This is a genomic window from Flavobacterium sp., from assembly GCF_017744675.1.
GTDB lineage: Bacteria > Bacteroidota > Bacteroidia > Flavobacteriales > Flavobacteriaceae > Flavobacterium.
This window is the reverse complement of record NZ_JAGIAV010000001.1, coordinates 374,498-432,168: the sequence shown is the minus strand read 5'-3', so window position 1 is coordinate 432,168 and position 57,671 is coordinate 374,498. Positions and strand designations below refer to the sequence as shown.

Sequence of the window (57,671 nt, the reverse complement as noted above, 5' to 3'; positions counted from 1 at the left end):
GGAAAAGAGATAAAAGGACTTGTGGCGAAATTGTTGAATTGATTCCTTTGGCACAATCTACAATATCAAAACATCTCTTAGAATTAAAAAAAGCAAGTTTGGTTACTGTACGATATGAAGGGAAGAAGACAATTTATTCTATTGAGCTAAAGACGATTAAAATTTTAAAAAAATATTTGAAAAGCTATCTTTCTACGATTGAAATTTCTGAAGATAAAAAACGAACAGTTTTGACAACGAGTCAGAGAGCACGAGGAAGGAATAGCCATTTGAAGCAATACAATTATCAATTTCCCCATAAAATGACAAAACAAGAGAGCTTAAATAGTGCTCAAAAAAATGAGTAAGACTTCTTAATACATTTTCATATAAAATTTAATATCTAACTATAACAAAACTTTATACTTGAAAGTAACTAGTTGCGAGTAAACTTTGTAACTTTGCAGTTCAAAAAGTACAATTTAAAATAAAAGAATATGTATCCACTAGAAATGGTAAAACCAATGGAGGCTGAATTAACAGCTGCTGGTTTTCAAGATTTACATAGTGCTGAAGCTGTAGATAATGCTATCAAAGCTGAAGGTACCACTTTAGTTGTTGTAAACTCTGTTTGCGGATGCGCTGCAAGAAATGCACGTCCAGGAGCAAAAATGAGTTTGGATAATGCTAAAAAACCAGATCATTTAATTACTGTTTTTGCAGGAGTTGACAAAGAAGCTGTTGATGCTGCAAGACAACACATGTTTCCATTTCCTCCATCATCGCCATCTATGGCTTTGTTTAAAAACGGAGAATTGGTTCACATGTTAGAGCGTCACCACATTGAAGGACGTCCAGCTGAATTAATCGCTGAGAATTTACAAGATGCGTTTAACGAGTTTTGTTAATTCCTAAGTCTCAGAGTAACAAAGTAACAAAGAGACAGAGATATAAAGCATAAAAAAAGCACTATTTAAAAATAGTGCTTTTTTATTTTACAGTGAGAAAACTTTGTCTCTTTGAGACTTTGTCCCTTTGTAACTCAAAAAATTAATTCCATCCCCCGCCAAGTGCTTTATACAATTCGATCATCGAGCTTAATTGTCTCTCTGATAATTGAGATAGGCTTAATTGGGCATTAAAGAGGTTGGTTTCTACATCTAAAACTTCTAAGTAAGAAACGTAACCGCTGTCATATCTTTCGTGAGATAGTTTGTAATTGATCAAAGCCGCTTGAACTTGTCTATTGCGAGCTTTCCATTCTTCTTGGTATGTTCTCACATTTTGTATGGATTGTTCTACTTCAGAAACAGCTCCAATATAGGTTTTTTGATAAAGGAATTTGAATTGTTCTGCCTGTTGTCTGTTGATTTCAACTCTTCTTTTGTTTTTTCCGAATGCAAAAATAGGACCTGCAATTCCGCCAGAAGCATTTTGCATATAAGAACTGCCTAGAAATAGATTGCTTAAATCAGCACTGGCAAATCCGGCAATGGCCGCCAAATTAATAGAAGGAAAACGCATCGCTTGAGCAACGCCAATTCTTTCATTTGCCGCTGCATATCTTAATTCGGCAGCTTTTACGTCTGGTCTATTTTCTAATAAGGCAGACGGAATTGACAGCGGGATTTGACTAACGATCTGCAGTTCTGTATTGCTTTTTCCTCTAGGAATTTGAGAAGGAAGCTGTCCAGTAAGCAATGCAATTGCATTTTCATAATACGTTATCTGTCTTTGAATGTTCGGAATTGCGGCTTCGGCAATGGCAACCTGCTGTTCAATCTGTGCTTTGTCGACTTCAGAGATGTAGCCTTTTGCAAATCTTTCACTTATGATTTGATAGTATTTCTCTCTAGTTTCAAGAGTGTGCTTGGTTATTTCAAGCTGATCATCAAAATTTCGCATCTGGAAATAGGCTGTGGCAATATTAGCAACAATGTCTGATAATACTACTTTACGAGCTTCTTCTGTAGCAAGAAGTTCGTCTTTTACCGCATTGTTTTCATGACGAAATTTTCCCCAGAAATCGAGCTCCCAAGACATACTGGCTCCAGCTGTAGATGGAGTAATATATTTCTCATTGCTGTTTATAGTTGCTCCATATTGGAAACTTGGAAATAAATCGGCTTTAGCATAACCCAACTCCGCACGAAGCTGATCGATTCTTGAAACTGCAATTTTAAGATCATAGTTATTCTGAAGTCCTTTTGTTATCAGATCTTTCAAAACATCATCATTAAACAGATCAAACCATTTTACGTTGGTTACCGAAGCGAGACTGTCTAAATTTCTTTCGTTTATATAAGACTCTGATTTTAGCTGCTCGGGTTTTTTATATTTTGGTCCTACCATACATCCGGCTGGAAATAAGGAAATAACCAATATAATAACGATTATTTTATATTTCTTACTCATGGTCTGTAGTATTTGATTCTACATTATTTTCTGTTGTTGTGATTGTTTCCTCTTTCTTATGTCCGATTTTTTCAATCATAACAAATAGACCAGGAACTATTAATACACCTAATATTGTGGCGATTAACATTCCGCTAAATACAGCCATTCCCATTACAATACGGGCTTGCGATCCTGCACCTGTAGCAGTTAGTAACGGAACCACTCCAAGAATAAAGGCAAAGGCAGTCATCAGAATCGGACGAAAACGAAGTCTCGCCGCATACATTGCCGACTCGTAAAGCGGTTTTCCTTTCTCGTATTCTTCTTTGGCAAACTCAACAATCAGGATGGCATTTTTAGCTACCAATCCGATGAGCAGAACGAGTCCGATTTGCGCAAAAACGTTGTTGACATAAGCATCACTTCCAAATCTTGCCAAAAGAAGCCCTAAAAACGCTCCAAATACTGCAAAAGGAGCTCCAAGGAGTACGCTAAAAGGTAATTTCCAGCTTTCGTATTGTGCGGCTAGGATTAAGAATACAAAAACCAATGCCATGATGAATACAGATGATCCTCCAGGAGAATGTTTTTCCTGATACGATAAGTTGATGTAATCGAAACTCATATCTGCTGGCAAGGTCTGTTTGGCCACTTCTTCTAAGGCTGTCAGCGCTTGGGCACTACTATAACCATCGTTCGGACTTCCTCCAATCTCAGCAGATCGGAATAAGTTTAAACGATTGGTAAAATCGGGACCAGATACTTTGGTTGCCGTAACTAGTGTAGAAACAGGAAGCATGTCACCTTTATTGTTTTTGACATAAATCATGTTAAGATCTTCTGGTTTTACACGATTAACGGCTTCTCCTTGCACATAAACTTTGTATTGGCGTCCGAAACGGTTAAAGTCATTTACATAACTTCCTCCCAAAAATGCTCCGAGTGCTTCGGTGACTTTAGAAACAGGTATTCCTAATTTCATAGCTTTATCGTTGTCGATATCCAACTTAATTTGTGGAGTACCAGCGTTGAAAGTAGTGTAAATTCGTTTTATTTCAGGTCGCTGTTGTGCAGCTGCAATAAAGTTCTGAGTTTGTTCAGCCAAATATTGAGGTGTATTTCCTCCTCGGTCTTGCAGCATCAAACTGAAACCTGCGGAAGCTCCTAAACCTTGAATTGCGGGTGGACCAAATGAAAAACAAGTCGCCGTTGTAATTTGAGTGGCCAGTTTTTTATTGAATCGGTCTACAAATTGTTTAGCTGTTTCAGCTCTTTCTTCCCAAGGTTTTAAAGAGATAAAAATAAAAGCATTGTTGGGCTGATAAGAGTTGGTAAGCATACTAAATCCGTTGATCGTGGTATAAGAAAGAATAGATTTTTCTTCTTTAAGGAAACTATCAACCTTTTTAGATATTTCATCTGTACGCTGTAACGACGATGCAGGCGGCAAAGCAATATTTACTAAGACATAACCCTGATCTTCTTCTGGAATAAATCCTAGCGGAATTTTTTTGCCTAAAAGTACAATTGACACAAGTATAACCGCTAATAAAACAATAATGCGCAGAGCTTTTTTAGCAAAAAATGTAGCTCCGCCGATATATTTTCCTGTTACATTTTCGAAAACTCTATTGAACCAAGAAAAGAATTTGGCAAGCCAACCTTTTTGCTGATCAAGAGGTTTTGTTGGTTTCAAGAGCATGGCACAAAGCGCGGGACTTAAAGATAAGGCACTAAATGCCGAAAAAGCCACCGAGACGGCAATGGTTATGGCAAACTGCTGGTAAAAACGTCCCGTAATTCCGGGAGTCATCGCAACCGGAATAAAAACAGCACACAGAATTAATGCAATGGCAATTACAGGTCCAGAAACTTCTTTCATGGCCTGGATTGTTGCTTCACGAGGATTTTTCCCATGTTCAATGTGATGTATTACAGCTTCAACAACCACAATTGCATCATCGACCACAATACCAATTGCCAATACTAATCCTAAAAGAGAAAGGGTATTAATTGAAAAGCCTAACATCGGGAAAACTGCTATGGTACCAACCAATGAAACGGGAACTGTAATTAATGGGATTAAAGTAGCACGCCAGTTTTGCAGAAATATAAACACTACTAAAATTACGAGAATAATAGCTTCAAAAAGCGTATGAACAATATCATCAACTCCAGCAGTAATGGCTAGAGTGGTATCGAGAGATTCTTGGTAGACTATATCTTGAGGGAATTTCTCAGCCAATTGTTTCATAGTGTTTTTTGCGGTTTCTGCTACATCAAGAGCATTACTTCCAGGCATTTGGTAAATAGCTACAACCGCACTTGGCGAACTGTTTCTTCTGGCTGATGAACTGTAGTTCTCCGTTCCTAATTCGATACGGGCAATATCAGCCAATAGTACCTGAGCACCATCTTCTTTACTTCGAACCACAATGTTTCCGAATTCTTTTTCGGTTACTAATCGGTCTTGAAGCGTAACTCCGTAAGTGAATTCCGTATTAGGAGGTGCTGGTTCAGCTCCAAATTTACCTCCAGGACTAATCATGTTTTGAGCATTCAATGCATTTTTGACATCATCAACTGTTACACCGAGTTTACTCATCATATCTGCTTTTAGCCATATACGCATCGAGTAATCACTTCCTCCAAATAGAGTTACCTCTCCAACTCCTTTTATACGAGCCAATTGATCTACGATATTAATACTGGCGTAGTTATTTAAGAATTTAGCATCATATTTCGGATTCGTAGACGTAACTGTAAAAAGCATCATCGGGAACGATAAAGATTTTTTTACCACAACCCCTTGCTGTTTTACACTCGAAGGCATAAATGGAGCAGATTGGTTTTGTCTGTTTTGGGTTAGCATATTGGCGTTGTCCAAATTGGTTCCCACATCGAAAGTAACTTCTATGGTACAGGCACCATCAGAAGTATTGATCGATTTCATGTATAGCATATTTTCAACACCATTTACTTTTTGCTCAATAGGAGTTGCAACGGCTTGTTCTACGTTGAGTGCATTTGCTCCAGTAAATGAAGTAGTAATTTTTACAACGGGCGGATTAATATCCGGATATTGTGAAATAGGTGTTTTTTGTAGTGCCAGTAATCCAAGTATCACAATAATAATACTAATTACAATGGCAACAATCGGTCTTCGGACGAAAAATTCTCCCATAATAGTATGTGATTTAGATTACTTTGCAGCTACAGTTTCTGGATCGCCCAATTGCCATTGAACGATTTTAGGAGTGATGACACTTCCATTTTTCAATAACGAAGTACCTCCCATGGCTATCTTATCGCCAGGTTTTAGCCCTTCTTCAATAATATAACCGTTTTTAATGGAAGGACCTGGTTTTACAATCTGCATTTGTACTTTATTGTCATTGCCTACTACGTAAACTTGATAAATACCTTGTACTTCTATAACGGCACGCTGCGGAATTACAATTGCTTCTTTACGAATATCGGTAAGCAGTGCTACTTTTACATATTGGCCCGGACGAAGTAATTTGTCAGGGTTTGGAAATGCGGCTTCAAAAGTAATGGCTCCAGTAGAAGGATCAATTTGTCTGTCGGCAAAGCTTACTTTTCCGGTCTGTGGATAGATGGAACCGTCTGATAATTTTATTGTAACAGTTGCACCAGAGCCTTTTAAAGCAGAATTGGGTTTGTTGAACTCTCTATAAAGGCGCAGAAATTCCTGTTCGCTAATCGTAAATCGTACTCTCACATCTCCTAAATCCGAAATCGTGTTTAAAATTGATACAGCACCTGGTCTTACATAATCCCCAACGCGAACTTTAGAAATACCGATTAATCCTGAAATTGGAGCTAAGATTTGACAATAGCCCAATTCGATTTTAGCATTTTGCACCGAAGCATCAGAAGCTTTTATTTGAGCCAGTGAGGCATTATACGCTGCCTTCGCCGAAACCAATTCTCTTTGGCTGACTGCATTCATTTTTGCTAATGGCGTGATCATATCCAAATCTGATTTCGTTTTAGACAATCTCGCTTGCGATTCTGCGGCAACTCCTTGAGCTTCGTTAAGTTTGGCTTTGTACGGTAAAGGATCAATAGTGTAGAGGACTTGTCCTTTTTTTACAAAACTTCCTTCTTTGAAGTTCATACTTTCGATAATACCATCAACTCGCGGGTTGATTTGTATATCAGATTGACCAAAAGTCTGCCCCGTATATTCAGATTCTAATTTTACATCTTGTTGTAAAACTGAAGTAACTGAAATTTCTAGAGGTTTGGGGCTCGGCGGTGTCTCTTTTTTGCAAGAAAAAAATAAAAGACTTAGTAATAATGCGGAGGAGTAGATTTTGTTCATTGTTAAATTCTTTTAGGTAAAATTCATTAAATACAACTAACTAAAAACCAATTGAGTGCATTAGCTAAGTTAGCGTTTTTTTGGTTAAATGGATAAATATTGTCGGGATTTTGTTAATTTTAGTTAAAATTTTATTTATCTGTATATCAGTAGGTAATGAAAAATCGGATAAAACACCCTATAATGTCGCTCAATTGCATTTTTGTAAGAATAACTTATTCCCCAAACTAGTACTAATAATTCAAAACTTTTATGATTATGTCAAAAAATAACAAGAAAAAACACAAAAAGACAGATGAAGATGGCAGTGATTTAAAAAAAATCACCAAGAAAGAATTATTGCACCGAGCCAAAAAATTTTCTGAGCAATATTGCGTTGGCGATGATAAAGATTTTACTTTAAAAGACAAGCCCACGACTTATACAGGCGATGAAGACAAGGCATTGATTCAAAAAACATTACAAATGGGAGTCAAAGCTCTTGCTGCCATGCAGGATATTTTGTATGCCCAAGATAAGTGGTCGGTTCTTATTATATTTCAAGCTATGGATGCTGCTGGAAAAGACGGCGCCATCAAACATGTAATGTCGGGAATAAATCCGCAGGGCTGCCAAGTTTCTTCTTTTAAAGGACCAAGCTCAGAAGAGTTGGACCATGATTATTTGTGGCGTTGTCAAAAACATCTTCCCGAGAGAGGCCGAATAGGAATTTTTAACCGTTCTTATTATGAAGAGGTATTGGTCGTTCGTGTTCATGAGCAGATTTTGAAGGGCCAAAAAATACCTGAAAAATTAATTACCAAAGACATTTGGGAAAACCGTTTTGAAGACATTCGCAACTTTGAAAAATACCTTACCAGAAACGGAACCATTGTGATTAAATTTTTTCTGAATGTTTCTAAAGAGGAACAAAAAAGAAGATTTATAGAAAGAGTTGACAATCCGGATAAAAATTGGAAATTTAGCGCGGCCGATGCCAAAGAACGAGGCTATTGGAACGATTATATGCATGCTTACGAAGAATTGATTAGAAATACATCGACTAAAAAATCACCTTGGTATGTAATTCCAGCTGATAATAAATCGTATGCTAGAATTGCAATTGCTTCGGCAATAATTCATGCCTTAGACGAAATGGATTTAGAATATCCTAAAGTAAGCCCAGAAAAAATTGCAGAACTAAATGAGGTTAAAAAAGCATTATTAGAAGAGAAAGATTAACCTTTTGCAACTATAAACAATGATTTATTGCTTGTGAATTACTAATAGTATAACTTTTTCGAATATGATTGCTAAACTTTTGCCTGTAGGAGACTGGATTAAGAACTATCAAAGGGAAAACCTTAAAAAAGATTTTCTTGCTGGAGTAACATTAGCGGCATACGGAATTCCAGTATCTCTTGCTTATGCAACCCTTGCAGGCCTTCCGCCGCAATATGGAATTTATGGCTATCTCATTGGTGGTATATTTTATGCTCTTTTCGGAACTAGCAAGCAGCTTGCGATAGGTCCGACATCTGCAATTTCTCTATTAGTTGGCACGACCATAGCGGGCATGGCGAATGGCAATGTTGAACGCTGGTCGGAAATTGCATCGCTCACGGCACTGGTATTTGCAGGAATGGCTATTATTGCCTATTTGCTGAGGTTAAGTGGCATTATTAATTTCATAAGCGAAACCGTTTTGGTCGGATTCAAAGCAGGAGCCGCTATCACTATTGGTCTAACGCAGTTGCCTAAATTATTTGGCGTTGAAGGAGGAGGTTATAATTTCTTAGAAAGAATTATAACGCTTTTCCATCAGATTCCAGATATGAATACAGCGGTATTTATTTTTGGAATGATAGCTATTGTAATCTTAATAGTTGGAGAAAAAATAGCTCCTCAGTTGCCTGTTGCCATTTTAATTGTCATTTTGTCGATTATTCTTATTTCGACTACATCTTTAAAATATGCAGAATTCAATACAGTCGGAGTTATACCAAACGGACTTCCTGAATTTCATCTGACTTCTCTCCGAATAAGAGATGTTGAAGGAGTTTTGCCTCTTGCTATGGCTTGTTTTTTATTATCTTATATAGAAAGCGTTTCTGCTGGCCGAACATTAGCACAAAAAAACGGATACGTTATTAATCCGCGTCAAGAACTTTTAGCATTGGGAGTAGCCAATGCTGCTGTTTCGTTCGGACACGGATACCCTGTTGCAGGAGGCTTATCGCAATCTGCTGTAAACAATGCCGCTGGTGCCAAAACACCGTTATCGCTTTTATTTGCTTCGGCTGCCATTGCTTGCTGTCTTTTATTTTTAACCGAACACCTTCAAAATCTGCCAACAGTAATTTTGGCTGCGATTGTTTTGGTTGCCATAAGAGGACTTTTTGATTGGAAAGAAATACGCCATCTTTATAAAATAGACAAACAAGAATTTTGCGTGGTTATGATTGCACTTGCAGGAGTATTAATTTGGGGAATTCTAGCTGGAGTTTTATTGGCGACATTGGTTACTTTGCTATTGTTATTGAAAGCAGCCTCGAAACCACACGTAGCTTTTTTGGGAAGAGTTCCTGGAACAAGAGTTTATACCGATTTGAGAAGACATCCTGATAATGAGAAAATAGAAAATATACTGATTGTCAGAGTTGAATCTTCGATATTTTATTTTAATGCTGAATACATTAAGGAACAAATCTTAGAAAAAATTTATAGCGAACCAAACTCTTTAAGAACTGTAATCTTAGATCTTAATTCTTCACCTCGTATTGATATTGCAGGCGCACGCTTTTTAAAAACCCTTTTTGTCGATTTGCAAAGTAAGGATATTACCTTAAAAATAGCCGAAGCCCGCTCTGATGTTAGAGATAGTCTTCGGGCAGAAAACCTTGAAATGCTCTTTGGACATATTAGCCGTTCTGTTTCTGTAGACGATTTGGTACAGCGTTCGGCGCACGAATAATGCTGTAAATCAATGGGAAAAAGTTTAAATTACAATGTTGCATTAACTTTCTAAGATGTTAAAAAAAACAGATAATTAGAGCAAGACCATTTTTAATCTCAAAATAAACTCTAAATTTGCGCCAGATTTTAAGGAAAATCTAATAAAAACATCAATTTCTTACTTAAAACTGTTTATAGCATGCAACTGTACAACACTTTGAGCGCAGAAGAAAGAGCCATCATGATCGATGATGCAGGTAAACAACGACTTACGTTGTCTTTCTATGCGTATGCCAAAATTCAAGATCCACAAAAATTTCGTAATGATTTATTCGTAGCCTGGAATGCCCTTGATGCATTAGGCCGAATTTATGTTGCCAGCGAAGGAATAAATGCTCAAATGAGTGTTCCTGCCGAAAATTTTGAAGCTTTTAGAGAAACTCTTGAAGCTTACGATTTCATGAAAGGCATCCGATTGAATGTTGCTGTAGAACAAGATGATCATTCGTTTTTAAAATTAACGATCAAAGTACGCCACAAGATCGTTGCCGACGGTCTAAACGACGAAACTTTTGATGTTACCAATATAGGCGTTCACTTGAAGGCCAAAGAATTCAATGAAATCCTTGATGATCCAAACACAATTGTAGTGGATTTTAGAAATCACTACGAAAGTGAAGTAGGACATTTTAAAGGTGCCATTACTCCAGATGTGGAGACTTTTAGAGAAAGTTTGCCCATCATCAATGAACAGCTTAAAGATCATAAAGACGATAAGAATCTGGTAATGTATTGTACCGGAGGAATTCGTTGCGAAAAAGCGAGTGCGTATTTCAAACACCAAGGTTTCAAAAATGTCTATCAATTAGAAGGTGGAATCATCAACTATGCGAAACAATTGAAAGAAGAAGGTTTAGAAAGTAAATTCATTGGTAAAAACTTCGTATTTGATAATCGTTTGGGCGAAAGAATCACAGATGATATCATTTCGCAATGCCACCAATGCGGAAAACCTTGCGATAACCACACCAACTGCGAAAATGATGGATGCCATTTATTGTTTATTCAATGTGACGAATGTAAAGCGGCAATGGAAAACTGCTGTTCTACAGAATGTCTAGAAATCATTCACATGCCTTTGGTTGACCAAGTTCGTTTGAGAACTGGAAAACAGGTTGGAAATAAGGTGTTCAGAAAAGGAAAATCTGAAAACTTGAAATTCAAACATTCAGGCGAATTGCCAGAAACTGCTTTAGCAACGGCACAAAAACCTGTTGATATCCGTCAGAAAGTAAAAGTAAAGAAAGTGCTTCTTGGAAAAGCGGAACATTATTATGTAAAAGCGCAAGTGGGTCAATTTACGGTTGAAAATCACGAATTAAGTAGTGGAGACAGAATCTTAATTTCTGGTCCGACTACAGGAGATCAAGAATTGGTTTTAGACAAAATCATTGTGAACGGAGCAGAAACTCAAACCGCTAAAATTGGTGACAAAGTTACTTTTGAAGTTCCTTTTAGAATTAGATTGTCAGATAAGTTGTATAAAATTGTAAATTAGCGGTCTTTAACGCTAGTTTACAATGTCACATTCTTTTGCCAAATTATGGATTCACGCCATTTGGTCAACCAAAGACCGTAAAGAGTTAATTGACTTTTCAATTGAAAAAAAGGTACACGATTATATTCACAACGAATTAATTGAATTGGGTTGTCCGGTTAGAATCATAAACGGAATGCCTGATCATGTACATGTTTTGTTTTTATTGAATCCCCAAAAATCTATTTCGGATGTCATTCGTCAAGCGAAAGGAGTTTCATCTCATTGCATAAATAGAGAAAATCTAATTCTTGAAAAATTCGCATGGCAAAAGGGCTATGCGGCTTTTGCTGTCAGCGAGTCTCAGCTTGATCTTGTTTTTAATTACATTAAAAATCAAAAGCAGCATCATCTCAAAAAAGATGCTCAGCAGAATTTATAAAATTGCATGGGTTTGAAAATAAACCCCAAGGGGATTAAATGCAAAAAAACACCAAAATCTATAAAAACATAGCCCACGGTTTCAACCGTGGGTACATAATGTGTATCCACATGGTTTTGGAAATTCAACCAATCTGTAAGAACAAAAAATACCCCAATTTATATAAAAACATTTCCAATGGTTTCAACCGTGGGAAACGTATTGTTGCGTAACGTTACGGATTTGCATTGCGTTCCCACGGTTGAAACCATGGGCTATATTTGATAAAGATTAACGACAATTATGGGCATAGCAAATGGTCTATCATTGGGCCGCTATGAAATAATTTTTAAAATATAGACCATGATAAAAATCATAGGAATCTAATCTATACCCATATTATTTTTGCCAATTGTTAAACGACTAGAGTCGAGAAACATATCATTGGAAAAATAAAATCAAAAATGACAAATAACAATGCAATCGAACTCATGGCTCCAGCTGGGAATTTTGAGTCGCTTCAGGCTGCCTTAGATAATGGCTGTGATTCCGTATATTTTGGTGTTGAGCAACTCAACATGCGTGCAAGATCGACAGTTAATTTTACTATCGAAGATTTAAAAGAAATTGCCAATCGTTGCGAAGCTAAAAATGTTCGAAGCTATCTTACTCTAAACACGATTATTTACGATCACGATTTATCAGTCGTAAAAACATTATTGAACAAAGCCAAAGAGGCGAATATTACCGCCGTAATCGCATCCGATCAAGCTGTAATTGCCATGGCACGATCGATTGGAATGGAAGTTCATATTTCGACCCAATTGAATATTACCAATATAGAAACCATTAAATTCTATAGTTTATTTGCCGATACCATGGTTTTAAGCCGTGAATTGAGTTTGCGACAAGTAAAGAAAATCACAGAACAAATTGAGAAAGAACAGATTAAAGGTCCGAACGGAAAATTAGTTGAAATCGAAATTTTTGGTCATGGCGCTTTATGTATGGCAGTTTCAGGAAAATGTTATTTGAGTTTGCATTCGCATAATTCATCCGCAAATCGCGGGGCGTGCAAACAAAACTGCCGAAAAAAATATACCGTTATCGATCAGGAAACTGGTTTTGAAATCGAACTGGATAACGAATACATGATGTCGCCTAAAGATTTATGTACCATCGATTTTCTAGATCAGGTAATTGATTCTGGAATTCAAGTTTTAAAAATCGAAGGACGCGGACGTGCGCCAGAATATGTGGCAACCGTTATTAAAACCTATCGCGAAGCTATCGACGCCTATTACGAAGGCATTTTCTCGAAAGAGAAAACCGCAGTTTGGATGGAAGCTTTAAATACCGTTTACAATCGCGGTTTTTGGTCAGGATATTATTTGGGACAAGAATTAGGAGAGTGGAGCGACATTCCAGGATCTGCAGCAACTCAGAAAAAGGTTTATGTGGGAAAAGGAACACATTACTTCCCAAAAGCAGAAGTCGGACAATTTAAAATAGAAGCTTACGATATTAAAGTCGGAGATAAAATTTTGATAACAGGACCAAGTACAGGAGCTCAGGAAATGATTATCGACGAAATGTTTGTGAACGATCTTACAGCAGAAAAAGCAACAAAAGGAGACGATTGTACGTTCAAACTTCCGTTTAGAATCAGAATGTCGGACAAATTATATAAAATCGTTGACGCATAATGGTTATCATCACTTTACAAAGAGATAAATGCATTGGCTGTAATTACTGTGTTGAGATGGATCCTGTTCATTTTCAAATGTCCAAAAAAGACGGGAAATCGGTATTGCTTCATTCACAGAATGCAAAAGGCTTTTTTACATTAAAATCGCCAAATCATGCGATTGTCGAAAGTTGTGAACTGGCAGCAAAAGCTTGCCCAGTTAAGATTATTACGGTTAAAGAAACTTAGAATAAATAAAACCCTATTTTGTATGATGGCAAAATAGGGTTTGTTTTGTTTGTAGAGAGCAGAATTTTAAATCCCAATTTTAGCATTTATATTATGCTTGTCTACATATGCTTGTGCAACAGTCATTAGTTTGGTAAATTTAGCATCTATATCTTTTTGAGTAGAAGCATCAAAATCGGCAATTGCTTTGTTTATTTGTTCTGGTGAAGTCTTTTCGTCTTTCAGTTTAGCAATTGGCAAGTAACCTTCTTTTTGTTTGGCAATCGCATAAGAAAACAAGTCTTTTGAAGCCTGAAGAAGTTCTTTGTTATCATCATCTTCTGGTATATTTTTAATCGATTGAAAACGCGTTTCCAGATTGCTAATATCGTATTTAAAAGCATCGTAGTAAGTAGAAGGAATCATCTTTTTTTGAGTTTCATCATAAACTTGTGCTTCTGACTGCAGTTTTTCACTGAGTTCTTTACTTCCAAAACGAGATAATAAATTCGAGTTTAAAGCGGCTACTTCAAAAGTCTTTTCTGGTGAAAGGTTGGTACAAGAAGTAAAAGTTAGACTTGTAGCAATTAAAACTAAAAATAGGGTTGTGGCATTTAAGATTCTTTTCATTTTTGTGTTTGATTATTATTTATCCTTTTAAAATTTTACTTTTTTCAGCATCAAATTCTTCCGAAGTCAAGATTCCAGCATCTAGAAGTTCTTTCAAATCTAACAATGCTTTTTTCTTAGCTTCCATCGAATTTGAAGAGTCTGTTGATGCTTGAGCTGGTTGTGCTGTTTGAATCGGATTTACAACAGTTCCCGAAGACGCATATTTCAGAATCAATTCTGTGATTTCATTAAATCCTTTGACATTCGAGTAATCAATTGCTTTTTGCTCTTTCACATTTACAATTGAAGCATCGGCTTTGTTATCCAATAAATATTTTACAACATCTTTTTTTCCGTTGGCGGCGCTGTAGTGTAGAGGTGTGTTTCCAGATTCGTCTTGAATGTTAATGTTGGCTCCAGCTTCAATCAGCAGTTTTACCATACTCAAATTGCCTTTTTTGGTTGCAACGTGCAGTAAACTTTCTCCGCCGTAAGTATAAGAACTGTTTAAAGTAAAACTTGATTCGTTAGAAATATTAGTCGCGCTGACAATCCAATCTAGGTAATCATTCATCGACGAAGTATCGCCTGCGACAGGTTTGCTATAGTTTACGTCAACTCCGTTTTCTAAAAACAAAGACACAATTTCCTTTTGATTATTCGCGCAAGCGTACCAAATAGGAGAATATCCGTTATTGTTTGAAGTAAATACATTGGCTCCTCTTTCGACCAATAATTTGGCAAGCATTCGGTTGGTTTCATAACAAGCAATCAAAAGCGCATTTTCACCAGAATGATTTATGTGGTTTATGTCTGCACCATTATCTAAAAGCAAGGTCACCATCGGGATTGACTTGGTGTAACAAGCATAAATAAGTGGTGTATTTCCTTGTTTGTCGGTTACATTGATATCAGCTCCTTTGTCTAAAAGCAATTGAATAATTTCACGGTTTAGTTTTGCAGAAGCTAAAATTAAAGGAGTTTCTCCATTGTTATTCAGTAAATTAACATCAATTCCTGCTTCAAGCAACTTTGTTGCAATTTCAATTTGAGCAGTTTGAACGACTAAATGAAGCAGACTATTTCCGTATTTATCGTTTTTGGTAATTTCGGCACCATTATCTAAAAGATACAGCGCCGTTTGTTTCTGTTTTTGGAGGCAAGCAAAATACAAAGGCGTTTCGCCTTGATGATCTTCGTAGTTAATATCAGCTCCATCCTCCGTTAAGATTTTTACAATATCCAGATAACCTCTGTGTGCCGCATAATGTAGCGCGGTTCTTCCTTGTTCGTCGGTATATTTTACGTCTACTTCTTTATTCTGAAGCAGCAATTCGGCTATTTTTCGGTTCCCGTTTTCGCAGGCCACTATAAATGACATTGACATGTGTATTGTTTTTTAAATAGATAATCGTTTTATTGTTTCATTAAAAGTTCAACGGTTTTAATTTTCAGGTTGTCACCAGAAGCAAGCATTAAGGCCGTTTCGTCTTTATCATTCTTAATCGAAATATCAGCGCCTTGATCTAACAGCAGTTTAACTTTTCTGTAGGTTTCTTTTGCCATTTCAGCATCGTAATTGACATTGTAGGCGCAGACTTTATGTAAAATGGTATTTCCTTGATTGTCTTGCTCATTAATATCCAAAGACACATTCTCTAAAACAGATTTCAAGATATCCGATTTTTTTTCGACAATAAAATCAATTCCCGATTTGGGCTGTCCGTAGTATTGAGCACAGAAATTTACGTCGGCGCCATCGGCTAATAATCTTTCTAGAAAAGTTATATTATTTGGCGAAACAGAAAGAGAACTGATAAAGTTAGTAAACAAAGTGCGTCCGTCTTTATTCACAATATTCAAATCAGGCGATGAAACAGAAGCCAAAGCGTCGTACATATCATACGAAAGCTGTTCGGCAACAGCATAATAAAAAGCAGTATTGTTCTGATTGTCGGTTTCGTTGGCATCGGCACCATTTTCTAGCAAAAAGGGTAAAAGCTCTTTTCGGTTTCTTTTAACAGCACAAATTAACGGAGTAGTCCCAACAATATTTTTCTCGTTGATGTCAACACCATTATTAATCAAAATGGTGATATATTCTTTTACTTTTTCGGCATCTAAACCGTAAGTGTTCAAAACAGTATAAATTAAATTTTCACCTGCATTGTTCTTATACTGTGTATTAGCCCCATAGTCATCAACTAAAACTTTAACTACTTTTGGCGATATGCCTTTTTCCAGAAAATAGCCAAGCAAAGTTTTATCGCTGATTTCGTCGTTAATGTTGTCCATTTTCGACATCAATTCTTTAAAAAAAGCAATCGATTCTTCGTCATCTTTTAAATATGACGTCAGCGATTTAAAAATAGATTGATCAAAACTATCCAATTCGTAAATATCTGTTTCAATAAAGCCCGCTTTGATCAGTTTTTCGATAAAATCGACTTCTTTTGCGTCGATAATTTTGCCTGCGATTTGCGAAAAGTTGTTTTTTAGATATTGTTCGTTAAATTTTTCCCCATTATTTAGGCATTCTCTGGCCTCGTCAAATTTTCCGCTAAAAAGGAAACTTTCAATCTGGTTTTGTGTTTGCATTTGAAATATATTTAAAATAAAAATGATAAGTTTTGAGCAAAGCTTGGTCTGAATTTATTGACTTGGCAAACGATGCTGTAAGATAAAACATAAAAATCGTAAATATATTTTAGGATAAAAAGTTAAAAAGACCAATTGCAATTTAAAACAGACAGAGAGCCTATTTATTTTAAAAATTTTACCGATTAGTGAGAATAAACTTAATTTTTTTGAAAGATTTGGTTTGCAAAAAACGCATGGTTTTATTTAACAGCGCTTTAATTTTTATCCATAAAAAGCAAAATAAAAAAAATACTATCTTTACCGATCAAACGTTTATGAACTTAAGCTGCATTTTGGCAGCACTACATATAGCATTATGGCATGTACAAGTTGTTCAACCTCAGATGGTGGCGCACCAAAAGGTTGTAAAAATAATGGGACTTGCGGCACCGATAGCTGCAATAAATTGACTGTTTTTGACTGGCTTTCGAACATGAGTCCGTCCAATGGAGAGGCGATTTTTGATTGCGTCGAGGTTCGTTTTAAAAACGGACGTAAGGAATTTTTTAGAAATTCGGAGAAATTAACTTTAAGTATTGGTGATATTGTAGCAACTGTTGCTTCACCAGGACACGATATTGGAATTGTGACTCTTACAGGCGAATTGGTAAAGATTCAAATGAAGAAAAAAGGAGTGAATTACGAAAGTAATGATGTTCCAAAAATTTACAGAAAAGCATCTCAAAAAGATATCGATATCTGGTCTGTGGCGCGTGATCGTGAAGAACCAATGAAAGTTCGTGCACGTGAATTGGCAATTCAGCATAAATTGGAAATGAAAATTTCGGATATTGAATTTCAAGGTGACGGATCAAAAGCGACTTTTTACTACACAGCAAACGATCGCGTCGATTTTAGAATGCTGATTAAAGATTTTGCAAAAGAATTCAGTACGAGAGTCGAAATGAAACAAGTTGGTTTCCGTCAGGAAGCAGCTCGTTTAGGTGGAGTTGGTTCTTGCGGACGTGAACTTTGCTGTTCTACTTGGCTGACAGATTTCAGAAGTGTCAATACATCGGCAGCACGTTATCAGCAGTTGTCATTGAATCCTCAGAAATTAGCAGGTCAATGCGGAAAGCTAAAATGCTGTCTAAACTATGAGTTAGACACATACATGGATGCCTTAAAAGATTTCCCTGATTACGATACCAAATTGATCACAGAAAAAGGAGATGCAGTTTGTCAAAAACAAGATATTTTTAAAGGATTAATGTGGTTTGCTTACACAAACAATTTTGCAAACTGGCATGTTTTAAAAATCGATCAAGTAAAAGAAATCATTGCCGAAAACAAATTGAAAAATAAAGTTTCTTCTCTAGAAGATTTTGCCGTTGAGGTTACTTCAGAGCCTGAAAAAGACTTCAATAACGCGATGGGTCAAGAGAGTTTAACTCGTTTTGACCAGCCGAAAAGAAAGAAAAAACCAAATCGCAAGCGCAAACAAAATGCTGAAACGGCTGGCGTTGCAACTCCAGCAAAACCACAGCAGGAAAAAAATGCAAACAATGCTAAACCAGCAGGAAACAATAATCCTAACAATGCTGGAAATGCAAATAATGGCAATGCAAATAAGCCAAATAATCCGAACAAGCAAAATCATAAGAAGAAGCATAATTCGAATAAAAACAATCCGAATAAGCAGAATTCAAATGAGAATAAACCTGCTGAACCTAGAAAACCAATAACGAATACTAAAAATGAGAATAAAAAATAGCGGAATTCTTCTTTTGGCAGCTATACTTCTTTTTTCTTGTGATAAAAAAAGAGTGTTTGATGAGTATAAATCTGTTGGAAGTGCTTGGCACAAAGACAGTATTGTAACTTTTGATCTGCCTGTTTTAGATTCTACAAAAAAGTACAATCTCTTTGTAAACATACGAGACAACAACAATTATCCGTTTAATAATCTGTTTTTGATTGTTGCTATGGAAATGCCAAATGGATTTACAAAAGTGGATACTTTAGAATACCAAATGGCTGAGCCAGATGGAACTTTATTAGGAAATGGGTTTACTGACATAAAAGAAAGTAAGCTTTATTATAAAGAAGATGTGAAGTTTAGAGGAAACTATAAAGTTCATATCAAGCAAGCTGTGAGACAATCAGGTAAAATTCCTGGTGTTGAGGCTTTACAAGGAATTACAGACGTTGGTTTTAGAATAGAACAAAAAGATTAGATAAATAATTATGGCTGCTAAAAAAAACAATCAATCCAATAGCGTTAAGGATATTAATTATTACAAAAAGAAATTTTGGCGGGTTTTTGCCTACTCTTTACTAGGAGTTTTAGCCTTCTTTTTATTTGCTTCTTGGGGTTTATTCGGATCTATGCCTTCATTTGAAGATTTAGAGAATCCAGATTCAAACCTTGCTACTGAAATTATCTCTTCTGATGGAGTTGTAATTGGTAAATATTTCAAAACCAATAGATCTCAGCTTAAATATTCTGATTTGCCTAAAAACTTAGTTGAGGCACTTGTGGCAACTGAAGATGCGCGTTTCTACGAACATTCTGGAATCGACGGACGTGGAACTTTAAGAGCTGTTTTTAGTTTAGGGACAAATGGTGGAGCAAGTACATTGACGCAACAGCTTGCAAAACAGTTGTTTCACGGGGAAGGGTCTAAATTTTTGCCTTTTAGAATTGTACAAAAAATAAAAGAATGGATTATCGCCATTCGTCTGGAAAGACAATATACAAAGAATGAAATCTTGGCGATGTATTGCAACGTTTACGATTTCGGAAATTATTCTGTTGGGGTAAGCTCTGCAGCTCAGACTTATTTCTCTAAAGATCCAAAAGATTTGACAATTGACGAATCGGCTATTTTGGTTGGAATGTTCAAAAACTCAGGTTTATACAATCCGGTAAGAAATCCGCAGGGAGTAAAAAACCGTCGTAATGTGGTTTTATCTCAAATGGCTAAAGCAAAAATGATTTCTGAAGCAGAAAAAGAAAGACTTCAAGCTTTACCAATTACATTGAAATTTAAACTAGAAAGCCACCGTGAAGGTATGGCAACTTATTTTAGAGAATATCTTCGTGATTACATGAAAAAATGGGTTACTGAAAACAAAAAACCTGACGGGTCTGAATATGATATTTACAAAGACGGACTTAAAATTTATACTACAATAGATTCTAGAATGCAAACGTATGCTGAAGAAGCGGTTTCTGCACACATGCAAAATCTTCAGCAGCAGTTTTTTATTGAACAAAAAAACAATAAAAATGCACCTTTCGTAAATATCACGCAGGCTGAAACAGACAGAATCATGATGCAAGCCATGAAAAATTCTGTTCGTTGGGCGCAGATGAAAGATATGGATAAAAGCGAAGATGACATTATTGCTTCATTCAAAGTAAAAACAAAAATGCGTGTCTTTACTTGGAAAGGGGAACGAGATACGGTAATGACGCCACTTGATTCTATTCGTTATTACAAACACTTTTTACAATCTGGTTTAATGGCAATGGAGCCTCAGACAGGAGCAATTAAAGCTTGGGTTGGAGGTATCAATTACAAATATTTCCAATACGATCACGTAGGACAGGGAGCTAGACAAGTAGGTTCTACTTTCAAGCCTTTCGTTTATGCAACGGCAATCGAAGAATTAAATATGTCTCCTTGTGATTCTATCTTAGACGGACCTTTCATGATTCATAAAGGGCGTCACCACGTAACAGAAGATTGGGAACCTAGAAACTCTGATTACAGATATAGAGGAATGGTGACTTTAAAACAAGCTTTGGCAGCATCTATCAATACGGTTTCAGCTAAATTAATTGATAGAACAAGTCCAGAAGCCGTTGTAGAATTGACTAAAAAATTAGGAGTAAAAACAGAAATTCCAGTTCAGCCTTCAATCGCATTGGGAGCGGTAGATATTACGGTAGAAGATATGGTTGCCGCGTATAGTACATTTGCCAACCAAGGAGTTTATGTAAAACCACAGTTTTTAAGCAGAATTGAAAACAAAAGCGGTGAGGTAATCTATGAGCCAATTCCGGAATCTCATGACGTTTTAAATAAAGATATTGCTTTTGCAGTAATCAAATTGCTTCAAGGGGTTACAGAAAGTGGTTCTGGTGTACGTTTACGTACTCAAGGAGGCGGAAGCGGAGACAATCGTTGGACAGGTTATCCGTACATGTTTACAAACCCGATTGCTGGTAAAACAGGTACCACACAAAATCAATCTGATGGTTGGTTTATGGGTATGGTTCCGAACTTGGTAACTGGAGTTTGGGTTGGATGTGAAGACCGTTCGGCTCGTTTTAAAAGTTTGACTTACGGACAAGGAGCAACTGCAGCGTTGCCTGTTTGGGGGTATTTCATGAAAAAATGTTATGCCGATAAAAGTCTTCAAGTTTCGAAAGGAGAATTTGAGCGACCTGCAAACCTTTCTATAAAAGTAGATTGCTATCAAAGGCCAGCGGTTGTAAAAGATACCACACAGACCGAACAAAATACGGATGAATTCGAATTGTAACAATGTTGCAATAAAACGCATCTAACTATATTTCAATCCCTTTACAGCTCTTTTAGAAAGATAAGTAAAGGGATTTTTCTTTTGGTTTTATTTTTACGAAATCGTTATAATTTCATCTAAAAATCTTATTTTTATCAAAAATATTCAGCAATAAAGATAGTTTGTTATGATAACAAAAAAAATAAATAGCGTTCAGGAAGCTATTGAAGGAATTAAAAGCGGTATGACCATCATGTTTGGCGGTTTTGGATTATGCGGTATTCCTGAAAATACAATTGCGGCATTGGTTAATACATCCATTTCAGATTTAACTTGTATTTCTAACAATGCAGGAGTAGATGATTTTGGTTTGGGATTGTTGCTGCAGAAAAAGCAGATCAAGAAAATGATTTCTTCTTATGTGGGAGAAAATGCCGAATTCGAACGTCAGATGCTTTCTGGAGAATTAGAGGTTGAATTAACTCCACAAGGAACTCTTGCAGAACGTTGCCGTGCGGCTCAGGCAGGAATTCCGGCCTTCTTTACACCAGCAGGTTACGGAACAGAAGTAGCAGAAGGAAAAGAAGCACGCGAGTTTAATGGAAAAATGCACATTATGGAAGAAGCTTTCAAAGCCGATTTTGCTGTAGTAAAAGCGTGGAAAGGTGATGAAGCCGGAAACTTAATTTTTAAAGGAACAGCTAGAAACTTCAATGCTTGTATGGCAGGTGCTGGAAAAATCACAATTGCCGAAGTGGAAGAATTGGTTCCAGTTGGAACTTTAGATCCAAATCAGATTCATATTCCAGGAATTATGGTGCAGCGTATCTTTCAAGGAGAAAAATTTGAAAAGCGAATTGAACAACGCACAGTGAGAACTAGAAATTAGATAATGAGAAAATGTGACAATTAGATAATTAAATACATCGTGTAAAGAATTATCTAATTATCAAATTCTCTAATTGACACATTATTATGGCACTTAGTAAAGAAGATATAGCAAAACGAATTGCAAAAGAAGTAAAAGACCGTTATTTTGTAAATCTTGGAATTGGGATTCCGACATTGGTGGCGAATTACGTTCGAGAAGATATAGCAGTTGAATTTCAAAGTGAAAATGGCGTTCTCGGAATGGGACCTTTTCCTTTTGAAGGAGAAGAAGATGCCGATATTATTAATGCAGGAAAACAAACCATTACCACGCTTCCAGGTGCGAGTTTTTTTGATTCGGCTTTTAGTTTTGGAATGATCCGAAGCCAAAAAGTAGATTTGACGATTCTTGGTGCAATGGAAGTTTCGGAAAACGGAGATATTGCCAATTGGAAGATTCCAGGCAAAATGGTAAAAGGAATGGGAGGTGCAATGGATTTGGTGGCTTCTGCCGAAAATATCATTGTGGCCATGATGCATGTGAACAAAGCAGGAGAATCAAAAATCTTAAAAAGATGCACTTTGCCATTAACGGGCGTAGGATGCGTAAAAAAGGTCGTAACTGAACTTGCAGTTCTCGAAGTAACAGAAAAAGGTTTTAAGCTCTTAGAACGAGCGCCAGGTGTCTCAGTTGAGCATATCATCGCTTCAACTGAAGCCGATTTGATAATTGAAGGCGAAATTCCTGAAATGAATATCAGCTAAAAAAGTATTTTTTTCTTAAAACCAACAAAGGCCAGCTTTTAAAAGAGCTGGCTTTTTTTGTAGGAATTGATTAGAGGGCTTTATTGGTTTAATTTTAAAAAATGATAAGATTTAAAACTTATTTTCTAATATAAATAGTTGTTAATCAATCAAATAATTGTTTTTCGGTATGTTTTATTACGAGATTGGTATAGTTTGTTAAATAAAAATGTAATTAATGCAAAAAACGTTGCATTTTATCGATTAATGGCAATTTTAATCGATAATATAACATAAATAAAATATTTTTACATCAAAATAAAGTATTTACTTACATTAAATATTTTGTTTGTAATCCATTTAACCAAATTTAAATACCACATTATTATGGAAAGAAAATTACCTAAAATTATGGCGTCAGCCATTATTATTCTTACATTTTCAACGCCTGTATTTGCCCAAAATACAGACAAGCGGGTAAGTCAGAAAAATTTATCAGAAAATGGACAACCAAGTCTAATCACTTTTAGTGATAAATCTACCTACAAGGAAACAGATTTCAATACTGTTTTTAAAGAACAACTCGGATTAAAAGAGAACCAGTCTTTTTTGAAAGTTAAAACCGAATCAGACAGAGAGGGTTTTACTCATGAAAAGTTTCAATTGTACGAACAAGGAATCAAAGTAGAATTTGCCAATTATTCATTACATTCTAAAGAAGGCAAATTAGTTTCTATGAATGGTGAGTTTTATGCATTCAATAATGTAAAAACTACTCCAAAATTATCAAGTCAGGATGCATTTGCTAAAGCGATTGCCTACACGGGAGCAAAAGAATACTTATGGGAAAAGCCTGAAGACGCTGCTGCGATGGATTATGAAAAACCAAAAGGGGAATTGGTTTTATTGCCAGATATGGAAGAACAAGGCCAGGATAGAAAATCAGATAAAGTTCGATTGGCTTATAAGTTTGATATCTATGCTACAAATCCGCTAAGCAGAGGTGATCTTTATATCGACGCTGAAACAGGAAAAGTCTTGTTTTATAATGCGACCATAAAACACCTTGGAGAATATAGTCACGGAGCGAAATTGGAATCTACCAAGGTAAATCAAAAGGAAACATCTAATGCTAAAGCGGCCATTGTTTCAGCAAATGCAGCGACACGCTATAGCGGAACTCAGACCATTCAGACTACTCTAAGCGGATCTTCTTATATTTTATCTGATGGAACTCGAGGGAATGGAATTCAAACTTATAATTCTGCTAGAACAGCGACATACCCAACAACCAATTTTACAGATGCCGACAATAATTGGACAGCTGCGGAGTATAATAATACAAATAAAGATAATGGAGCATTAGATGCACATTGGGGGGCTGAAATGACATATGATTATTGGTCTATTGTTCATGGAAGAAACAGTTATGACAATGCCGGAGCAAAAATTAAAAGTTATGTTCACTACAATTTAATAGCGGCAGGATATTCAAGTAATAATAACGCATTCTGGAACGGAAGTGTTATGACTTATGGTGACGGAAGCGGAACTGGCGGATTTGATATCTTGACTTCAGTAGACGTTGCTGGACATGAAATAGGACATGCAGTTTGTACTTATACAGCAAATCTTGCTTATCAAAAAGAATCGGGAGCAATGAATGAAGGTTTCTCTGATATTTGGGGAGCTTGTATCGAATATCGTGCTGCACCAACAAAATCAACATGGTTGGTGGGAGAAGATATAGAAAGAAGAACGGGGCATCTTGCTTTGCGTTCTATGAGTAATCCAAAATCAGAAGGGCAGCCAGATACTTATGGAGGAACCAATTGGGTGAGCCAAAGCTGTACACCAACAAGCAGTAACGATTATTGTGGTGTTCATACCAATTCAGGAGTTCTGAATCATTGGTTTTACATTTTATCAGTTGGTAAATCAGGAACAAATGATATTGGAAACACATATAACGTGACAGGTATCACTATCGATAAAGCAGCAAAAATTGCCTTTCGTTTAGAGAGTGTGTATTTAACGGCAAATTCTACTTATGCAAATGCAAGAACATCAGGAATACAATCTGCAATAGATTTGTATGGTGCAGGTTCAGCTGAAGTTATAGCAACAACCAATGCATTTTATGCAGTAGGTATTGGTGCTGCTTATGTAGGATCTAGCGATACTGTTGCGCCTACAGCTCCAACAAGTCTTGCTGCTTCTGGAACTACAGGTACAACGACCAATTTATCTTGGACAGCATCAACAGATAATGTAGCTGTTACAGGTTATGATATTTACGAAGGAACAACATTAAAAGGTTCGTCTACAACAACAAGTTATACAGTAACTGGTTTAACAGCATTAACAGCTTATAGCTTTACTGTAAAAGCTAAAGATGCTGCAGGAAATGTTTCGGCAGCTAGTAATGCAGTAAATGTTACAACTACTTCTGCTGCGATAACATATTGTACCTCTCAGGGAAATAATACCGCAGACGAAAAAATTGGTAAAGTTGTATTTGGAACAATCAATAATACATCTACAGGAACAGCGGGTTATGAAAATTATACTTCAATTTCGACAAATGCAACCAGAGGAACTGCATATACAATTACGATTACACCGAGCTGGACATCTACGGTTTACAGCGAAGGATATGCTGTATTTATAGATTATAATCAAGATGGTGATTTTGCAGATTCTGGCGAAACGGTTTTTACAAAAGCTACATCAACAGCATCAACAGCATCAGGAACTATTACAATTCCAGCAACGGCAACTCTTGGAACAACAAGACTTAGAGTTTCTATGAAATACAATGGAGTGCCAACATCTTGCGAAAGTTTTTCTTATGGACAAGTCGAAGATTACTCAATAAACATAACAGCTTCAGGAGCAGTTGTGAATCAAGAAATTGTTGCTGGTTTGCTTGAAACTACAGAAACATCAAGTTTTGCATTATATCCAAATCCAGTAGAAGACGAACTGAATGTTTCATTATTGGATAGTGCAGGATTTACATTTAGAATCACAAATACGTTGGGTCAGCAAATTAGCACGGGACAAATTTCTGGTAGCCCAATAAATGTTAGCGCATTAAGTACTGGAGTTTACATTATCGAATTAAATAAAGGAAGTAAAAGAGTTGCTAAGAAATTTATTAAGAAATAAGAAGTTCTTCTTGATCTTTTTATAACAAAAAAACCGCTCATTTGAGCGGTTTTTATTTTTTGAAACTTTGTGACTTCGAGCCTTTGTGGCAAAACACAAAATATTGATTATAGGTTGAAAGAAGCTCCTAAACTGAAAGTAGCTTGATTGTTCAAATGATAAAAAGGATCATTGTTTGAACCGTATTTTGCAATAGGAAATCCGATTTCTGTGAAAACACCGAATCCGTCAGTAAAGAAATAACGACCACCAACGTGTCCTCCAAAATTGTGCAAACCTAAGCTTAAACCAGGGTAAACGTCTAATTGTTCAACACCAATTACGCTAGATAAGTTAGCATTCATTCTTGCCTTCGCATCAAAACGATCTGAGAAATCTGGTTGTGCATCATTATAAACAGAAGAACTTCCATGGTAGAAACCATTAAAATTGTCAACGCCTAACAAATAATTAGCAACCAATCCAACAGAGAAATTTTCTCCTAAACCAAAATCGATAGAACCTTGAATTCCAGATCCACCATCTTGTAAATTAGCACCAACGTTTACTCTTGTATCGCCTTTACCTGTAAAAGCATGTTGAGCATTAATAAATCCGAATGATACTAAAAACAAGAGTGTAAAAACCTTTTTCATAAAAATTTAATATTAATTATTTTGGCAGCAAATTTAATCTTTTAAATAAATTAATTCCTACCTTTTTCGTTAAAATAGAGTTCGTTAAGTGGTTCGCTTTGCCAGTATTCCTTGGTGTCGACGTCTAAAATAGTAAGCGGACCTCTAAATGCTGCTCCCGTATCTACATTCCAGACGCAAGCTTTGTTTATAGGAACCGTCTCGCCGATTCGTGTAACAGGAGTGTGGCCAATATAAACTTCCTTATAAACGGTAAATCTTTTAGGATAGTGTACGTCGTCTTCTTTTAATTTTGGGTCTAAAGAGAGAGCAGTTTCCCAAAGAGTTCTGTCCCAATAAAATAGCTTCGAAAAATATTCCCATTTTACGCCATTTAAATTGGTAAAACCAGCATGAACAAACAAACGATTTTGATCATCAAGGTAATAATCTTGAAGATTTTCTAGAAATTCGATATGAGCTTTCTTTTTCTCTTCCGAAATTTTGGCATAACCTTCAACAGTTGCTTTTCCGCCATGTTTAAACCATGTTTCTTCGTCTAAATCATCGTGTCTGTTTTCAAGCCACTCTAAAGCAAGCTGATCGTGATTTCCTCTTATGCAGATGCAGTTCTGTTTGCTTTTTAAATCAATCAAATAGTCAATTACTTCAACAGACTGACTCCAGCCGTCAACATAATCGCCCAAAAAAATTAGAGTATCTTTAGTAGTAACTTTGGCTCTCTCGAGCACTTGTTCAAGTGCAAGTAATCCGCCGTGAATGTCACCTATAACAAATGTTCGCATTATTTAATTTTTCGAGTAGAAGAACAAAAATAGAAAGAATAATTGGTTTGAACTCATCGAATTCAGATTCTTTAAAAATTGATATGATTTATAACTACTTACAGTACTTTTTTATTGTTTTTCCTCAGTAAATTTGCAAAATGTCTGAAACTCCAACATATCGAAAAATTATTCATATTGATATGGATGCCTTTTACGCATCGGTAGAGCAAATGGACAATCCAGAATTAAGAGGAAAACCTGTCGCTGTTGGAGGTTCTGAGAATCGTGGTGTGGTTTCGGCCGCAAGTTACGAAGCCAGAAAGTTTGGTGTTCGAAGTGCCATTAGCGGAGTTTTAGCCAAAAAATACTGCCCAGACATTATCTTCGTAAGACCAAGATTTGATCGATACAAAGAGATTTCGTCCAAAATTCATAAAATCTTTCACGAATATACCGATTTGGTTGAGCCTCTTTCGCTTGACGAAGCTTATTTGGATGTTACACAAAACAAAAAAGGAAATCCAAGCGCAAGCCTTTTGGCGCAGGAAATTAGACAAAGAATTTTTAATGAAGTCGGATTGACGGCTTCTGCTGGAATTTCAATCAATAAGTTTGTAGCCAAAATTGCGAGCGATTACAACAAACCCAATGGACAGAAAACAGTTAATCCTGACGAAGTAGAAGCTTTTCTGGAAGATTTGCCCATTCGTAAGTTTTATGGGGTTGGAAAAGTTACCACTGAAAAAATGTATCAGCTCGGAATTTTTACAGGTACCGATTTGAAAAGCAAATCTCTAGAGTTTTTAGAAAAGCACTTCGGAAAATCTGGAGCATTTTATTACCACGTTGTTCGCGGCATTCACAATAGCGAGGTGAAATCATCACGAATTACCAAGTCGGTAGCGGCAGAACATACTTTTGATGTGAATTTGTCTTCTGAAATTTTCATGATGCAACAATTGGAACGAATTGCAACTTCGCTCGAGAAACGCCTGCAAAGGCATAATATTTCTGGAAAAACAGTGACACTAAAGATAAAATACAGCGATTTTTCGCAACAAACAAGAAGCAAAACATTGCCCTATTTTATTTCTGATAAAAGTTTGATTATGGAAAATGTTGAGGAGCTATTGTATCAGGAAAAAATGAAAGATTCGGTACGACTGCTTGGAATTTCGTTGAGCAACTTGAATAATGAAGTGAAAAAAGCGGTTGCAGTTCAGTTAAAATTTACATTTTAATGATGTTTTTTAATCGTATATTAAGATTCAAGACTTTATATAACAGGATTTTTCTGTTATCTTTGAGTAAAAAGATTTATCTGTCTTGTGAATTATTTTTGTATGAAAAATAAAAATTCCGAAGATTCGCAACAGCGAAATTCAGTTCCAATTCTCTCTTGGGATTTTCATTATGAATATCTGAATGAGCTTAAAGCGTTTAGTGTTGATTTGAAAAGGGTAAATAAAATCTCAGATGAATTTACCTGGGACGAAACGATGCTCAATATTCAGGAAAGAATCAAAAATGAAGTGGTTTTAATAACCGATTTAGATTTGAAAATCGTTTTTGCGTCAAGCGGAATTAAAAAAATGACAGGTTACAGAGAAGAAGAAATCTTAGGAAAAACACCAAAGATGTTTCAAGGCCCAGCAACTTCACAAAAAGATTTAAAAGAAATTAGAGAAGCGGTAAAAATGAAGATTCCTTTTGCCAAAACCCTAGAAAATTATAGAAAGAACGGTCAAACTTACAAATGCAAAATAGATGCTTCGCCGATTTATAATCTAAAAGGCGAAATATCACATTTTATAGCCTTCGAAAAGCAGGACATGAGCGCTTGATTTGTTTAACCGCAAAGGCGCTAAGATTTACGCAAGGTACGCTAAGTATAAAAAACAAAAACCCGTCCATATTGGGCGGGTTTTGTTTTTTATAAATTTTCTTCGCGAACTTCGCGTAAATCTTCGCGTTCTTTGCGGTTAAGATCTTTTATAAGTCAGCAAAGAAATCATTTCCTTTATCATCGGTAATAATAAAAGCAGGAAAATCTTTAACAGTGATTTTACGAACCGCTTCCATTCCTAATTCTTCAAAATCAACAACTTCTACTTTAAGAATGTTATCTTGAGCTAAGATAGCCGCAGGACCACCGATAGAACCCAAATAGAATCCGCCGTATTTGTTGCAGGCATCGGTAACTTGTTTGGTACGGTTTCCTTTTGCTAGCATGATCATACTTCCGCCATTTTTCTGGAATTCATCCACATAAACGTCCATACGTCCTGCCGTTGTAGGTCCGAAACTTCCAGAAGCCATTCCCTCAGGAGTTTTTGCAGGACCAGCATAATAAACAGGGTGATTTTTAAAATATTCTGGCATTGGTTTTCCAGCGTCTAACAATTCTTTGATTTTTGCGTGAGCAATATCTCGAGCAACAATTACAGTTCCGTTTAGTTTTAAACGAGTCTTAATTGGATATTGAGACAGTTTTGCCAAAATATCTGCCATTGGCTGATCTAAATCAATTTCTACAGGAGCTTCCAAATGTGGAGCTGTTTCTGGTAAAAATTGTTTTGGGTTTGTTTCTAACTGCTCAACAAAGATTCCGTCTTTGGTAATTTTTCCTTTGATATTTCTATCTGCAGAACAAGAAACTCCTAATCCAACCGGACAAGAAGCCGCGTGGCGAGGCAAACGGATTACACGAACGTCGTGTGTGAAATATTTTCCTCCAAACTGCGCGCCAATAGCACTTTCTTGGCAGATTTTCTGAACTCTCTCTTCCCATTCAAAATCACGGAAAGCTTGACCAGACATGTTTCCTGAAGTTGGAAGATGATCGTAATATCCAGCAGATGCTTTTTTAACAGCGCTTAAGTTCGCTTCTGCAGAAGTTCCACCAATAACCAAAGCTAAGTGGTATGGAGGACAAGCAGAAGTTCCTAAATCTTTGATTTTGGTGCGAATGAATTCGTCTAACGATTTTTCATTCAACAACGATTTTGTCTGTTGGTATAAGTATGTTTTGTTTGCAGATCCTCCGCCTTTTGCCATAAACAAAAAGTCGTAAGAAGATCCTTTTTTAGCATAAATATCAATTTGCGCAGGTAGATTTGATCCTGAATTCTTTTCTTCAAACATCGAAATCGGAACAATCTGAGAATAACGCAAATTTCTTTTTTGATACGTATTGAAAATACCTCGGCTTAACCATTCTGCATCATCAACACCAGTAAAAATGCTTTCGCCTTTTTTTGCCATTACAATCGCAGTTCCAGTATCTTGACAGCTTGGCAATTGCCCTTCGGCAGCTACAGAAGCATTTTGAAGCAAGTTGTAAGCTACGAAACGATCGTTGTCTGTTGCTTCTGGATCGTCTAGAATTTTTCTTAGTTTTTGCAAATGGGTCGTTCTCAACATAAACGAAACATCTGTCAAAGCTTCTTCAGCCAATAATTCTAAAGCTTTTGGATCAACGGTTAAAACTTCACGTTCTCCAAATTTTTCCACTTTCACAAAATCAGAAGTAATTTTGCGGTACTGCGTATCATCCTTTAAGATCGGATAAGGATCTTGGTATATAAAATCAATCATTATTTTGTTTTTTTACAAATTTAGAAATTATTTACCTAAGAAAGAATTTGAATTAGGACTGTTCTGCAGCTATTTTTATTCTGCGGCATTAAATTGGTCAAACGTCATCTTTTTTTCAAAGTAAGGTTTGTCTTTGGCAGACAGCAACATCTTTTTCCATCTATTGTCTTTTAATTCGAAAGAGATTGAGTCTGAATGCGAAAGAACTCCCATGTCTAGGTTTTCATCTTCATCTGCGGGCACAAACGCAACAGTTTTGCAATAAAAGGATTTTGGATCAGATTTGGTAGTAGGATTTACTATTTCAACCCAGCTACCCCAGCCACTGTCGGTCATAGAGCTCCACTGATGTACCAACTGCAAGTCACTGTTTTTTAAATAATAAAGATAGTTGTCATGTGCATAACCGCATGCAGGATATCCAACGGTGATTTGTATAAATGGAGAATTTTTAGAAGTCTCAGATGTTAGTCCGTAAGATGCCATCCATTCAGAGCCTTTTTGAAAACCTTTTATGGCAATTTTAGAAGATGCTGTTTTGGTTTTATTCTGATAAAAATCCAGTCGGTATTTTACAGTTACGATACTGTCTTTGTCTGCTTGCTGATCTACCAAATGGGCCAGAATAAAATCTGTAGAAGATTCTGTTCCGTCAGTAGAAATAGTTAGCGTGTCTGTTTTAATGATTTTTTCATTTGCTGAAACCTCCAAAGTTTCTTGCGGTTCTATAATTTCTGCTGTTGGTGGTGCAGCATCTGTAGGTTTTGTTTTTTGACATCCGACAAAAATAAGAAGGGAAAAAAGAAGGGTATGGATTTTCATCTTGGGGAGATATTTTAATTTGTTTTTTTATTTCTAGAGAAACCTCTAAAATATAAAATTATGGGAATTTTTTGAAGAAAAATAAAAAAGAAGAGCATGAATTGTAAATTTAATTACTCTCATGTCTTCTTTTAAAACTTTAATTAATTTGTTTTTATTCTTTGTAATAAAGGTATTTAGGAAGATATTTTGTTGAAGAAATATTGATCTTTATTTTTTAAAAAAACCAAGTCGCAACAAAAATCGCTGTAATCACGCAGATCAAATCTACCAAAAGCATGGTGCCCAAAGCGTAACGTGTGTTTTTGATATTTACAGATCCAAAATAAACCGCAATTACGTAGAAGGTGCTTTCGGCGCTACACTGGAAAATACTGCTCAATCTAGCGGTTAAAGAATCGGCTCCAAATGTGTTCATAGAATCGATTAGGAAACCTCTTGAACCCGCAGAACTAAACGGACGAAGCATTGCAACTGGCAAGGCATTTGTAATTTCTTTATTTACTCCCATATTCGAGAAAACAAAAGCAATTCCGTCGCTAATAATTTCGAATAAACCGCTATTTCTGAATAACGAAATCGCAACCAACATTCCCAAAACATAAGGGAAAATCGTAACTCCAGTTTTAACTCCGTTATTGGCACCAACAACGAAAGTATCGAAAACAGTCGTTTCAGCTTCTTTGAATTTCCTTTCATGGCGGAAAGAGAAAATCAAGGTAAAGGCAATAATTGCAATTAAAATTAATCCAGACAGGTTAGAAGTGAAATAGTTTTTTCCGATTAAATCTAAATGATTGACATACATCAGCAAACTTACAATAGCCGCGATCAAAACCATTAAGCCAATAAGAAGCGAAGCACTTTTAAAATTGATTTTTTGTTTGATTCCCACAATCAGGAAAGCGGCAATAGTTCCGATAAACGAAGTTATGATACAAGGCAGCATAACATCGGCGGGATTACTAGCATTTGCTGCGGCACGATAACCAATAATTGAAGTTGCGATTAAGGTCAATCCAGATGCGTGAAGGCACATAAACATGATTTGCGCATCACTAGCTTTGTCTTTTTCGGGATTTATTTCCTGCAAACTTTCCATGGCTTTCAATCCAAACGGAGTTGCAGCCGAATCTAATCCCAAGAAATTGGCAGCAAAATTCAAAGTCATGTAAGAAATCGAAGGGTGGTTTTGTGGAATACTAGGAAACACTTTCACAAATACAGGACTTAAAGCTTTTGCTAATTTTCCAGAAGCTCCAGAAACGATTAAAAGCTCCATCAATCCGCAGAAAAAAGCTAGGTAGGCGATAAGAGGCAGAATTAAATCAACCAAAGTGCTTTTACAAGTTGGCAATAAACCATCAGATTTCTGAAGTCCGCTATAAATTTTTACGGTTTTGTTTTTGTAAACGTAAGTCGTGTCGGCATTTAGCGTATCACGATTGATAATCATGGTCTGATCTGGCGCTTTTTTAATGCTGTCTTTTAAGAAAGCAGGAAGTTCTTCAACGTATTTTTCTGAAACCAAAATCGGATCGTCCTTCTTTCCATTCAAAATAGAATCAATGGTATACGTGTTGGCAGTAAACAAACTCACCACAATAAAAACAATCGAAGAAATAAAAATCGCTAACCAAAATCTGCTTAATACCATAATTGTAATTTTTTGTAAATGTAAATAAATCAATTGCAATGACAATTACAAAAGTAAATTTGATATTTCAAGATATACTCAAGCCAGTTTGAATTTGTTTTTTGATTTTACGATGTAAAACAAAAATAATATTTGATGAAAAGCCATTAGATAATATCCAAAAAGCAAATCATTCCTTGAACTAACGAAAGAGATAGTCATTAAGATTAATGTTATGACAATAAGAAAAATAGAAATTCTGATTTTATTAAATAAAAATAGAATCGAAGAAAAAATAAGTGAAAAATAAATAATAAGAATAAGGAAGACTTCAATTATATCGCTAAGATTCAGTGTTCTATTAAAGAATTCTGTAATGAAATTTATAAAGCTATTATGATAATATTCTTTTGAACTGAAGTTTTTGCCACAAGCAATTACAATATTCTGATTATATGGAAGAAATAACGAAACGATTCCTAAGAATGAGAAAATAAGGGCAATAGTTTTTTTATTCATTTAATAATTTTTGATTTTTTTAAACCTTTAAAAATTTTATTCAATCACAATTTTGCTTTCCAAATAAGTTTCAAAAGATTTAATTCCTTCAAATAAGAGCTGCTTTTTATCTGTCTCGAATTCCTTAAAAAATTCTGTTTCTATTTTAGCGTGATCTTTTTTGAAGGTTCTTTTCCAAATGCCAACCACTTTTCCATTCTCTAAAATTATGGGTTTGAAAATGCCATTATTAGTAAAAACTTTCGATTGATGTTCTGTATTAAAAGAAGCTTCACGTGTTTTATACGAAATTAAGATCTCATCAAAAGCGGGAAGAAAATGTACGCTTTCGCGAAAGGTATCCTCATTTTTAAGGTCTTTTTTAAACCAATAGTGCTGATTGTCAATGGTTATACGGTTCAATTGCAACTCTATTGCGTTAATTGCTTTTTGACAAATTGTTGGTGCAAAACCTGACCACCACGAAAAATCGAGTACCGTTGCTGGACCGTGACTTTCAAAATAACGTAAAGCGAGTTTTACTAACGCTTCTTCTTTGGTAAATTTAGAAATTGGTTTAGAAACTCTTTCTTCAAGTAAAGCATACGTAATTTGTTTGCCTTTCATTTTTCCATTACAGACCAAACCATCCAATTCTGCATTCATCATAATCGCTGCACTTAGAAAGTCTTCTTTTGAAGTTTTCTTAATGCCAAGTTCCTGCATAATTTCATCACGAGTGAGATGATTATTCCCTGTTAACAATTTTTCGATAGAAGCATTCGTCTGATTTAGCTTTTTCTCATCATAGCCAAATTTTTTAGCGGCAGAAGCAGTGAAACGTTTCACTTGTGGAGCCGAAATATCAAGCATCCAGTAAATATCATCAGGAGAAACAAAATGCCAGGTTGGACGCAGAATATGGGTTCGGATAATTTTGGCTGAATTTATCGCTTCTTCTATCTCTTTTTCGCCAGCATCGCAACGAGAACCAATTGCCCATTTTGCCATAGCATAATCTTGAGCCTGCATAGCACCAAAATGCTTCACAATTTCTTGTGGCAAACAAGCACTTGTTTTGTAAAGCTTTTGCGAAACCAAACGATAATGTGAAATTTCCTCGTATGTCATTTTTTAAACCATATAAGTTATATAAGTTCATTTAAAACTTTGTCTCTTTGTTTCTCTGTCCCTTTGTTACTTTAATTAGACATGAATAATCTCTTCCTCAATCAACAAATCTTCTCGGCGTAGGCGCAAGAAAATTTGAGCTACGGCAATTGTATCTTTTTCGCAATAGGTAATGATTCGGTCAATATCTTTTTCGACATAATAGACATGCGCGACCTGACTTCCGTCGATATCACCTTTTGGGGAAGGAACGCCAAGAATCTTAGTTAATAATTTTAGCGAAGTAAAATGCTTGTAATCGCCAAACTTCCATAACTCTAAAGTGTCTAAATGCGGAATTTCCCAAGGTTTTTTTCCAAATAAATTCAGTTTGTCTGGAATTGGCATTTGGTTGATGATCATTCTTCGAGCAATAAAAGGAATATCAAACTCTTTCGAATTATGTCCGCACATCAAATGCTGAGGCTGATTGAAATGATTGTTAATCAGATTCGAAAAGTCTTTTAGGATTTTCTTTTCTTCACCAAAGAAAGAAGTCACTCTAAAATTACGAACATCGCCTTTGATGGTAAAAAAGCCAACCGAAATACAGATTATCTTTCCAAATTCAGCCCAAATTCCAGCACGTTCGTAAAATTCTTCTGGTGTAAACTCGTCTTTTCGCTGATATTGCGTTTTTAAATCCCAAAGTGATTGCATTTCCGCGTCAAGCGAATTGAAATTCTCTTCTTCAGGAACGGTTTCTATATCAAGAAATAAAATGTTATTGAGGTTTATTTTTTCAATCATAATGTTGTTGCCACGATTTCACGAATTTACACAAATTCTTTTTATGGATAAATAAAGAATTAGCTGAATATGGAAGAAATTTATTACTTTAAAAAAACATAATTTAAAAGTATTAAATTTAATTAGTGGAAATTAGTGAAATTCGTGGCAAAAGACTAAAATAAACTTTGCTGTTGAGATGGCGATTCATGTTCCAAAAGCCATTTTTTGCGAGACAATCCGCCGGCATATCCTGTTAAAGATCCGTTTGTGCCAATAACGCGGTGACAAGGAACCACAATCCAGAGCGGATTTTTACCATTTGCCGAGGCTACGGCGCGAATTGCTTTTACATCGCCAAGCTTTTTGGTTTGGTCCATGTAGCTTACTGTTTTTCCGTATGGAATTTCTAATAACGATTTCCAGACTTTCTGCTGAAATTCTGTTCCTTGCGGATTCAGTTTCAAATCAAAATCGGTTCTTTTGCCTTCAAAATATTCATTTAACTGCAAAACGGCATCTTGTAAAACTTCAGGAATGGTTTCTGAAACTTCATTTGTGCCCACATCAGAAACAGAAATTACCGAAATACCATTTTCATTCCCAATAATTTTGGTGATTCCAAGAGGCGAATTGATATAAACTGTTTCCATACTTTTGGTTTAAAAGCAAAGTTCGCGAATTTTTTTTGAACCATATAAGTTATATAAGTTCATTTAATCAAAGCGTCGAAACTTAAATTTCTTATATAACTTATATGGTTTAATATTCGTCCAATCTAAATTTATAGTTTAAAATGGTTTCAATTTTTTCACTTGAAATAACCTTTTTGAGGTTTGACTTTTCTGAACTGAATTTCGGTTCTGGCAAATTCATTTTAATCGCCTTTTGGGAATAAAACGCCTCTCTTGTTGGATGAAAAGGAGCAACGGCATTGAAAATGTCATTCCATTTGGATTGATTTACAATTTCCTCAATTATTCCGATGCAATCGTTTAGGTGAATCAAATTTATTGGTGCGTCTGGATTTTCTAGATTTTCTTTTCCTGCTAGAAACTTAACAGGATGGCGATCTTCACCAATAAGTCCGCCAAAACGTAGAATAGTGGTTTCGAAGTTTTGATTTTCTTGCAGCAATTTTTCAGTTAAAACCAATTGTTTCCCACTCTCTGTATCTGGATTTGGAATTGTTTCTTCCGTAATTATATTGCTATCATCGCCATAAACCGATGTTGAACTTACAAAAAGAACTTTCTTTACCGTTGATTTTTCTATGAACGGAATTAAGTTCTTGATTTTTTCGACAAACGCTTTTTTCCCAGCATTGGGATCAACTGCTCTCAATTTTGGCGGAATATCGATAATCAAAATGTCGCTTTCCGCTAAAAAATCGGCAATGTTCTTAGAAATACTTTCGCTTTCAATGGTTCCTTGGACTTCGCTCAGGATGACAAGAAATGGATTTATTCCAGCATCTTTTAAAATCGAAAGTTTATTTTCTGAAGTTGTGGATCCGTTTATTGAAATACCTTTTGCAATTAATGTTTTTGCTAAAGGAAATCCGAGCCAGCCGCAGCCGAGTATACTTATTTTTGTCATTTTTTTATTTTGAGGTTAAGTAATAATCTCGCAAAGTCGCAGAGTCGCAAAGTTTTTTGTTTCACGCGGATTCGACAGATTTTTTACAGATTTATTTGAAATAATTATCTGCGTTTATCAGCTTAAATCTTGTAAAATCTGCGTGAAATAAAATATCAACTTTGCTAGATTATTTTTTTACAAAGTTAAAGTAAAACGCACTTTGTCTTTTCCTTTTGCTCCCAATCTGTTGTAAAATTTAATCGCTCTGGTATTGAATTCTGGCGTTTGCCATTGTATGTTGACGCAATTGTTTTGTTTCCCGATTTCTTTTAATTTTTCGATTAAAATTTCGCCAATGCCAAAACCTCTTGTTTCTTCTTCCAAAAACAAACAGTCCATGTAGAGAAAGTTTTGAGCGTTCCAAGTTGAAAAATCAAAAGTATAAGAAGTGTAACCGACAATGGTTTCTTTTGTAGCCACAACCAAACAATGTAATTTGGGATTTGGACCGAATAAAGCATTTTTTAAACCTTCTTCCTTCCCTTCGGGAGAGAATTCGGCTTTTTCAAATTCGGCGTGTTTTTCAATTAAAACGAGTAGTTTAGGCAAATCTGCAATTTCGCAGTTTCTTATTGAATATTCCATTGCAAGTTGATTTCGTTTTGTAAAAAGCTGATAAAGTGATGAAAGTAATCAGGATAATTTTCCTTGGCACGAGTTGCAATAAAATGTTTTCTCTTCAGTCCGTTTTTTCCAATTTTAACTGCTCGCAACGAAGTGGTTTTTAAATAAGGTGTAAACGCCCATTTTGCCATAGACATAACGCCCATGTCGGCTTTTACCATTTCGAGAGAAGCTTCGGTTAAGGGCATTGGTGTTATTTTTTTCGGACTTACTTTGGCTGGAGCCAAAAGAAACTGATGAATGGTAACGGTTTCCAGCGGAAGCGAATGAATAATCAGATGTTCGTTGATGAAATCTTCTGCAACAATATATTTTTTATCGGCCCAAGAATGATTTTCTGAAACCACCATTACCATTTCGTCCTGAAAAAGCTCTTGATATTTGATATTGCTGTCTTTTATCTGATCGCTTACAATGGCAATATCAATAGTATTTTCTAGCAGTTTTTGCAACGGAATATGAGTGGCTTCGGCTACAATTTTCAGTTCAACATTTGGATATAAAAGATGGAATTGCTTTAAAACCGAAGGAAGCCAATGGTAACTCGAGAAACATTCTGTACTGATTCTGATTTCGCCATGTTCGCCAAAAACCATTTGTTTGATTTGAGTTTCGGTTTCAGCCAGCTTGTTTAGGATTTCATTAGCAAGTTCGTAGATTTTTTCGCCTGCTTTTGTAAGCACCAGTTTTTTATTCGTTCTCAAAAAAATGGCAGTACCCAATTGATATTCTGCTTCTTTGAGCTGATGGCTCAAAGCCGATTGTGTCAAATGAAGTTTGTCGATCGCTTTGGTAATGCTTCCTTCTTCGACAATTGCTTTTATCAATTTTAAGTGGCGTATTTCCATTTTTGAAGATTAATACGCAAAGTAACAAAATTTTAGATTGGCTTTTGTATGAAAAAAAGTAATGCTCTTGATGAATTCTTTTCGTTTTTCTGGTGTTTTATGTTCTGCTACTTTTGGAAAAGTAAAAACATCAAAACTCAAACAACATGGAAGCACAAATTAAACATTATGAAAACAAGTTAGCTTATGAAATGGATCCTTCAGATTTATTTGAAGCTTTAAACAACGGCGAAAATATCATCGTAATCGATGCCAGAAGAGCTTTTGGCTACGATGAAGAACATATTCCGAATGCGGTTAATATTCCGCATCGCGAAATGAATTTAGAAACGACACAGCATTTAGATAAAGATGTTTTGTATGTGACTTATTGCACCGGAATTGGCTGTAATGCTTCTACAAAAGGAGCTTTGAATATGACCAAGTTAGGTTTTAAAGTAAAAGAGCTAATTGGCGGTCTAGAATGGTGGAAAATTGACGGATATGCAACCGAAGGCACAAAAGGTGAAAAGCAAGGCTTGAAAATAGAATGTGCATGTTGATTATTGAGGTGCCAGAGAAACAAAGTGACAAAGATTTCTGTACTTATCTAAAAAACTAAAGCACTATTTTCATAGTGCTTTTTTAATCTTTGTCGCTTTGTTTCTCTGGCACTTTGAACCTGTCTTAAGCCTCAATTACAGCTTTCAAACCTTGAAGAATTGGATTTTCTTCGCCTTGCGGTTCTTCCTGAACAGCTCCTGGACGATTATCTTCCTGAATTATTTCGAGTTTTGTTTTCTGATTTTCTTCACTCAGAACATAACTCATTATAAAATAATTTTCTGGTTTGTCTTCTAATCCTGGTCGAGGGAAAAATAGAGAATATTTAATTTTCTGATTTGGAATAACTTCTAAAACGGTACCCCATTGCTCAAAAACTTGGCCTTCCCATTCATTTCTAAATCTGATTTCGGTACCCGTTTTCCAAGTCGTAAGCAATTCGCTTCCGTACTGCCATTGTTTCACCAATTCTGGTTGTGTTAATGCGTTCCAAACTTTTTCGGTTGGGGCATCTAAAACGATTGTAGAAATGTTTGTTGCCATATTTATTCTATATTAATGTTGTTTTTTGCAGCAATTTTTTTGAATAAATCCTCTTTGTTCTCTGATTTCATTTTCTGATAAAGAGCTCCAATGAGCTGTTCAGAATCTTTGGCGTAATCTGATTTTTCGTTAGTGTAGATAATGTGAGCAAGAAAAAGATTGTTTAATGCTTTTTCATCATCTTTCAGTATAAAATAGTTTTTTCCAGCTCCAAAATAGCCTTCAGCATTGTCTGGATGATACTGAATCAGTTTTTCATAATAACTGATTGCCGTTTTGTAATCCGATTTTAAAGTGTAGACAACACCAATATTCATTAGAGCAAAATTACCTTCAGGATAAATCTCTAGAGATTTGCTGTAATATTTAATGGCATTATCATAATCATTTAACTGTCTGTAGCAAACTCCCATATCGTCTAGGGCAAGAACAAAAGTAGGATCTTCTTTTATAGCCAGCTGAAAATTTTCGAGAGCCAATTTATGGTTGTTCTGACGCATCAAATCTTTTGCGATTGTATAAGAATTCTGCGCGTTTTTGTTTTTTGATTCGCTATAAAAAACATCGTCTTTGTTTTGATTTATTTCTGGAATCAAGTTCGGACATTTTTTTGTGATGACACCTTGAACTCTTACAATCATACCTTGAATGCCTTCAACTGTATTTATTGATTCTCTAATTTTCGGGTCTTTATCTGTCAAAATCAATTCGCCCATTGGCTGAGTCAAACAGCCTCTAAAAACATCTTCTGTAATTTTAGAACTTTTTTCTAGGCATTCGCATGCTTTTGCAGCTATTTTTTCTTCGACAGTTTGAGCATTAAGTGCTAAAAAGCCGCTAAAGATTAAAAATAGCGAAAAGTTTTTTTTCATTTTAATAGTTTAAGGTTAGGTTGGTTTATTGTTGTACTGGTTTAATAGCTGCCGGTTTTAAACTATCTTTTGAAACAGCCAAACTATCTACTGGCACAACAGGTTCAATTGGTTTTACCGGTGGCACATATCTTTTGATTTTCTGCTGTATTAAAACGGCGTCATTCAAAACAAAAGGCGTTGGCATCATCCAATCGCTTCTTGGTTTAACCTTCAACAATGGATTGCTCATTAAATCGAACGAACTTTCTAATAAATCCATATCAAAAACCGACGATTTATTGATGTAGAATTCCATTTCAAGCGGTTCGTTTCCAACCACATAATAGCATAAAATTTTTGAACCTTCACGTTCAAGACGATTGGTTTTTTCTCCCGAAGTGGTAACTCCATTTGCCTTAAAGTTGTAAAAAGTCATTTTTGGATTGGCAAAAATGTCGTAACGATTTACTTTTCTGTTTGGAGTAATCTTAATTTTCAAGTATCTATTATTTCCAATTACGCTATCTCTTAAAAACTGAATCGTCGGTTTTTGAATTTCAACAACTGGTGCAATAGCGCTGTATGTAAATGTTGTATTGTATTTGCTTGTTAGCGGAAGCGTATTTAATCCAACTGCTTTTTGATTGCTTTCGCCTAAATAAGATTTAGTCCATTCGTCCAAATTAGTATCATAAGTTGTCCAAACCGCAGAATTGTTATCGGCATTGTAAACATATAACAAGCTATTTGATTTGGCTTTTCCGTGTTCGTAACCAGAGTTATATCCTGCGTAAACGAAAAATCCGATCGAAGTAAGGAAGAAAACCACAATCCAAGCTCCTTTTTTAGCGAAAGCTCCAAATATTGGCAATAACAATCCGAACAATAAAACGGTTAGAACTGCACTTCCATATAATATTTTAAGTCCTAAGCCAATAGGAAACATTACAATAAAAGGCGCCACAATTGCTAGGGCAGGAATAGAGAATATTAAATTCATTCCTAAACTGTAATGTTGAGTGAAAACAAATATTCCGAATAATAATATTCCGAAATAAACCGGAATAATTAAGAAACCTGCTCCCGTTAAGCTATTCGCTAAAAATGCATTGATTATAATCCAAAGCAGCAAAGGCGCCACAAAATGGTTCATGGTTGTTTTAGCTTCAGAAAAATGGTGATAGAAAGCAAAACAGATCGCGATGCTCAGAGTAACAAAAGCACCAATATAAGCGTGTCCGTTGTAGGTAAATCCGTTTAAAAGATCAGAATATTGAGGGTAAATTTCAAGAATTAATTTCCAGCCTAAAAACGTTACCAATCCTGCAATTATAATAGATCCAAGAAGCGGAACAAATCCTTTAAAAATTTCTGTAAAAGTGATGATTCGTTTTACTTTTCCAACAAAAATGAAGATAACCAATAAACCAAAAGCTATAAGTGTCATTGGCATTACCCAAGTAAACGGATAACTGATGAAGGTAAAAGGAGCATTGAAGTAAACATCGTCTTCTGTAGACTCGGTCTGGTTTAAATCAATATTAGAGAAGTATTTTAGCAAAGGCATAATGTAAGTGCCTTGATGTGCCAATGTAGTTTTATTTAAATGCTGAACGTCGTCCTGTTGTGTGTGATAGTTGAAATGGCCATCAATAAAAGCGAAGTTGAATCCCTGAATATTGCCTTGTTCTCTAAAAACAGTTAAATCGGTATCGTTGGGAAGCATTTTGTAAATACTGTACATCAACGAATTTGAAACAGGATGCGAAGGCTTTGCTTTAGTAAATTCTTTGATTAGAGCTTCGTTTCCTTTATTGGTCTCCATCAGCATGTAGCTTGGTCCAGAAGTTCCTCTTGCTTCGAAGTTTAAAACCAAACCTACGTCTTTTGCCCAAGGATGTTTGTTTACGAATAAAGCAGCACCGTTTAATCCTAATTCTTCTGCATCAGAGAATAATATGATAATATCGTTTTTTTGAGGGTGTTTAGAGTATAAAAAGGCGCGAATGCCTTCTAAAATTGTAGCGACACCAGAAGCATCGTCGCTTGCACCTTTTGAAAAAGAATGCGGTGCACTGTCATAATGAGAAAGAAGTAAAAGTGCTTTTGTATTGTTTGTTCCCTTAATTCGAGCCAAAATATTTTTTGACTTTACCAAAAGACCTTTATCATTTAGAGTAAAACCTTCCTGAATGCTCGTTTCTAATCCGATTCTGTTTAATTCTAGCTTTAAGTAGTTGGCTACAAGTTCGTGATTGGTCGATCCGACATAATGCGGTTTCTGCGCAATAATTTCGACTTGATTTAAGGCTCTTTCGGTCGAAAATTCAGCTAGCGCTTCGTCATCTTTAGAGATGCCTTGCGGCATCATCGTGGCATATATAATGCCAAGTAAGGCTAAAACGCAGACTATGGCTAGAATTGAGGTGGGGTTTTTTCTCATGGTGAATAAATACTAACTATATTTCTTTTTTAACAAGCATAAAATAATCATTGTCCAAGGAGCGATATCCTTGATCGTACAAGAAATAATATGTATTTCCTGTCTTGGTCTGTAAAATGTTTGTAAAGAATTCAAAATCAAAGCCTTTTGTCAATAATTTGTCTCTGGAAGCTTTCGATTTTCCATCTACATTTAACTCTGCCAAAATACGGTAATTTTTGCGTAACTTGTTGTTTATATTTCGCATGAAATTCGTACTATCTTTATTTATTTTATTATTGTAGGCATTTCGGCAACTATCAGAGCAGAATTTCTTGTCTTCGCGGCCGAAAATTTTAGCTGAACATTCGAGGCATGTTTTCATTAATTCAATTTTTTAATTTCGTAAAGGTCAGATCTTCTGTCTTTTAATGTTTTTACACTTCCATGTTCGTGAAGTTCTTTCAATAAATTCAAATCAACATCAACAATAAGCGTCATTTCGGTGTTTGGAGTAGCTTCTGCTTTGATTCCATTACTCGGAAAGGCAAAATCAGACGGTGTAAACACAGAAGACTGCGCATATTGAATATCCATATTGTTTACTTTCGGAAGATTTCCAACGCAACCTGCTATGGCTACATAACACTCATTTTCGATGGCGCGTGCTTGCGAACAATGTTTTACACGAGTATATCCGTTTTGAGTATCCGTTAAAAATGGAACGAATAAAATATCCATTCCTTCATCTGCCAAAAGTCTCGAAAGTTCTGGAAACTCGACATCATAGCAGATCAGAATCCCTATTTTACCACAATCGGTATCAAAGGTTTTAAATTGCGATCCGCCTTTCATTCCCCAATGAATAACTTCATTTGGTGTGATATGAATTTTGGTATACATTTCTGAGGTACCATCTCTTTTGCATAAAAAACCGACATTGTACAGATTTCCGCTTTCTACATAAGGCATACTCCCCGTTATAATATTGATGTTGTATGAAATGGCAAATTCCTGAAAACGCTTGCGAATCGGATCTGTGTGTCGTGCGAGTTCGCGAATGGCTTCTGCTTCAGATAAATGATTGTAATCGGCCATTAAAGGCGCAGTGAATAATTCCGGAAACAAAGCAAAGTCTGATCCATAACCAGAAACGGCATCAATGAAAAACTCAGCTTGTTCAAAAAGGGCTTCAACATTATTTAGCGGACGCATCTGCCATTGGATTAATCCTAATCGAATGATTTCTTTTTTAAGATTAATCAGTTTCGGACTCTCTTCATAATAAATATTATTCCATTCCAATAGAACCGCAAATTCTTTCGATTCTTCGTCACCTTCCAAATAATTTTTAAGGATTTTCAAAACGTGAAAGTCATTACTTAACTGAAAAGAAAGAACAGGATCGTACAATTCTTTGGTGCGAACTTTTTCGATATACGTTTTAGGCGACATCTTTTTGGCGTGTTCCCTATAATTCGGAATTCTTCCTGCAAAAACAATCGCTTTTAAATTCAATTGCTCGCAAAGCTCCTTTCTTGCATCGTATAATCGGCGTCCTAAACGAAGACCTCTATAATTGGGGTGAATAAAAACATCTATTCCGTATAAAATTTCGGCATCTGGATTATGAGTAGAGAAGGTGTAATTACCGCTAATTTGCTGATAATTGTGTCGTTTCTCTACCAATTTTTCATCGATAATAAGAGATAGGGCAGAGCCAACGACTTTTCCGTCAACCAAAATCACCAACTGTCCCTCTGGAAAAATAGAAAGAAGTCTTTCTATATCATCAGATCCCCAATACGAATCGGCCATTTCTGGATACGATTCGATCATTGATTTTTTCAATTGTCTATAGTCCTCTATTTCAAGGTTTCTTAACTCTACTTTTTTGATTTTTGCCTGCATATCGTAAGATTTATCTCAAATATACAAAAAACAATTTCCATTTACAAACGCTTACAAACAGTTACAGTCGATAGTAAACAGTTAATAACCGACTGTCGGTGCTGAGGTTTCGCATCTTTGTCCTGTTGAATTTGAAAAACGATTCACTTAATACTAACATTAAATATTATACGCCATGAAAAACAGAGTACAATTAATCGGGAATGTAGGAAACGATCCAGAAGTTAAAACATTAGAAAACGGTAAAAAATTAGCACACGTTTCTATCGCTACAAAAGATTATTATAAAAATGATAAAGGTGAAAGAGTCGAACAAACCGAATGGCATCGCATAACAGCCTGGGGAAAAACAGCAGAAATCATCGAAAAGTTTGTTGTAAAAGGAAAAGAAATTGCTGTTGAAGGAAAACTGACGCACAGAAGCTACGATGATAAAAACGGTGAAAAGCGTTATATAACCGAAGTGGTTGTAAATGAAATTTTATTATTGAGTAAATAATTTAGAAGCTTTGTCAAAGTTTTAAACTTTGACAAAGCTAATTAAAGACAAACCCGACAGGTTTTTAAAACCTGTCGGGTTTAATGTTTACATATTCCGTTAGGAATATATGGTTGGTAGAAAAAAAAATGATGTTATTTGCGTAGTGTCCTGTAGGGACACCTGTTTTGCGTGATAAGATATGCGTTTTATTAATCAAACGTTCCTATGGAACGTAAAATCATGATCAAAATCGATTTTTACTACCGACGAGACATTCCTACGGAATGAATTGTTTTTAGTATTGAACAGCGATAAGTTAAATCCGACAGATTTTTAAAACCTGTCGGGTTTACTATTTTATCGAAAAAGGTTTTTATAAAATAGAAACGCCATTAGCATCGGTGGTCAGCACTTCACTCATATAATCAAAAAACGGTCTCATGTTTTTAAAAGCATCCAAGGCCAATTCTAAAAATTGCGGACTCAATACTTCTTTGTCGGTGAAACGTTTTATGACCAAAAATTGTTTAAAACGAAGTAAATCAATAGCAGGATGATTGACATCAAAACCTTTTGGTTTTGTTTTAAGCTGTTCGCCTTGTAAAACTCCAAAATTGCTTTTAAAAGATTCCGAATTCAATATTTTCTGAAACGATTCTGGATCGTGTGCAAATTCAGTTCTTATTCGTTTTAAATCGGCTGCATTTGGCCCCCAGAAACCACCCGCGAAAAAAGTGTTTCCTTTTTCCAGATGGAAATAATAACCGCCGCGTCTTGCAGCAGTGGCGCGAGTGTAGCTTCCGCCCCAAAAAGTCTTAAAAGGAGTTTTGTCTTTAGAAAAACGAATGTCACGATAGATTCTGTAAACGCTTTTTTTGCCCGAAGTATTTTCTAGAACATCTGTTTTGGAAAGTTCTTTTAATAAAGCACCAGCAAAGTTTTCGATATGATTAAGTTCGATTAAATATTGTGGTTTGTTGGCTTCAAACCATGGCTTATTGTTGTTTTGTTTTAGTTCAACCAAAAAATCAAGGCTAGATTGAGGTATTATAATATCGTTTTTCATAGTAGTATTAAAATCGAAAGTTGACTGCAATTTAAAACTAAAAAACCCACCAGAGAAATCGGATGGGTTTTTCTATATGCTTTAAGCAGTTTTTTTAAATAAATCAAACATAGGACAGCGTGAACAGCGTTTCTTTTCGCTCTTTTTATATTTCTCGCAGCAAGAAGATTTACAGTTTTCAATCTTCTTAATTTTATCAAGGATATCTTTGTTTTTCTTTTTCTTTTTATCCTTTTTTTTGTCCTTGTCTTTTTCTTTCTTGCTCAATTTTCCTCTGTATTATAAAAACAGAGACAAATATAAATCAAAAAAGTTATTTTTAAGTGTTCTAAATAAACTTTAACTTTTTTATTTAGGATTAATAGCAATTGAGCTCGTAACTGTTAATTGCTGAATATCACGATCAAACAAGTAAAGACCTCCTTTGTCATCGCCAATTAAGTTGATTTTGTCTAAGATAGATTTAGCTGTAGCTTCTTCTTCGATTTGTTCAGAAACATACCATTGTAAGAAATTGTGAGTAGCATAATCTTTTTCTTCAAAAGTAATATGTACCAATTCATTGATCGATTTCGAAACAAAAAGTTCATGATTATAAAGTTCCTCAAACATTTCTTTAAAAGTAGAATAACTTGTTTTTGGTGCTTTTAGATCTGTAATTTGAGCATGTCCTCCGCGTTCGTTTACATACTTAATCAATTTAAGCATATGTGCACGCTCTTCATCTGACTGTGTATACATAAATTGCGCAATTCCTTCCAATCCGTGCACTTCAGCCCAACAAGCCATAGAAAGATAAGTTTGTGAAGATTCTGCTTCTATACGGATTTGCTTGTTTAAAGCCGATTCAATATTTTTTGCTAACATAATAAGTGTCTTTTTTGTAAAATTAAGAAAAATTATTCATTTCATTTTTTCGAAACCTTGAAAACATTAGAGATGTCAATTAATTATCAATAAAATTATAGAGAGCAATTTTTTTAAAAGTAGCAGGGTTTTAATGTGGAGTTGTTTTTTAATATACATGCTATAAAAAAGCCCTTAAGAAAAAATCCTAAGGGCCTTTTAAAATCAGTAATTAAAAAAAAATTATTTTACAATAAAAGTAACTCTTCTAGCTAATCTTCTAGCTTCGTCAGAATCTTTTTGGATTGATGTATCAGCGCCTTCAGCTACAACATTTAAACGTGAAGAAGCAATTCCAGCTTTTTCAAAAATAGTTTTAACATTCGTTGCTCTTGCGTATGATAGTTTTTCGTTGTACTCTGCTTTTCCAACTTGATCAGCATAACCAACTAAGTCAAGAGATGCTGAAGGGTTTTTTCTCAAGTAATTTAAAACAACATCAATTGCTGCAGTTGAGTTTTCGATAGGCGTTGTTTTGTTGAAATCAAAATAAACACTGTAGTATTTATCATTGATCATTCTCTTAATCAAATCACTATCTGTAAGTTGAGGAGTAGTAACCTGTTTTTCAACAACCACTTCTTTTTGTGCAGGTATTTTCTTGATTTGATTTTCAAGATCTGATACTTTGTTTTCTAAAGCAGAAATATCAGTATTGTTGTTGTTTTCTAATACGATCCAATCTGCATGTTTGGTATTTTTTCCTAAGTAAATGTTTAAACCAACAGTTCCATTAAAAATCAATCCAGAAAAACCTCTGTTTTCAGGTACATATGCTCCATTAAAAGTATGATCTTGGGTAGCATTTAAAATAGTAGAGAAATCACCAGTTAAAGCTACTCGATTTGATAGTCTTATTTGTCCAGTTATACCAGCAATAAAATTTCCTACTTCATCTGCTCCTTTAAAACTATCACTTCTTAATTGACCATAACCAAAACCAGCATGACCTAATAAACCGAAAGTATTAGTCCAAGTTTCAAAATTCATGATGCGGCCTAAGTTAGCAACAGCTTGTAAATCTACTCTGTAATATTTTGAATCAAAATCTAATGAACTGCCTTTTGCAGTAAAACTGTTGTATCCAAAATCTGCTTTTAAACCAAATTTGTTGTTAAACATGTAACGAACACCTAAATCACCAGTCCATGGGCTTATCGTGTTTGTAGAATATCCGCTATTAAATGGTCGTTGCGGTTTGTTAAAACCTGCGCCTAAATCTATAGACCATTTATTATAGCTGTTATTGTTTTCTGTTTGCGCATGTACTCCAGTCAACGCTAGGGCAAATGCGAGAGTCATTACAACTTTTTTCATTATTTCTTAATTTTAAATTTTTGTCCAAAACAACGATAAATTGTAAGTAAAATCTTTCCTTAAAAGTCAAAAAAGTATTAAAATAGGATTAATTGCAAAAATCTAAAGATTAGAAAATAACAAGTAGATAAGATGTTTTAATGTAAGTTATTGATTGCGAATCTGTTTAATTGAATCCGTCGGTAAATTTGCGAAGCACAAGCTGTTTGGCAGTAATATCATAATAGCTTAAAATAGTGTAATTATTTAGCTTTAGGGTATTATAAAGGACTGCTTCTTTATGAGAATCTAAAAAGAAGAAAATCTTGTCGGTTGCAAAAGGTGCATGCGTTTCTTGAGTAAGTTCGAGCTTTTTGGTCCATATACTTTCAAGAAATATAGAGTAATTGGTTTCAAAATTGTAATAACTGTTGGATGGAAAATCACCAAAAGGGTTGTTAAAATTAACACTATTCATAGATATTGAGTTCAAATCTACTCCAGTTCCTCCTAGAGTGATGAATAGATTTTTGTCGTTTTTATAAACCGAAAGTCCTGCATCGAGAGAAGACAATGCTTTTAAAAATTTGGCTGTATTCTTTATTTTTCTCGGTTCTCGGTCTTCGATCTGCATCAATAGAGGCGAATTACTAAAACGAATGGTATCTTTTTTTGAAACAGCAAAGTTTTTTACCAACTCACCCGATTCATAATCTTTGATATCAAATAGAAGTTCATCAGGATTAACACTGATTTGATATAATTTATTTTCATGATAATACGAGTTGGTCGTTTTTGGATTTTTATTCCCAACAGGTTGTAAAAATGTCTTTTCTTTTATTTCAAGACTTTCCAAATCAATATCGAATAATTGTGTTTTTCTGAAATTTTGATCTAAAGTTAGAATCAAGCGATTCGGAAGAATGTAAATTTTGCTTTTGGCAGTAACTTTATATAACGGATTATATTCTCCAGATCCCATTTTTTCTATAGGATTTTCAAATAAAATCTGATGGAATGTTTTAGGCTGGCTTTTCTGATCTATAAACTTGAAAGAACTGAAATCTAAAAATTTCTCTTGAGCCATTCCGTTTTTGAAAATAAAAGCGGTCAAAGCTTCTTTTGTTTTATCTTTCATCAACAAATAAAAATTGTTGTCTTTCTGATACTGTGTTATTAAGGAATAATCTTCAAATGGAATCTGTAATTTTAAAGCCCGTGAAGTTTTATTTTCGAGATAATACTTGATTACAATTATTGATTTCTCTTCTTTCGAAAACCAATATAAAGTAGGATTTCCGTCTTCGCTGAAACTATAGCCCATCAAGGATCTATTTTCTGTGTATTGACGGTTTGTAACAAATTTATCTCTTAAAAATAAAGCGCTGTTGTATTTTAATATCGAAAGGCTGTCTGCCCTTGCAGCAAAAACAAATACATCATGAGTAACTGTGTTCTCGCCAGTCATAATTTCAGATTGGGCGATTTTGTTTTTTAAATCGAATGCATAAGAAGTCAGTACTGTCTGGCTTAACAAAACAGAACTGGAGATTAAAAACAAAAAAAGAAAAATTCGTCTCATATGTTTTAGGGCGCAAAAATCATTCCGCTTATTTATTGATTCATAAGCTCTTGAAAAAGATCTACAAATTGGCCAACGTGCATGCCGTCCATTAAACCATGATGTACATAAACCGCCATCGACATGGTTCTTTTTCCAGTTTCAGAAACCATCATTTTTCCAAACGAAATTTTCGGACAGCTGTCTGGATAGGTAAAACTGCGGGCATGAGTTATAGAACTGAAATTCAACCACGGAATTGCCGAAAAATGAATCAGATTATCATAATCAAAAGATCTTGTGAAAAGTCCGGTTGTGCTTTGAATGCGTTCTATTTCGCTTAATGCTATTTGTTCGAATGTTTTAAAATCAGGATCATATTCAATTAAAGAAAATCCGAAAGTGCCATCTTCACGGCCAATTGTTGCCGATGCATCAATGCGGTCGTTAATGTAAATTTGGTTTCCTGAAATGCGATATCTAAAATTTTCGATGGCATTTACCGCCGCCAAAGTTTTATGCAAATAGAAAATGAAGAAAGAAGCATTCAGGCTTTTTGCGGTTTGATACGCTTTGGTGCAATCGATTTCTACTGTGGCGCCAAAAAAAGGTTCTTCCATTTGTTTAAAATGGGCAAAATGCTCTTTTCTATTCCAATTTTCTAAGTCTAAAAGTGTTTTCATTATAATAAATTCGGAACTACTTCTGCAATAGTTTCAAATGAACTAAAGTGCTCGTGTTCTATAGTATGATTAATTTTTTCGTGTTCCCAAGTAGTGTGAAACGGAATATGAACGGCATAACCGCCAATTCCTAAAACTGGGAGAACATCTGATTTTAATGAATTTCCGATCATCAAAAACTCATGCGCCTGAATGTCTAAACGTCCGAGCAATTTTTGATAATCGATTTCTTGTTTGTCTGACATTACCTCGATATGGTGAAAATAATGCCCCAAACCAGAACGGTGCAATTTGCTGTGCTGGTCTTTTAAATCGCCTTTTGTAGCTACGACCAATTTGTATTTGCCTTTTAAAGCTTCAAGAGTTTCTTCAATTCCGTCTAGCAATTCAATTGGTTTTTCAAGCAGTTCTTTTCCGTATTGGATGATTTTCTCAATGACTTCAATCGGAATAGTATTGTTCGAAATGTTCATTGCTGCTTCAATCATCGAAAGGATATAACCTTTTATTCCGTAGCCGTACAAAGGCAGATTGGCAATTTCGATTTTGAATAATTCTTGCGAAATGCCTTGATGCGAAAGATAATCTTCCATCAAAGCACAAAATTTATGTTCGGTTTCTTGGAAGTATGGTTCGTTTACAAACAAAGTATCATCGGCATCAAAGGCGATTACTTTTAAGTTTGGTATTTTAGTTTTATGTAACATAGTGTTTTTTTGTTTCAAGTTTCAGGTTTTCTTTGTTTCAAGTTTTTTAGCCACGAATTCACGAATTATAGCTAATTGGATAAATTATTTTGAAAACAGTAGAAGTAATTTCACTAATTTTTGGTTACTGATTAATTTCGTTAAGATAAAAAAATAAATCTGCTCAATCTGCGTAATCTGCGGGAAATTTTATTTAACCACTCCCGATAGCTATCGGGATAAAATGATTTTGAGGATTTTTAAAAAATCTGCTCAAATCTATTGAATCTGCGAGAAACTTTTTAATCTCGATTCTTAGAAAACAATCTTTTCAAAGAAATCGTTTTATCGTAAAACGTAATTCGGATTCCGAAAAGGAGAATGATTCCGCCGATAATCATTTGTAAAGTTATTTTTTCTTCCAAAAACAACCAAGCCAAAATCGAGGTAATTACAGCTTGACTTAATAAACTTAATGAAACTCGGGTTGCTCGCATGTGTTGCGTTGCATAACTAATCGAAAGCCAGGCACACAATTGGCAAATAACAGCTTGTAAAACCAAAACAAACCAACCCGTATCTGTAAATCCTGTGAAAGGTTCGTTTAACGAATAGCATAAAATTCCTAAATAAATGCTCGAAGCCGTTAAACTAATTGTCATAAACGAAAGAACATCAACTGTAGAAAGCACATTTTTGCTGACCAAAAGATAAATCGAATATAGGATTCCCGATAAAACCGCGAATAGAAATGCCTGATCGAAGTTTAAATCGATAAAAAACTCAAAACCGACCAAAGTGATCATTCCGAATAAAGCGACCAAAGTACCGATCCAGAAATTCGTTGCGGGTTTTGCTTTCAAAAAGAAAAAAGAACCCACTCCAACCCAAACGGGAGATAAATTCGTCAAAAGGGAAGCCTGAGTCGCGCTTGATTCCTGAATGGCGATATTCCAAACGGCAACATCAGACGAGAATAAAACACCGCAAAGTGCAGCCAAAAGAGCAAATTTTAAACTTGGGAGTTTAAAATTTCCACTTAAAACAACATAAGGCAGTAAAAGTAAGACAGCAAAAAACATTCGGTAAAAAGCCGAAATTAATCCTGGTGCTAAACGTAATTTTACCAATATCGGAAAAATAGATATGCAGAGTATACCGCAGATTAGGGCTAATCTTGGTTTGGTGAGTTTCATTTAATGTATTTTATTCTTGTATTATTTTTTCAAAGATAATCTACAAAAACGAATAGTTTGAAAGCAAAAAGCGCGAATTGGTTAAAAATTAACTATTCGCGCTTTTTGAAGTTATATGGACTTGTTGGTTTGAGCTTAATCAACAAATTTTCTAATAATGTATTCTTTTGTTTTATTGTCGTAATAACCTAAATAATATGATGATTGCATTCTGAATAATGTTTGGGAAGAAACGTCTGTAGTATCATCAAAGAAAGTTCTGATTTTATCGAAAGCTAATGGCTGTAATTCCGTTTTTAGATGATTATTATCTTTATCAAATAAACATTCTATTTTTACTACTTTTCTATTTGAATAAGAATTAAAATTATTCATTGTCGAATTATAATATGCCATTGTTGCTCCAGCGACAGCCGAAGCGGCAATTCCTACCAATCCACCGCCAATAAATATTGGAGAAGTTCCTTGTTTTAATTCAGAAACACTTCCAAGTGTGATTAATGTATTATCACCAATATTATAGCATGAAATTCCAGAATTTAGTTTGTTTACTTTTCTAATAAACTGCGAACTGGTTTCTAAAATTCTTTTTCCTCCAAAATCACCGCCTTCTTGATAGATTTCTGAATTTTTGAAATCAATAGGAGCATCTGGGGTTACATTATATTCTTTCAGAACATTTCCATCTAAATCTTTTATCGTAAAGAAAAAAGAATTAGGGGAGCTTTTCATCTGATATAATTTTTTAGCAAAATAAAAGGAATTTGAATTTAAAGTTTCGCGGTTTTCATTTATAATAATGGTTTTGTTTATGATTTTTTCTTTCGCCGTGTAGTTTTTTAAATCTATTACAAAAATTTGTGTGTAATCTACATTAGAGTCAAGTGTTATAATCAGTTCGTTATTGTCGACATAACATTTTCTTTTTTTGGCTCCATCTGTAATAGAAGTTGGAGTTTCTGAATTAATGTTTTGTAATGAAAATGGAGCTTCGAACGCTAACAGACTTTCTTCGAAGATACCATATAGGTTCGTTTTTGTATAATCTTTTTTATAAAAACGGAAATTGCTTAAGTCAATTGTTTTTGTTTCGTGATATCCATCCTGATCAAAAACATGAAGCTTTAAGGTACTGGTTTCTTTTACTATTGTTAAGATAAAAAAGTTATCATTGGAACTAAAACCTTGCAAAACCTGCTCGTTCTGAATAAGTAGAGTTAATTCCTGCGTTGAGATCTTTCGGGTTTTAAAATCATAAAATTGTGAAAGGACTAAGCTTCGGTCTTTAGATGCCCAAAACAGCCTTGCATTAGAATTAGTTGAGTTATATCCAATCATTTCAGCAAATTTTTTCTTATCAGGTCTTTCGCTAGAAATACTATCAATAACTTGCATTTTTTCATTTAAACGTATGGCTTTTACTTTGATCTTGTCGCTAACAAATAAAGTCACTTCTTTATCATTGTTTACGATTGGAAGAACATCGCGATGTTTTTTTAATTCAAGTGGAGTGTAATATACAAGTTCCTGTGAAAATGAAATTAAACTAAAAAGTAATAGCGTAGCAAGGAGTAGTTTTTTTGGCATTCGCAATTATTTGTAATGTATTAAAGATTTTTTGTACAAATCTAAATACTTTCTGTTATTTTAAAAGCAAAAAGCGCGAATCAATTAAAATCTTAATTGGTTCACGCTTTTTTGTTTTAAACTACAGCAAATTTACTGCAAGCTTTCTGAATTTGTTTATCCGAAAATGGTTTGAGCGTTTCGGCTAGCATTTCACTGGTTTTGATGCATTCCATCATTTTTGATCGTAGATTTTTGTCATCTCCCAAATCTGTTTCAAGAATTCGCTTGAAAATTTCAGCTAGATAACTGGGCTGTTCTCTAAAATCTCCTTCAAACCAAAGATCTGAAAGGAATTTTGCCATTGATGGCATCACATCGTGTTGTGTCGGTTTTTGATTTTCTTTTGTCATATACGAAAATATTAAACGCACGAAACTCTCGCTTTAGATGTGACAAAATATCCTTACAGATAGATTTTCCCGAGTTTCCATAGGGTCATCATGGCGAGAGTTCGCTTATTTTAACTTTTATTAAAGTTTCAATATTATATGTAAGGTTTTTTTGTCAAGACAAACTTATAAATTCAAACTTATATAAAAGTAAAAAACATGAGAAATTTCTCATGTTTTTAATATTTCGAATTTTGAAATAGAATCTTAATTTACAGTCGCACCATTCGGTGCATCAGCATCTGGATTTACGAAAACTAATTTTCCTTCTGCATTGGTTGTCATCAAGATCATTCCTTGACTTTCAACACCGCGCAAAGCTCTTGGCGCTAAGTTGGCTAATACAGAAACTCGTTTTCCGATGATTTCTTCTGGAGAAAAACTTTCAGCAATTCCCGAAACAATCGTGCGAACATCGATTCCAGTATCAACTTTAAGAACTAAAAGCTTGTTTGCTTTTGGCATTTTTTCAGCTTCTAAAATAGTTCCGATACGAATATCCATTTTCGCGAAATCCTCAAACTGAATTAATTCTTTTTGCGGATCTGGTTGTTTGCTTTCAGCAAGATTTGCTGTTTTTGTTGCTTCCAATTTATCTATTTGTTTTTGTATTTCTTCGTCTTCGATTTTAGCAAAAAGCAATTCTGCTTCACCAATTTTGTGTCTTGCTGGCAATAAATCTGAGTTTTCAGAAATATCATTCCAACCCAATGTTTTATCCAGAATAACATCTGTAGAACCAGGATGGTTTTCTTTCAAATATTTACTAAATCCTTTAAAGTGTTCTTTAAGATCATTAAGATTTAAGATTTTTGACAATTTAGCCGCTGTAAACGGTAAAAATGGTTCCGCTAAAACGCTTAACGCAGCAGCAATTTGCAGCGCTACATACATTTGAGTTTTTACACGCTCTGGATTGTCTTTCATCACTTTCCAAGGCTCTTCGTCTGCTAAGTATTTATTTCCTAAACGAGCCACATTCATCAATTCGCCCAAAGCTTCACGGAATCTATAACGCTCCACCGAACTTGCAATTACAGCTGGATACGCTTTTAATTCGTTTAAAGTAGCTTCGTCAATTTCTGTAAATTCGTTTGGAGTTGGAATAACGCCATCGTAATATTTGTTGGTTAAAACTACAACACGATTTACAAAATTTCCGAAAACGGCAACCAATTCGTTGTTATTTCTAGCTTGGAAATCTTTCCAAGTAAAATCATTGTCTTTTGTTTCAGGCGCGTTTGATGTTAAAGCGTAACGCAAAACATCCTGTTTGTCTGGAAACTCTTCTAAATATTCGTGCAACCAAACCGCCCAGTTTTTAGAAGTCGAAAGTTTGTTTCCTTCCAAGTTCAAGAACTCATTTGCTGGAACGTTGTCTGGCAGAATGTAGCTTCCTTCTGCTTTTAACATTGCCGGGAAAATAATACAGTGGAAAACAATATTGTCTTTTCCGATAAAGTGAACCAATTTTGTTTCTTCATCTTTCCAATACGGTTCCCAATCTTTTCCTTCGCGCGCTGCCCATTCTTTTGTAGAAGAAATGTAGCCAATTGGCGCATCAAACCAAACGTATAGTTTTTTGCCTTCAGCACCTTCAACCGGAACGTCAATTCCCCAATCTAAGTCACGAGTTACGGCGCGAGGTTCTAATCCAGCATCGATCCAAGATTTTACTTGTCCGTAAACATTGGTTTTCCAATCGTTTTTATGTCCAACTAAAATCCATTCTGTTAAGAAATCAGAATATCGGTCTAAAGGTAAAAACCAGTGTTTTGTTTCTTTTAAAATCGGAGTTTCTCCAGTAATTGTCGATTTTGGATTAATCAAATCCGTAGCGTTTAAGGTAGATCCGCAATTTTCGCACTGATCTCCGTAAGCTCCGTCATTACCACATTTCGGACAAGTTCCCACAACAAAACGGTCTGCCAAAAACTGATTTGCTTTTGCATCGTACAATTGTTCGGTTACTTCTTCGATAAAATCTCCTTTATCATATAATGTTCTAAAGAATTCCGAAGCCGTATCGTGATGAATTTTTGCCGAAGTTCTAGAATAATTGTTGAATGAAATTCCGAAATCTTCAAACGACTTGCGGATAATTCCATCATATTTATCAATAACTTCTTGTGGTGTAATTCCTTCTTTTTTGGCTTTCATAGAGATTGCAACTCCGTGTTCATCGCTTCCGCAGATAAATGCTACATCTTTTCCTTGCAATCTTAAATATCTTGAATATATATCTGCAGGCACGTAAACCCCTGCCAAGTGACCAATATGAATAGGTCCGTTGGTGTAAGGCAATGCCGCCGTGATCGTATATCGCTTTGGATTCTGTGTCATTAATATGAATTTTAGAGTGCAAAAATAAGCAATAGAATTGAGATTTCGTTATTACGCAGAGATTCACAAAGAAAAAGCGCAGAGATTCGCTGAGATTTTTTTGAAAGAAGTGAAAATTAATCTCGCAAAGGCGCAGAGTCGCAAAGTTTTTTGC

51 protein-coding genes (1 of these 51 cut by a window edge) are annotated in these 57,671 nt (G+C 35.2%); 18 read left to right on the top strand and 33 right to left on the bottom strand.

The features are described from left to right. Together J7574_RS01875 and J7574_RS01870 are read left to right on the top strand one after the other, a co-directional pair. Positions 1–347, top strand: the 3' portion of a protein-coding gene (locus J7574_RS01875; protein ID WP_290963371.1) for a helix-turn-helix transcriptional regulator. It extends 154 nt beyond the left edge of the window; the window shows 347 of its 501 coding nt (coding positions 155–501); the start codon falls outside the window, past its left edge; the stop codon is at positions 345–347. A gap of 129 nt (positions 348–476) precedes the next feature. Continuing rightward, positions 477–887 carry a BrxA/BrxB family bacilliredoxin gene (locus tag J7574_RS01870; RefSeq protein WP_290963367.1) on the top strand — a complete coding sequence of 137 codons (411 nt, stop codon included), beginning with the start codon at positions 477–479 and terminating at the stop codon, positions 885–887. A 142-nt stretch (positions 888–1,029) separates the two neighbouring features. Here J7574_RS01870 and J7574_RS01865 read toward each other — a convergent pair whose 3' ends face one another. From J7574_RS01865 to J7574_RS01855, 3 genes are read right to left on the bottom strand one after another with little or no spacing between them, the layout of a single operon-like run. Then, complete coding sequence (locus J7574_RS01865; RefSeq protein ID WP_290963365.1) at positions 1,030–2,394, bottom strand: efflux transporter outer membrane subunit; 1,365 nt, start codon at positions 2,392–2,394, stop codon at positions 1,030–1,032. Next, positions 2,387–5,560 carry an efflux RND transporter permease subunit gene (locus tag J7574_RS01860; RefSeq protein WP_290963362.1) on the bottom strand — a complete coding sequence of 1,058 codons (3,174 nt, stop codon included), beginning with the start codon at positions 5,558–5,560 and terminating at the stop codon, positions 2,387–2,389. Before J7574_RS01860 ends, J7574_RS01865 begins: the two co-directional genes overlap by 8 nt. Before the next feature lie 18 nt (positions 5,561–5,578). After that, positions 5,579–6,724, bottom strand: coding sequence for an efflux RND transporter periplasmic adaptor subunit (locus J7574_RS01855; RefSeq protein WP_290963360.1), 1,146 nt, complete (start codon positions 6,722–6,724; stop codon positions 5,579–5,581). Positions 6,725–6,982: 258 nt separating this feature from the next. Between J7574_RS01855 and J7574_RS01850 the strand changes: the two genes are divergently transcribed. The 6 genes from J7574_RS01850 (at position 6,983) to J7574_RS01825 (ending at position 13,552) form a co-directional block, all read left to right on the top strand. After that, positions 6,983–7,945, top strand: coding sequence for a polyphosphate kinase 2 family protein (locus tag J7574_RS01850; RefSeq protein WP_290963358.1), 963 nt, complete (start codon positions 6,983–6,985; stop codon positions 7,943–7,945). 64 nt (positions 7,946–8,009) lie between these two features. After that, positions 8,010–9,677, top strand: a complete 1,668-nt coding sequence (locus tag J7574_RS01845) for a SulP family inorganic anion transporter (protein ID WP_290963355.1) — start codon at positions 8,010–8,012, stop codon at positions 9,675–9,677. 180 nt (positions 9,678–9,857) lie between these two features. After that, entirely contained in the window at positions 9,858–11,216 is a 1,359-nt protein-coding gene (locus J7574_RS01840; protein WP_290963353.1) for a rhodanese-related sulfurtransferase, read from the top strand. 22 nt (positions 11,217–11,238) lie between these two features. Continuing rightward, a complete protein-coding gene (gene tnpA, locus J7574_RS01835; protein ID WP_290963350.1) occupies positions 11,239–11,637 on the top strand; it encodes an IS200/IS605 family transposase in 399 nt (132 codons plus the stop codon). Between the two features lie 443 nt (positions 11,638–12,080). Next, positions 12,081–13,322 (top strand): peptidase U32 family protein, encoded by a 1,242-nt coding sequence (locus J7574_RS01830; protein ID WP_290963349.1) that lies wholly within the window; start codon positions 12,081–12,083, stop codon positions 13,320–13,322. Then, entirely contained in the window at positions 13,322–13,552 is a 231-nt protein-coding gene (locus tag J7574_RS01825; RefSeq protein ID WP_039118414.1) for a ferredoxin, read from the top strand. Before J7574_RS01830 ends, J7574_RS01825 begins: the two co-directional genes overlap by 1 nt. 66 nt (positions 13,553–13,618) lie before the next feature. On the opposite strand, the gene J7574_RS01820 is transcribed toward J7574_RS01825, so the two are convergent. From J7574_RS01820 to J7574_RS01810, 3 genes are read right to left on the bottom strand one after another with little or no spacing between them, the layout of a single operon-like run. Further along, a complete protein-coding gene (locus J7574_RS01820; RefSeq protein ID WP_290963345.1) occupies positions 13,619–14,161 on the bottom strand; it encodes a hypothetical protein in 543 nt (180 codons plus the stop codon). Positions 14,162–14,180: 19 nt separating this feature from the next. Further along, positions 14,181–15,530, bottom strand: a complete 1,350-nt coding sequence (locus J7574_RS01815; RefSeq protein ID WP_290963344.1) for an ankyrin repeat domain-containing protein — start codon at positions 15,528–15,530, stop codon at positions 14,181–14,183. A gap of 29 nt (positions 15,531–15,559) precedes the next feature. Then, positions 15,560–16,741: an ankyrin repeat domain-containing protein gene (locus J7574_RS01810; RefSeq protein ID WP_290963342.1), complete on the bottom strand. Its 1,182-nt coding sequence runs from the start codon at positions 16,739–16,741 to the stop codon at positions 15,560–15,562. A 358-nt stretch (positions 16,742–17,099) separates the two neighbouring features. On the opposite strand from J7574_RS01810, the gene J7574_RS01805 reads away from it, so the two are divergent. The 6 genes from J7574_RS01805 (at position 17,100) to J7574_RS01780 (ending at position 26,041) form a co-directional block, all read left to right on the top strand. Then, positions 17,100–18,497 carry a regulatory iron-sulfur-containing complex subunit RicT gene (locus tag J7574_RS01805; protein ID WP_290963340.1) on the top strand — a complete coding sequence of 466 codons (1,398 nt, stop codon included), beginning with the start codon at positions 17,100–17,102 and terminating at the stop codon, positions 18,495–18,497. Further along, on the top strand, positions 18,481–18,960 hold the full coding sequence (locus tag J7574_RS01800) for a gliding motility lipoprotein GldH (RefSeq protein WP_290963338.1): 480 nt from the start codon (positions 18,481–18,483) through the stop codon (positions 18,958–18,960). Before J7574_RS01805 ends, J7574_RS01800 begins: the two co-directional genes overlap by 17 nt. 10 nt (positions 18,961–18,970) lie before the next feature. Further along, complete coding sequence (locus tag J7574_RS01795; protein ID WP_290963336.1) at positions 18,971–21,277, top strand: transglycosylase domain-containing protein; 2,307 nt, start codon at positions 18,971–18,973, stop codon at positions 21,275–21,277. Positions 21,278–21,443: 166 nt separating this feature from the next. Then, positions 21,444–22,145: a CoA transferase subunit A gene (locus J7574_RS01790; RefSeq protein ID WP_290963333.1), complete on the top strand. Its 702-nt coding sequence runs from the start codon at positions 21,444–21,446 to the stop codon at positions 22,143–22,145. An 86-nt stretch (positions 22,146–22,231) separates the two neighbouring features. Then, positions 22,232–22,891 carry a CoA transferase subunit B gene (locus J7574_RS01785; protein WP_290963330.1) on the top strand — a complete coding sequence of 220 codons (660 nt, stop codon included), beginning with the start codon at positions 22,232–22,234 and terminating at the stop codon, positions 22,889–22,891. A gap of 366 nt (positions 22,892–23,257) precedes the next feature. Continuing rightward, positions 23,258–26,041 carry a M4 family metallopeptidase gene (locus J7574_RS01780; protein ID WP_290963328.1) on the top strand — a complete coding sequence of 928 codons (2,784 nt, stop codon included), beginning with the start codon at positions 23,258–23,260 and terminating at the stop codon, positions 26,039–26,041. Positions 26,042–26,148: 107 nt separating this feature from the next. On the opposite strand, the gene J7574_RS01775 is transcribed toward J7574_RS01780, so the two are convergent. Both J7574_RS01775 and J7574_RS01770 read right to left on the bottom strand, forming a co-directional pair. Then, a complete protein-coding gene (locus tag J7574_RS01775) occupies positions 26,149–26,676 on the bottom strand; it encodes a DUF6646 family protein (RefSeq protein ID WP_290963325.1) in 528 nt (175 codons plus the stop codon). Between the two features lie 50 nt (positions 26,677–26,726). Next, positions 26,727–27,461 carry a metallophosphoesterase family protein gene (locus J7574_RS01770; protein ID WP_290963322.1) on the bottom strand — a complete coding sequence of 245 codons (735 nt, stop codon included), beginning with the start codon at positions 27,459–27,461 and terminating at the stop codon, positions 26,727–26,729. 140 nt (positions 27,462–27,601) lie between these two features. On the opposite strand from J7574_RS01770, the gene dinB reads away from it, so the two are divergent. Both dinB and J7574_RS01760 read left to right on the top strand, forming a co-directional pair. Beyond that, positions 27,602–28,684, top strand: a complete 1,083-nt coding sequence (gene dinB, locus J7574_RS01765) for a DNA polymerase IV (protein ID WP_290963319.1) — start codon at positions 27,602–27,604, stop codon at positions 28,682–28,684. Positions 28,685–28,786: 102 nt separating this feature from the next. Then, positions 28,787–29,287 (top strand): PAS domain-containing protein, encoded by a 501-nt coding sequence (locus tag J7574_RS01760; protein WP_290963316.1) that lies wholly within the window; start codon positions 28,787–28,789, stop codon positions 29,285–29,287. Positions 29,288–29,435: 148 nt separating this feature from the next. Here the strand turns inward: J7574_RS01760 and J7574_RS01755 are convergent, their stop codons facing one another. From J7574_RS01755 to J7574_RS01715, 9 genes are all read right to left on the bottom strand, one after another. Continuing rightward, the gene (locus J7574_RS01755) at positions 29,436–31,040 is read right to left on the bottom strand and encodes a fumarate hydratase (protein ID WP_290963308.1); all 1,605 of its coding nucleotides are present in this window, start codon (positions 31,038–31,040) and stop codon (positions 29,436–29,438) included. 75 nt (positions 31,041–31,115) lie between these two features. Next, entirely contained in the window at positions 31,116–31,862 is a 747-nt protein-coding gene (locus tag J7574_RS01750) for a hypothetical protein (RefSeq protein ID WP_290963305.1), read from the bottom strand. A 217-nt stretch (positions 31,863–32,079) separates the two neighbouring features. Continuing rightward, the gene (locus tag J7574_RS01745; protein WP_290963302.1) at positions 32,080–33,519 is read right to left on the bottom strand and encodes a nucleoside recognition domain-containing protein; all 1,440 of its coding nucleotides are present in this window, start codon (positions 33,517–33,519) and stop codon (positions 32,080–32,082) included. A 534-nt stretch (positions 33,520–34,053) separates the two neighbouring features. Then, positions 34,054–35,127 (bottom strand): winged helix DNA-binding domain-containing protein, encoded by a 1,074-nt coding sequence (locus tag J7574_RS01740; protein WP_290963299.1) that lies wholly within the window; start codon positions 35,125–35,127, stop codon positions 34,054–34,056. A gap of 75 nt (positions 35,128–35,202) precedes the next feature. Beyond that, a complete protein-coding gene (locus J7574_RS01735; RefSeq protein ID WP_290963297.1) occupies positions 35,203–35,916 on the bottom strand; it encodes a 3'-5' exonuclease in 714 nt (237 codons plus the stop codon). Between the two features lie 155 nt (positions 35,917–36,071). Next, the gene (locus J7574_RS01730; protein WP_290963295.1) at positions 36,072–36,548 is read right to left on the bottom strand and encodes a methylated-DNA--[protein]-cysteine S-methyltransferase; all 477 of its coding nucleotides are present in this window, start codon (positions 36,546–36,548) and stop codon (positions 36,072–36,074) included. A 109-nt stretch (positions 36,549–36,657) separates the two neighbouring features. Continuing rightward, the gene (locus tag J7574_RS01725) at positions 36,658–37,494 is read right to left on the bottom strand and encodes an NAD-dependent epimerase/dehydratase family protein (protein WP_290963291.1); all 837 of its coding nucleotides are present in this window, start codon (positions 37,492–37,494) and stop codon (positions 36,658–36,660) included. Between the two features lie 177 nt (positions 37,495–37,671). After that, the gene (locus J7574_RS01720) at positions 37,672–38,121 is read right to left on the bottom strand and encodes a GNAT family N-acetyltransferase (RefSeq protein WP_290963288.1); all 450 of its coding nucleotides are present in this window, start codon (positions 38,119–38,121) and stop codon (positions 37,672–37,674) included. Continuing rightward, on the bottom strand, positions 38,106–39,008 hold the full coding sequence (locus J7574_RS01715; protein ID WP_290963286.1) for a LysR family transcriptional regulator: 903 nt from the start codon (positions 39,006–39,008) through the stop codon (positions 38,106–38,108). The genes J7574_RS01720 and J7574_RS01715 overlap by 16 nt, the downstream gene beginning before the upstream one ends. A gap of 146 nt (positions 39,009–39,154) precedes the next feature. On the opposite strand from J7574_RS01715, the gene J7574_RS01710 reads away from it, so the two are divergent. Continuing rightward, entirely contained in the window at positions 39,155–39,550 is a 396-nt protein-coding gene (locus J7574_RS01710; protein ID WP_290963284.1) for a rhodanese-like domain-containing protein, read from the top strand. 124 nt (positions 39,551–39,674) lie between these two features. Here J7574_RS01710 and J7574_RS01705 read toward each other — a convergent pair whose 3' ends face one another. The 5 genes from J7574_RS01705 to J7574_RS01685 are packed head-to-tail and all read right to left on the bottom strand — an operon-like array spanning position 39,675 to position 45,281. Beyond that, a complete protein-coding gene (locus J7574_RS01705; protein WP_290963281.1) occupies positions 39,675–40,094 on the bottom strand; it encodes an SRPBCC domain-containing protein in 420 nt (139 codons plus the stop codon). A 2-nt stretch (positions 40,095–40,096) separates the two neighbouring features. Continuing rightward, a complete protein-coding gene (locus tag J7574_RS01700; RefSeq protein ID WP_290963278.1) occupies positions 40,097–40,966 on the bottom strand; it encodes a tetratricopeptide repeat protein in 870 nt (289 codons plus the stop codon). Positions 40,967–40,991: 25 nt separating this feature from the next. Next, positions 40,992–43,391: a M28 family peptidase gene (locus J7574_RS01695; protein ID WP_290963275.1), complete on the bottom strand. Its 2,400-nt coding sequence runs from the start codon at positions 43,389–43,391 to the stop codon at positions 40,992–40,994. Between the two features lie 16 nt (positions 43,392–43,407). After that, on the bottom strand, positions 43,408–43,755 hold the full coding sequence (locus J7574_RS01690) for a hypothetical protein (RefSeq protein ID WP_008465546.1): 348 nt from the start codon (positions 43,753–43,755) through the stop codon (positions 43,408–43,410). Continuing rightward, positions 43,755–45,281, bottom strand: coding sequence for a bifunctional GNAT family N-acetyltransferase/carbon-nitrogen hydrolase family protein (locus J7574_RS01685; protein WP_290963269.1), 1,527 nt, complete (start codon positions 45,279–45,281; stop codon positions 43,755–43,757). The genes J7574_RS01690 and J7574_RS01685 overlap by 1 nt, the downstream gene beginning before the upstream one ends. 175 nt (positions 45,282–45,456) lie before the next feature. On the opposite strand from J7574_RS01685, the gene J7574_RS01680 reads away from it, so the two are divergent. Continuing rightward, complete coding sequence (locus J7574_RS01680; protein ID WP_290963267.1) at positions 45,457–45,780, top strand: single-stranded DNA-binding protein; 324 nt, start codon at positions 45,457–45,459, stop codon at positions 45,778–45,780. Positions 45,781–46,135: 355 nt separating this feature from the next. Here the strand turns inward: J7574_RS01680 and J7574_RS01675 are convergent, their stop codons facing one another. The 11 genes from J7574_RS01675 to metG all read right to left on the bottom strand — a co-directional run bounded on the left by J7574_RS01675 (position 46,136) and on the right by metG (position 57,517). Then, positions 46,136–46,828 (bottom strand): DUF2461 domain-containing protein, encoded by a 693-nt coding sequence (locus J7574_RS01675; protein ID WP_290963265.1) that lies wholly within the window; start codon positions 46,826–46,828, stop codon positions 46,136–46,138. An 81-nt stretch (positions 46,829–46,909) separates the two neighbouring features. Then, the gene (locus J7574_RS01670) at positions 46,910–47,095 is read right to left on the bottom strand and encodes a hypothetical protein (RefSeq protein WP_029271150.1); all 186 of its coding nucleotides are present in this window, start codon (positions 47,093–47,095) and stop codon (positions 46,910–46,912) included. Between the two features lie 81 nt (positions 47,096–47,176). Then, positions 47,177–47,695 carry a ferritin gene (locus J7574_RS01665; protein WP_290963260.1) on the bottom strand — a complete coding sequence of 173 codons (519 nt, stop codon included), beginning with the start codon at positions 47,693–47,695 and terminating at the stop codon, positions 47,177–47,179. A gap of 222 nt (positions 47,696–47,917) precedes the next feature. Then, a complete protein-coding gene (locus J7574_RS01660) occupies positions 47,918–49,051 on the bottom strand; it encodes an OmpA family protein (RefSeq protein ID WP_290963258.1) in 1,134 nt (377 codons plus the stop codon). Between the two features lie 166 nt (positions 49,052–49,217). Continuing rightward, on the bottom strand, positions 49,218–50,612 hold the full coding sequence (locus J7574_RS01655; RefSeq protein WP_290963256.1) for a hypothetical protein: 1,395 nt from the start codon (positions 50,610–50,612) through the stop codon (positions 49,218–49,220). A gap of 32 nt (positions 50,613–50,644) precedes the next feature. Beyond that, positions 50,645–51,274, bottom strand: a complete 630-nt coding sequence (locus J7574_RS01650) for a chloramphenicol acetyltransferase (protein ID WP_290963254.1) — start codon at positions 51,272–51,274, stop codon at positions 50,645–50,647. Beyond that, positions 51,274–51,981: an HAD family hydrolase gene (locus J7574_RS01645; protein WP_035653506.1), complete on the bottom strand. Its 708-nt coding sequence runs from the start codon at positions 51,979–51,981 to the stop codon at positions 51,274–51,276. Before J7574_RS01645 ends, J7574_RS01650 begins: the two co-directional genes overlap by 1 nt. Positions 51,982–52,262: 281 nt before the next feature. Then, positions 52,263–53,156 carry a DMT family transporter gene (locus J7574_RS01640; protein WP_290963252.1) on the bottom strand — a complete coding sequence of 298 codons (894 nt, stop codon included), beginning with the start codon at positions 53,154–53,156 and terminating at the stop codon, positions 52,263–52,265. 135 nt (positions 53,157–53,291) lie between these two features. Next, positions 53,292–54,743 carry a hypothetical protein gene (locus J7574_RS01635; protein ID WP_290963250.1) on the bottom strand — a complete coding sequence of 484 codons (1,452 nt, stop codon included), beginning with the start codon at positions 54,741–54,743 and terminating at the stop codon, positions 53,292–53,294. Between the two features lie 116 nt (positions 54,744–54,859). Next, the gene (locus J7574_RS01630; protein ID WP_290963248.1) at positions 54,860–55,135 is read right to left on the bottom strand and encodes a hypothetical protein; all 276 of its coding nucleotides are present in this window, start codon (positions 55,133–55,135) and stop codon (positions 54,860–54,862) included. A 246-nt stretch (positions 55,136–55,381) separates the two neighbouring features. Then, complete coding sequence (gene metG, locus J7574_RS01625; protein WP_290963246.1) at positions 55,382–57,517, bottom strand: methionine--tRNA ligase; 2,136 nt, start codon at positions 57,515–57,517, stop codon at positions 55,382–55,384. Positions 57,518–57,671 lie beyond the last annotated feature (154 nt).

Bases quoted from the DNA above. Each gene is read 5' to 3' on its own strand.
- J7574_RS01825 (WP_039118414.1), top strand. From the start codon at position 13,322: ATGGTTATCATCACTTTACAAAGAGATAAATGCATTGGCTGTAATTAC.
- J7574_RS01760 (WP_290963316.1), top strand. From the start codon at position 28,787: ATGAAAAATAAAAATTCCGAAGATTCGCAACAGCGAAATTCAGTTCCA.
- metG (WP_290963246.1), bottom strand. From the start codon at position 57,517: ATGACACAGAATCCAAAGCGATATACGATCACGGCGGCATTGCCTTAC.
- J7574_RS01720 (WP_290963288.1), bottom strand. From the start codon at position 38,121: ATGGAATATTCAATAAGAAACTGCGAAATTGCAGATTTGCCTAAACTA.
- J7574_RS01655 (WP_290963256.1), bottom strand. From the start codon at position 50,612: ATGAGACGAATTTTTCTTTTTTTGTTTTTAATCTCCAGTTCTGTTTTG.
- J7574_RS01745 (WP_290963302.1), bottom strand. From the start codon at position 33,519: ATGGTATTAAGCAGATTTTGGTTAGCGATTTTTATTTCTTCGATTGTT.
- J7574_RS01805 (WP_290963340.1), top strand. From the start codon at position 17,100: ATGGCATGTACAAGTTGTTCAACCTCAGATGGTGGCGCACCAAAAGGT.
- J7574_RS01640 (WP_290963252.1), bottom strand. From the start codon at position 53,156: ATGAAACTCACCAAACCAAGATTAGCCCTAATCTGCGGTATACTCTGC.
- J7574_RS01845 (WP_290963355.1), top strand. From the start codon at position 8,010: ATGATTGCTAAACTTTTGCCTGTAGGAGACTGGATTAAGAACTATCAA.
- J7574_RS01830 (WP_290963349.1), top strand. From the start codon at position 12,081: ATGACAAATAACAATGCAATCGAACTCATGGCTCCAGCTGGGAATTTT.
- J7574_RS01635 (WP_290963250.1), bottom strand. From the start codon at position 54,743: ATGCCAAAAAAACTACTCCTTGCTACGCTATTACTTTTTAGTTTAATT.
- J7574_RS01630 (WP_290963248.1), bottom strand. From the start codon at position 55,135: ATGACAAAAGAAAATCAAAAACCGACACAACACGATGTGATGCCATCA.
- J7574_RS01730 (WP_290963295.1), bottom strand. From the start codon at position 36,548: ATGGAAACAGTTTATATCAATTCGCCTCTTGGAATCACCAAAATTATT.
- J7574_RS01850 (WP_290963358.1), top strand. From the start codon at position 6,983: ATGTCAAAAAATAACAAGAAAAAACACAAAAAGACAGATGAAGATGGC.
- J7574_RS01855 (WP_290963360.1), bottom strand. From the start codon at position 6,724: ATGAACAAAATCTACTCCTCCGCATTATTACTAAGTCTTTTATTTTTT.
- J7574_RS01710 (WP_290963284.1), top strand. From the start codon at position 39,155: ATGGAAGCACAAATTAAACATTATGAAAACAAGTTAGCTTATGAAATG.
- J7574_RS01775 (WP_290963325.1), bottom strand. From the start codon at position 26,676: ATGAAAAAGGTTTTTACACTCTTGTTTTTAGTATCATTCGGATTTATT.
- J7574_RS01750 (WP_290963305.1), bottom strand. From the start codon at position 31,862: ATGAAAATCCATACCCTTCTTTTTTCCCTTCTTATTTTTGTCGGATGT.
- J7574_RS01755 (WP_290963308.1), bottom strand. From the start codon at position 31,040: ATGATTGATTTTATATACCAAGATCCTTATCCGATCTTAAAGGATGAT.
- J7574_RS01865 (WP_290963365.1), bottom strand. From the start codon at position 2,394: ATGAGTAAGAAATATAAAATAATCGTTATTATATTGGTTATTTCCTTA.
- J7574_RS01870 (WP_290963367.1), top strand. From the start codon at position 477: ATGTATCCACTAGAAATGGTAAAACCAATGGAGGCTGAATTAACAGCT.
- J7574_RS01780 (WP_290963328.1), top strand. From the start codon at position 23,258: ATGGAAAGAAAATTACCTAAAATTATGGCGTCAGCCATTATTATTCTT.
- J7574_RS01675 (WP_290963265.1), bottom strand. From the start codon at position 46,828: ATGAAAAACGATATTATAATACCTCAATCTAGCCTTGATTTTTTGGTT.
- J7574_RS01690 (WP_008465546.1), bottom strand. From the start codon at position 43,755: ATGAAAACATGCCTCGAATGTTCAGCTAAAATTTTCGGCCGCGAAGAC.
- J7574_RS01695 (WP_290963275.1), bottom strand. From the start codon at position 43,391: ATGAGAAAAAACCCCACCTCAATTCTAGCCATAGTCTGCGTTTTAGCC.
- J7574_RS01700 (WP_290963278.1), bottom strand. From the start codon at position 40,966: ATGAAAAAAAACTTTTCGCTATTTTTAATCTTTAGCGGCTTTTTAGCA.
- J7574_RS01815 (WP_290963344.1), bottom strand. From the start codon at position 15,530: ATGTCAATGTCATTTATAGTGGCCTGCGAAAACGGGAACCGAAAAATA.
- dinB (WP_290963319.1), top strand. From the start codon at position 27,602: ATGTCTGAAACTCCAACATATCGAAAAATTATTCATATTGATATGGAT.
- J7574_RS01840 (WP_290963353.1), top strand. From the start codon at position 9,858: ATGCAACTGTACAACACTTTGAGCGCAGAAGAAAGAGCCATCATGATC.
- J7574_RS01735 (WP_290963297.1), bottom strand. From the start codon at position 35,916: ATGATTGAAAAAATAAACCTCAATAACATTTTATTTCTTGATATAGAA.
- J7574_RS01685 (WP_290963269.1), bottom strand. From the start codon at position 45,281: ATGCAGGCAAAAATCAAAAAAGTAGAGTTAAGAAACCTTGAAATAGAG.
- J7574_RS01650 (WP_290963254.1), bottom strand. From the start codon at position 51,274: ATGAAAACACTTTTAGACTTAGAAAATTGGAATAGAAAAGAGCATTTT.
- J7574_RS01740 (WP_290963299.1), bottom strand. From the start codon at position 35,127: ATGACATACGAGGAAATTTCACATTATCGTTTGGTTTCGCAAAAGCTT.
- J7574_RS01770 (WP_290963322.1), bottom strand. From the start codon at position 27,461: ATGCGAACATTTGTTATAGGTGACATTCACGGCGGATTACTTGCACTT.
- J7574_RS01680 (WP_290963267.1), top strand. From the start codon at position 45,457: ATGAAAAACAGAGTACAATTAATCGGGAATGTAGGAAACGATCCAGAA.
- J7574_RS01795 (WP_290963336.1), top strand. From the start codon at position 18,971: ATGGCTGCTAAAAAAAACAATCAATCCAATAGCGTTAAGGATATTAAT.
- J7574_RS01810 (WP_290963342.1), bottom strand. From the start codon at position 16,741: ATGCAAACACAAAACCAGATTGAAAGTTTCCTTTTTAGCGGAAAATTT.
- J7574_RS01665 (WP_290963260.1), bottom strand. From the start codon at position 47,695: ATGTTAGCAAAAAATATTGAATCGGCTTTAAACAAGCAAATCCGTATA.
- J7574_RS01715 (WP_290963286.1), bottom strand. From the start codon at position 39,008: ATGGAAATACGCCACTTAAAATTGATAAAAGCAATTGTCGAAGAAGGA.
- J7574_RS01645 (WP_035653506.1), bottom strand. From the start codon at position 51,981: ATGTTACATAAAACTAAAATACCAAACTTAAAAGTAATCGCCTTTGAT.
- J7574_RS01790 (WP_290963333.1), top strand. From the start codon at position 21,444: ATGATAACAAAAAAAATAAATAGCGTTCAGGAAGCTATTGAAGGAATT.
- J7574_RS01800 (WP_290963338.1), top strand. From the start codon at position 18,481: ATGAGAATAAAAAATAGCGGAATTCTTCTTTTGGCAGCTATACTTCTT.
- tnpA (WP_290963350.1), top strand. From the start codon at position 11,239: ATGTCACATTCTTTTGCCAAATTATGGATTCACGCCATTTGGTCAACC.
- J7574_RS01820 (WP_290963345.1), bottom strand. From the start codon at position 14,161: ATGAAAAGAATCTTAAATGCCACAACCCTATTTTTAGTTTTAATTGCT.
- J7574_RS01705 (WP_290963281.1), bottom strand. From the start codon at position 40,094: ATGGCAACAAACATTTCTACAATCGTTTTAGATGCCCCAACCGAAAAA.
- J7574_RS01660 (WP_290963258.1), bottom strand. From the start codon at position 49,051: ATGAAAAAAGTTGTAATGACTCTCGCATTTGCCCTAGCGTTGACTGGA.
- J7574_RS01785 (WP_290963330.1), top strand. From the start codon at position 22,232: ATGGCACTTAGTAAAGAAGATATAGCAAAACGAATTGCAAAAGAAGTA.
- J7574_RS01725 (WP_290963291.1), bottom strand. From the start codon at position 37,494: ATGACAAAAATAAGTATACTCGGCTGCGGCTGGCTCGGATTTCCTTTA.
- J7574_RS01860 (WP_290963362.1), bottom strand. From the start codon at position 5,560: ATGGGAGAATTTTTCGTCCGAAGACCGATTGTTGCCATTGTAATTAGT.